This window comes from Paenibacillus tianmuensis (assembly GCF_900100345.1).
Classification (GTDB): domain Bacteria; phylum Bacillota; class Bacilli; order Paenibacillales; family NBRC-103111; genus Paenibacillus_G; species Paenibacillus_G tianmuensis.
On the sequence record NZ_FMTT01000001.1, the window covers coordinates 225,940 to 283,610 of the forward strand.

Below are 57,671 nucleotides of genomic sequence, written 5' to 3' on the forward strand. Positions count from 1 at the left end.
GTGCTGCCTCCTTATATGGAGCAAAGCGGCGGCGATTGGTACAAGGGAACGGCGAACGCAATCTACCGCAACATTTCGTTCATCGAGCAGTACGACCCGGAGTATGTGCTGGTCATCTCCGGCGACCATGTTTACAAGATGGATTACGACCGAATGCTCGATTTCCATAAAAGCAAAGCGGCGGACTGCACGATCGCCGTCATCGAAGTGAAGTGGGAGGAAGCGAGCCGCTTCGGCCTGATGAGCACGGATGACGAGAACCGAATTACCGAGTTCGCGGAAAAGCCGAAGGAGCCGAAGAGCAATCTGGCGTCGATGGGCATCTACATTTTCAATTGGCAGGCGCTCAAGGAATACTTGATTAAGGATGAGGCCGACCCCGAATCGAGCAAAGACTTCGGGAAAGACGTCATTCCGCTGATGCTGCGCGACGGGCGGCCGCTCTTTGCGTATCCGTTTGAAGGCTACTGGAAGGACGTCGGGACGATTCAGAGCTTGTGGGAAGCCAATATGGACCTGCTGGAGGATGAGCCCGAATTCAATCTGAACGACCGGGAATGGCGCATTTATTCGGTCAATCCGTGCCAGCCCGGGCAGTACGTAGCCCCGACGGCGCAGGTGCGGCGGTCGCTGATTAACGAAGGCTGCTGCGTGTTCGGCGAGGTCGATCATTCTGTGCTGTTCTACGGCGTGCAGGTCGGCGAGGGCAGCGTCATCCGGGATTCCGTCATTATGCCGAACGTGACGATCGGCAGCAACGTGAGCATCCAGAAGGCGATTATCGGCGAGGGAACGGTCGTGGAAGACGGGTGCGTCATCGGACATCAAGATGAGCATGGCGGGGGAGATATCGTTTTGATCGGCAGCAATGAGCGTATCGGCAGGACCACTAGTGTCTCTGGGAAAGGGTGAAGCCGCATGAAGCGAATGATGGGCGTAATCAACCTGGTGAACGAGCGGGACGATTTGGAGGAACTGACCTATTCCCGGTGCGTCGCGTCGGTGCCGTTCGGCGCCAGGTACCGGCTGATCGATTTTACGTTGTCCAATATGGTGAACTCGGGCATTGAGAATGTCGCCGTATTCACGCAGCATAAATATCGGTCCCTGATGGATCATCTCGGGTCCGGAAAAGAATGGGACTTGGACCGCAAGCGCGGCGGATTGTTTATCCTGCCCGCCGTCCTTCATGGGGACACTGGACTGGCGCGGGGCGATCTGTTCCAGTTCTACAGCCACCGCGATTACTTTTACCGCGGGCGGCAGGATTATGTGATCATCTCGCGCAGCCATATCGTCTGCAATATCGACTACAATGCCGTGCTGGATTACCATTTGGAGAAGGGCGCCGACATCACGGTCGTCTATAAAAAGTCGGACAACGACGAATGCGCCTCCTTTCGCAGGATGGCCGTCAAGGAAGACGGCAAAGTGACGGTGATCGAAGACCATTCGGGGCGGCTGCGCACCGACAACGTGTCGATGGAAATGTACGTGATGAGCAAGGAGCTGCTGCTCGATATGGTCGAATCGTGCCTCGCCCAAGGCTATGATCATCTCGTCCGCGACGGAATTATGAAGAATGTCGATAAACTGGGCGTTTACGGCTACATGCACGAAGGCCATACTGGCATAGTGAATACGATCCAAAGCTACTACAAGCATAGCATGCAATTGCTCAATCCGAAAATATGGCGCGAGCTGTTCTTCCAGAAGAACCTGATCTACACAAAGGTCAAAGACGAGCCGCCGGCCCGTTACGCCGAGAACGCGCATGCCCGCAACGCGTTGATTGCCAACGGCTGCATCATCGAAGGCAAGGTGGAGAACAGCATCTTGTTCCGTGGCGTCAAAATCCGCAAAGGTGCGTACGTCAAAAACAGCATCATTCTGCAAAACTGCGAGATCGAAGAAAATGTCATTATCGAGAACGCGATCTTGGACAAAGATGTGTTTATCAGTCGCGGTCGCGTGCTGACCGGCGATAAGCAAGCGCCGTTTATCGCTTCGAAGACGAAGGTGATTTAATAGATATCGGTGAAAAACAAGCGGAGCGGGCGGAGTTGTTCCGGAGAAACGTCAGGCCGGGGTGGAACAGCGAACGGAAGATCGATCCGCTCGTGAAGCGGCTTGTTGATTCAGCGGATTGTAAAAGGAGGGAGAGGAAGCTATGAAAGTGTTATTTGCCGCGTCAGAAGCCGTGCCTTTTGTCAAGACGGGAGGACTTGCCGATGTCATCGGCTCGCTGCCTAAGGAGCTGGCGAAGCAGGGGATCGACGTCCGGGTCATCCTGCCCAAGTACGAGGACATTCCGGCACGTTTCACGGAGCAGATGGAAAACGTCGCTTCCTTTACTCTCCAGATGGGCTGGAGAAGCTTATACTGCGGCATCCAGAAGCTGGAGCATGACGGGATCACGTTTTATTTTGTCGACAACGAATATTATTTCCGGCGGAAGGGCTGTTACGGCTACGGTGACGATTCGGAACGATTTGCCTTCTACTGCCGCGCGGTGCTTGATGCTCTGCCGCATATCGATTATATGCCGGACCTGCTTCACTGCCACGACTGGCAGGCCGGCATGATTCCGGTGCTGTACAAGGCGCATTTCAGCCATCAGCCGCTGTTCTCCCATCTCAAAACGATCGTTACGATTCACAATTTGAAATATCAGGGTGTCTTCGGCAAGGAACAGTTCCAGGACTTTTTTGCTTTGGGCGTGGAGCATCTGCACGGGTATGCGCTGGAAATGCACGGCGGGGCGAGCTTCCTGAAGGGCGGCTTGCTGTACTCGGATTATATTACGACCGTCAGCCCGACGTACGCGGAAGAAATCCAAACGCCCTATTACGGGGAGCATCTCGACGGGCTGCTGCGCAGCCAAAGCGGCCGGCTGCAAGGCATACTGAACGGGATTGATTACGAGGAATTCGATCCGATGACGGACTCGCATCTGGAGGTCAACTATCGGGATTCTTATGCGAAAAAGCAGGCGAACAAGCTGAAGCTGCAGGAGCGGCTGGGCCTGCCGGTTGACAAGGATATGCCGTTGATCGCGCTGGTAACGCGCCTGGTCGACCAGAAGGGGCTTGCGCTCATCGACCGGGTGATCGCCGACCTGATGGCGCTTGACGCGCAGTGGGTCGTGCTGGGTACCGGAGAGCCGCGGTTCGAGGACCTGTTCCGCTGGGCCGCAGGCGCGTTTCCGGACAAGCTGTCGGCGCAAATTTTGTTCAACGAAGCGCTGGCCCGCCAAATTTATGCCGGGTCAGATCTGTTTTTGATGCCCTCGCTGTTCGAGCCGTGCGGGATCGGCCAGTTGATCGCGATGCGGTACTGTTCCGTCCCGATCGTCCGCGAGACTGGCGGGTTGCGGGACACCGTGACGCCTTATGACGAAACGACCGGGGAAGGGGCCGGCTTCAGCTTTGCGAATTATAACGCCCATGACATGCTGTTCACGATCGAACGCGCCGTCCGGTTATATCGGGAGCCGGGCGTATGGACGAACCTGATGAACAATATCAAGAAAAAAGATTTCAGCTGGCACAAATCGGCTCAGCAATATGCCGACTTGTATCGTCAACTGGCAGTGGCATCTGAAGTTGAGTAGTGAGCGAACCAGCATCTTTCGTATAAATGGAGGAAGGCCGGGCAGCGCCTTGCATGTGCGCGTACCCGGCCTTCTTTTTTGGATTAGGCGCCGTCAGGCCCCTCTTCATAGTACATGGTTTCCTTGTTAAAGGAGCGGTTAATCGCCAGAAAGGCGTGCAGCAGTTCGAATAGCTCGGCTTGGTTCAGCATCAACGCCGGCTTGCCTTCCGACTCTGCAGTATCCGAAACCTGAAACAGGATCGACTTGTACGTCGGATTCATCTGAATCTCGAACTGGTCTTTTTTTAGCACGCTTTCCCACATCGTCTCATCCAACCCTTTCGCTTTCGATGGTCGCCCCGCCAATGGAACGCTGTTTCCTACGATATGCGCCGTCCTGTGAATATATTCCCGCTAGATTCTCCGTTCAGGTTTTATCCCCGCCGCGCCTCCAAAAAATAATTCTTGACGAAAACGAATAGACGAGTAAAATTTTTAGTATAGAATTATTTTAATCTGAATAGTATTTTCTAAGACTATTTTTTTACTCCAAAAGTTGCACTTGGACAACAAATTTAGCCCGGGACATGAATGTTAGATGGTGACATCATTTTTTGACTGGGGCATCTTGTTGCTGGAATATATACAGATTGAGGTGTGAACCATGAACGAAGAACTGGGAGTACAAACAAGAGTCGAACAAAGCCCGAGAGCAGAAAAAAAAGAGCGTTCGGAGAACAGCAGCGGCTGGAGATTGGAAAGAACGCAGCATTCGCTGCCTGAAGTATACCGTTCCTTGAAAATCCCGAAGAGTGGAAGCTGGATCAAAAAGTTTCTGGCCTTTGCCGGACCTGGTTACTTGGTTGCCGTAGGGTATATGGACCCGGGGAACTGGGCTACGGATATTGCCGGAGGCTCCTTGTTCGGTTATTCGCTGCTATCGGTCATTTTGATCTCGAATCTGATGGCGATCCTGCTGCAGGCGCTTGCCGGAAAGCTCGGAATCGTCACCGGGCGGGATCTTGCCCAAGCATGCCGCGACCATTACAGTAAGCCGGTCTCGATGATGCTGTGGGTGCTGTGCGAGCTGGCTATTGCGGCGTGCGATCTGGCCGAGGTGATCGGCTCCGCCATTGCGCTGCAGCTGCTGTTCGGCATCCCGTTGCTGTACGGGGTCATGATCACCGTGCTGGACGTGCTGCTTGTGCTGCTGCTGCAAAACAAAGGCTTCCGTTACATCGAAACGTTGGTGATCGTGCTGATCGTGACGATTGGCGCCTGCTTCGCGGTCGAAATCTTTTTGTCCAAGCCGGACATTGGCGGTATCGCCCGGGGGTTCGTTCCGACGACGCAGATCATCACCAATCCGGCGATGCTGTACATTGCCATCGGAATATTGGGCGCGACCGTCATGCCGCATAACCTGTACCTTCATTCGTCGATCGTTCAAACGCGGCAATTCGAGCAGACGACGGCCGGGAAGCGGCAGGCGATCAAATACGCCACTTGGGACTCGACCATCGCTTTGTTTTTCGCGTTATTCATTAATGCGGCGATTCTGATCTTGTCGGCTGCGACATTTCACCGGGCAGGCTTAACCAAAGTGGCAGAAATCAACGACGCTTATCAACTATTGACACCGCTGCTGGGAACCGCCCTCGGAAGTATTTTATTCGGCGTAGCGCTTCTGGCTTCCGGACAAAACTCGACGTTAACCGGGACGCTGGCCGGACAAATCGTCATGGAAGGCTTTCTTAACTTCCGGATGCCTTCCTGGCTGCGCCGTTTGATCACGCGGCTCATCGCGGTCATCCCTGCCGTCATCGTCACGGCAATTGCGGGAGAGAGCGGGACGGCGAAGCTGCTCATTCTCAGCCAAGTTATTTTATCGTTCCAACTGGCGTTCGCCGTCATCCCTCTCGTTAAGTTTACGAGCGACAAGAAAAAAATGGGCGAGTTCGTCAACGCTCCGTGGCTTACGGTCTTATCGTGGATTGTCGCGATCTTTATCGCCATCTTGAACATTTACTTGCTTTATAAAACGTTCGCGGGCTGACCGCTTGGGAATAGGAATGCTCTACATTACGCTATGATTGGTTCTTTTATACCAGAGTATTTTCCTGTATAGTGAAATGAAAAATGCAATTTCCGATGGCAGGAGCTGGAACAGAGGATGATCAAGATTGTTTCTCTCAATGTAGGCAAACCGCAATCCGTTCCGTTTGAGAAAAAAGAAGTGTCCACGGGCATTTACAAGCATCCGGTCGCGGGCGAGGTGTTCCTGTCTTCTCTGAATTTCGACGGGGACGGACAGGCGGATCTTGTGCATCATGGCGGTAAGGACAAAGCGGTGTGCGTCTATCCTTACGAGCATTATGCTTATTGGTCCGAGCGGCTCGGAAGAAAGCTGCAACATGGCGCATTCGGAGAGAATCTGACGACGCAAGGCTTACTGGAAGACGAAGTCTGTATCGGGGATACATTCCAGGTGGGCGAGGCCGTTCTGCAGGTCAGCCAGCCGCGGCAGCCTTGCTTCAAGCTGTCGGTCAAATACGGCGTGCCCGAGCTGCCGCTCTGGGTGCAGAACACCGGCTATACCGGCTATTACTTCCGGGTACTGCAGGAAGGGAACGTCGCCGCAGGAGACGAGCCAATCTTGCTGGAACGTCATCCACACGGCAGAACGGTTACGTTCGCCAACCGTATTATGCATCATGAGAAGCAAAACATAGAAGGAATGCGCGCTATGCTGGCCGTTGAGCGGTTGTCCGACAGCTGGCGTAACACGTTCGAGAAACGGCTGGGCGGTATCGAAACCGATACGAAGGAACGGTTGACAGGTCAAGTGTAAGGAGCCGGATCTGCGGCTTCGGCTTCATGAAAAAAGGACGTGTCCCCATGCTATAAAAGCATGGGGCGCGTCCTTTTTGCAATACAGATTAAAGCCATGTGGTTTTATCGGCGAACGGCGTTCGCTTCGTTGGCGCAGCATCGCCTTCGGGATAGCCTACGCAAAGCGTAGCTATGATTTTTTGCCCTTCCGTCGCACCTGCAAAACGGCGAAGCCGTTCGTCCCGGACCAAACCGACGCCCCGGGTTCTCCAAACCATCCCTAGGCCAAGCTCGCCAGCCGCGAGCCACATGGAATGGATGGCGCAGGCGACGGCGTATTCGTTGTCCTCGGACGCTTCCGCATCGCCCGGCACGATATCCGACGCAACAATAATAAGAAGCGGCGTGTTTCGGACCGCCGTCATGGAAGCTTCGACCAGCTCCGGCTTCGTAGGAAACCGCTCCTGAAGGAAGGCAAGCGCCAGCGCGGCGTAGCGCTCTTTGGCCTCGCCCCGCACCACATAGAAGTGCCACGGCTCCCTAAGCCGGTCGTTCGGCGCTGAAGTCGCGGCCTCCAGCAGCTGTTCGATTTTTTCCGTTTCAACTTCACGGGCTTGAAAATTGCGCACGGCTCTACGGCGGCGCAGCGCTTCCGCAATCGTATGATTCATGAGTTCCATTCCTCCAAACCGGTCCGATAAATGATGATATTAATGAATGATGATCAACCATTATTGTATGCTTTTTCCGGCATGTTTTCAATCCGCAGCTACAGCTCCTGCCCGGTTGCCTCGGACAAGGCCCAATGCTACAATGAGAGAACCATAAGGTCCGCTGGGCAGTGAAAAAGGTGGCTGGGAACTTGAGCATCTTCGGAAAATTATACTTCGTGCTTTCGTTTATCAATATCATGTTTGCATTTGCCGTCATCTTCCTGGAGCGACGAAATATCGGAGTTACGTGGGCGTGGCTGATGGTCCTGCTGTTTTTACCGGGGATCGGATTCGTCGCCTATTTGCTGTTCGGGCAAAACCTCAGCAAGCGCAAAATTTATAAAGCGCAGGAAGAGCAGCTGCATAACATGGCGCGATTGGTAGAGAAGCAGATTGAAACGGTCGCCCTGCGCCGGATCGAATTCCACGATCCGGTTATGGCCGATTACCATGATATGATTTATATGAATTTGCAGAACGGCTACGCCTTTTTTACACAGGATAACCGGATTAATATTTTTACGGAAGGCAACCGCAAATTCGACTCGCTTTTCAAGACGATCGCCGGGGCGAAGCATCACATTCATCTGATGTACTACATCGTTCGGGACGACGGATTGGGCCGGAGGCTGATCGCCGCGCTCAGTGAAAAGGCGAAGGAAGGCGTGCAGGTTCGTTTTTTATATGATGATATCGGGTGTGCGGGACTATCCAAGCATTTCTTCAAGCCGCTTCTGGCGGCCAGTGGGCAGGCATCCGCCTTTTTCCCGTCACGCATTCCGTATGTGAACATGCGACTGAACTTCCGGAATCACCGGAAGCTGGCGATTATCGACGGAACGTGTGGATACATCGGCGGCTTTAATGTTGGAGACGAATATCTGGGGTTGGATTCAAGATTCGGCCCGTGGCGGGATACGCATCTGCGAATCGAAGGCAGCTCCGTCCTGCAGATGCAGGCGCAGTTCATTATGGATTGGAATCTGGCTTCGCGAATCAAGCTGAACCGAATCGAGGAGTATTTCCCCTTGCCGCCTCACGAGGGGGATGCAGGGGTGCAAATTTTGTCGAGCGGGCCCAACAACGACCGGGAGCAGATCAAGAACGCCTATATTAAAGTGATCAACTCCGCCAAGGAGTCCGTTTATTTGCAGACGCCGTATTTTATTCCCGACGAAAGTCTGCTGAATGCGTTGAAGATGGCCGCGTTATCCGGGGTCGACATCAAAGTTATGCTTCCTGCCGTACCCGACCATAAAATCGTGTACTGGGCGTCATTCTCGTATTTGGGCGATTTGCTCGATGTCGGCGTCAAGTGCTACTTGTATCACCAGGGCTTCATACATGCCAAGACGATCGTGGCCGACGGCAAGGTTGGTTCCGTCGGAACGGCCAATATCGATATCCGCAGCTTCAAGCTTAATTTTGAAGTCAATGCCTTAATATACGGAGGAAAGACCGCATCCAAGTTGAAAAAAATATTTGAGCACGATTTGAAGCACTGCACGGAATTGACGCTGGAGCGGTATTACAGCCGTCCCCGCTTTCACCGCGCGCGGGAATCGGTCACCCGGCTGCTGTCGCCAATCCTGTAGATCGCAATCCTGCCGTCCGTGTCCCTGAGACGCCATCAATTCCCTCGTATAGACTCGCCTCCCCATTTTCAAAATAGGAGGGAGGAGGGATTGCATGGGCAAATCATGGCAAAGCATCGTATGGACGATATCCGTCTTGCTGTTCGTTGCAGGAGCGGCTGCTTCCTGCAGTCAACCGCAACCGAAAAGCCGGATCAACTCGAATGCGCCGGGTGAACAAGCGGCCTTGCCGCCTACGCCCGACAGCAGCGTACGCATGAAGGGAGCCAGCGGCGCCAAATCGTGGCGTACAACGGCCGATGCCATTATCGCGGAAGGCGTCAAGTATATGGGAACTCCTTACGTCTATGGGACGGAACGATTTGAGGACAAAGCGTTCGATTGCTCGTCCTATGTTCAATATTTGTACGGTCACCACGGGATCTCGTTAGGCTACAACGCCAGAGAGCAAGCGGTACAAGGACCAGAAATTGCATTCATGAACATGCGGCGGGGCGACTTGATGTTTTTCTCGGACGAAGATTTTCCGAATGAAACGGGTCTCAATAAAGTCAGACATGTAGGGATTTATATGGGGGAAGGAAAAATTCTTCATACGTACCAGCCCGGAATCGGCGTGGTGATCAGCAATATTCATAAGGACGAGAAAGAAGGAGAGTACTGGTATCAGCATTTCTTGTTCGCGCGGCGGGTTATTCCGGATTGAGAATGGGAGATTTTTTTATCAAAATTGAAGAAAATGAAGTTTTGCTCCATAATGATTGTGTACGGCCAAGCGATATAAACGATAAAGGACAGACCGGGCGGAAGTTCACTCGGCTGTCCTTTTGTTGTTGTGGGCGGCTTCTCCCGGCAGTATCCATTCGCTCGATTGACGGAACATCGGCTCGAACGGTACTAAAATTTTGATCGGCAGGGGGTACGGATCGCGGATGCATTGCAGCATCGTTTTGGCGGCAACGACGCCGATCTCGTACGTCGGAATATGGATCGTGGACAGCGGCGGAATCGTGTAGCGCGACGGCTCGTTGTCGTCGAAGCCAACGATGGCGAACTCGCTCGGCATGCGGTAGCCCTTCTCGGCAATCGCCCGCATCGCCGCCATGGCCATCATGTCGCTTGCGGCAAAAACCGCCGTCGGTAAATCTTCGACGTGCTCGTCCAAATACCGCAGCATGAGCTGATACGAGTCGTTCGGCTCCCATCCGGCGTCGATGACCCGCTGCGCCCGAAGCGGCAGCCCCGCCTGTTCTAAAGCCGTCTGGTACCCCCGGTAGCGCTTCTCCCTCTCGAATTTCCCGGAGCGTCCGGTGCCTCCGATAAACAAAATGTCTCGGTGGCCTTGTTCGATTAGATGGTGGACGGCCTGCCGCGCCGCTTCCACTCGGTCGTACGATATCGTTGGAATGTCGGGGTCCGAAACGTCGATGCCGACGAGATGACGCACATGCTTTTTCAGATGGTTGTATAATTTGGCCTCGATGCCCCCGATGACGATCAATCCCTCGACCTGGCTATCCTGAACGGCATGCTTCAACATTTCCGGCTTTTTCAGTTCTTCCTGCGTATATGTGAAGGCGACTTTATAGCCGTGCTTGGCCAGCTCTTTCTCAATGCCGTCGCAAATGACCGAGAAGTAAGGGTGATAGTGGCGGTTCTGAATCGTCGAAACGACACAGCCGATGCCTCGCGTAGCTCTGCCGTCGGTGCCGGACGATTTGATCTGATAGCCGAGCTCCCGGGCGGCGTCCCATATTTTTTGCTTGGTTGCGGTATTCACGGTCCGGTTGGCGTCGTTGGCCAAGACGCGGGACACCGTGGAGACGGATACGCCGACGCGGTCTGCGATATCTTTCAGTGTTGGCATAACATAACCCCGCTTCTGATCGGATAATGAGGGAATTTTGCCGCAAATTCTACGGTTCATGTTACGCAAAACGACGCGCCAGGTCAAACGATTTGATCACTACAAAACGAAACTATTTTTGCAATACTTGCCGCGAATAACTGAAAGTAATGGTTTACCGGACGGTTACGGCTCGATGCCGTACTGCTCGATCTTCCGGTACAGCGTCGTCCGGCCGATGTCGAGGAGGGCGGCGGATTTGCTCAGGTTCCAGCCGGTCGACTTCAGCGCCCGTCGGATCGCTCCGATTTCCGCATCTCTTAATGTCGGCACGGTCGGGCCGTCATGCCGGAACTCGACGACATCCGTTTGGTCGAGCTCGTCAAAGTGCAGATGCTCGGGGCGGATCGGCCCTTCTCCTGCGAGAAACGAAGCCTGTATCAAAATACCATGGAGCTCGCGGATATTGCCGGGCCAGCCGTAGCGCAGCAGCTTGTGCTTCGTTTCTTCCGGCAGCTGGCGGTGGGGGCAGCCGTTCTTATGCAGCCAATGCTCGACGAGCGTCAGCAGATCGGATCGTTCCCGTAAGGAAGGCAGCGTGATCTGGATGCCCTTCAGCCGGTAGTACAAGTCCGCGCGGAAGCGCCCTTCCTTGATTTCAAGCGGCAAATGCTTGTGCGTGGCCGCGACGATCCGCACATCGATGCGTCTCGATTTGGTACTGCCCACGGGCGTGACGGTACGCTCCTGCAGCACGCGCAGCAGCGCCGCCTGTGCGCGCAGCGACATATCCCCGATCTCGTCCAAAAAAATCGTCCCTGTATGCGCCGCCTCGAATTTTCCCGTACTGCCCTCCCGATTTGCTCCCGTGAATGCTCCTCGCTCGTAGCCGAACCATTCGCTTTCCACCAGACTATCCGGAATCGCGCCGCAGTTGACGGCAATGAAAGGTCGGTCCGCCCGCAGACTTGCCGAGTGGATCGATTGGGCGAACAGCTCTTTGCCCGTACCGCTTTCACCGAGAAGAAGGACGGGAATATCGGTGAGTGCTGCTTTGGAGGCCAGTTCTTTCTTTTCCTCGAAATTGAGGCATGTCCCGGCGATGTCGGAGAAGCTGTAGAGGCCGTGCCGGCTTCCTTGCGGCTTACGGACTGCTACGGAGCGCCAGACGGTACGGCTGCTGTCCTGAATGGTTTGGACGGAAAAGCCCTCGATGCCGGTGAACGGCTTGCCGAGCGCATCTTTGCCTACGGCCCGCAGCGCCGCCTGATTCGCCCGAATGATCCGATTATCCCTGTCGAGCGACAGCAGGGGGAGCGGGTTATGGCTGGCGGTAAATTCAAGCTCTTGAAGCGTAACGAGATGATCCTGCTTCGCTTCCTCCAGCAGCAGCCGGTTTTGCAGCGATTCCGCGACCATGACGGCAAGGGTGAGACTGTAGTGGTGGTAGCTCTCCCGCCTGCCGCTGAAATTGATCACGCCGATCAATTCGCCTGTCGGACTGAAGATCGGGGAAGAAGCGCAGGTGAGAAAAGCGTTGGCCCGGTAGAAATGCTCCGCCGCATGGACGCGGATGGGAATTTTGTCGGTGATGGCGATGCCGATCGCATTGGTGCCTTTGCGTTGCTCGTCCCATACAGCCCCGACCTGAAGCTGAACGGCTTCCGCCCGTTTCGAAAAGCCGGGGTCCCCGGCAGCATGCAGAATGCAGCCTTGGGCATCGATAAGCAAGGCCGTTTGGCCGGACTGCTGAATAAAAGGTTCGATGGTGTCGAAAATTTGCGAGGCATGACGAACAAGTGTTGTGTTTTCTTTCAATCGCTCATGAAAGAGCTTTCCGGTCAGCAGACGGTCATCAAACGGGTCGGTCGGCTTCAGTCCGTACTGCTGGCAGCGCTTCCATGAGCTGGCTACAACCTCCGAATAAGTCTGAATGTCCAAGGATGACAAGAAAGACACCTCCGGAAACATCAATATAGGTATAGAATATCACAACCTGCGAAGGTTCACCATTTGTTCACGGCAATTGTTCTATTTTGAACCAGAAAGAACGGAGGGAGTGTTCCGGAATGAAACAACTTTTAATAAAACGCTTTCAAACATTCCTTGTGTGACGCAGCTCACACATATTGGCACGCTTTTTGCTTTATTTATAGCGAAGTCAAAAAGTTTTCAAGGGGAGGAATTCATCAGATGAAAGCGGCCGTTGTGAATGAGTTTCACCAGCAATTGGAGATTAAAGACGTACCCGTGCCGGAGATCGGCTACGGCGAAGTGCTCGTCAAGATGAAAGCGTGCGGGGTTTGCCATACCGACCTGCATGCCGCTCACGGAGATTGGCCGGTCAAACCGAAGCTGCCGCTTATTCCCGGACATGAAGGCGTCGGCGAAATCGTGGCGCTGGGAGAAGGCGTGACTTCGCTTAAGCTGGGAGACCGCGTCGGAATTCCTTGGCTCTATTCCGCGTGCGGCGAATGCGATTATTGCTTGACAGGGTGGGAGACGCTCTGCAAAAACCAGCTCAACGCAGGGTATTCGGTCGACGGCGGGTATGCTGAGTACTGCAAAGCGCCGGCTGCTTATGTGGCGAAAATTCCGGATAGCATAAGCTACGTGGACGCGGCTCCAATCTTCTGCGCAGGCGTGACGACGTATAAAGCGCTTAAGGTGACGGGGGCGAAGCCCGGCGAGTGGGTTGCCATTTACGGCATCGGCGGACTCGGCCATGTTGCGCTCCAGTATGCCAAAGCGATGGGCTACCATGTGGTCGCCGTCGATATTCATGACGATAAGCTGGAGCTTGCTATGGCTTTGGGAGCCGACTTGACCGTCAACGGGCAGAAGGAAGACCCTACGGAAGCGATTGAGCGGGAAATCGGAGGTGCGCATGCCGCGATCAGCGTCGCCGTGACGCCGAAAGCGTTCGAGCAGGCTTACCGCTCAGTTCGGCGTGGCGGCACGCTGGTCGTCGTCGGACTGCCGAATGCGGATTTGCCGATCCCGATTTTTGACACTGTGTTGAACGGCGTAACAGTCAAGGGCTCGATTGTCGGCTCGCGAAAAGATTTGCAGGAAGCGCTGGATTTTGCGGCCCGGGGGAAGGTGAAGACGAATATCGAGACGCAGCCGCTGGACCGGATCAATGAAGTGTTAGACCGGCTGCAAAAAGGTCAGGTCAATGGACGTGTCGTCCTGACGCTCGATTAACGGTACAAGGCATACATTCGCATCCGTCGCATACATCTGTATCATCACAACTCATGTCATAATCTATCCAATCCAAACGTGGGAGGACGAAACGATGATCTATGCACAACCAGGACAAACCGGAGCCAAGGTGACATTCAAGAAGCGCTACGAAAATTTTATCGGCGGTCAATGGGTCGCGCCGGTGAAAGGGCAGTATTTTGACAACGTTACGCCTGTAACGGGTCAAGTCTTTTGCGAGATTCCCCGCTCTACGGCGGAAGACATCGAGCTGGCTCTGGATGCGGCCCATGCCGCCAAAGATGCTTGGGGCCGCACGTCGGTAGCCGCCCGGGCGCAAATCTTGAACAAAATCGCGGACCGTATGGAAGCGAATTTGGAGCTGCTTGCCGTAGCGGAGACGTGGGATAACGGCAAGCCGATCCGGGAAACGCTCGCGGCCGACCTGCCGCTGGCCATCGACCATTTCCGCTATTTCGCCGGGTGCATCCGTACAGAGGAGGGCACGCTAGGGGAAGTGGATAACGATACAGTCGCCTATCATTTCCATGAGCCGCTTGGCGTCGTCGGGCAAATCATTCCGTGGAACTTCCCGCTGCTGATGGCAACGTGGAAAATCGCGCCCGCGCTGGCGGCCGGCAATTGCGTCGTGCTCAAGCCCGCGGAGCAGACGCCGGCGTCGATCCTCGTGCTCGCGGAGCTGATTGCCGACCTGCTGCCGGCCGGCGCACTGAACATCGTAAACGGCTTCGGGCTCGAAGCCGGCAAGCCGCTCGCTTCGAGCAGCCGCATTGCCAAGATCGCGTTCACCGGCGAAACGACGACGGGACGCTTGATCATGCAGTATGCTTCGCAGAACATTATCCCGGTCACGCTGGAGCTCGGCGGAAAGTCGCCCAATCTGTTCTTTGAAGATGTATACGCCAAGGATGACGCCTTCCTGAACAAGGCGATCGAAGGCTTCGTGTTGTTCGCGCTGAACCAAGGCGAAGTGTGCACCTGCCCATCCCGCGCACTCATTCAGGAGTCGATCTACGACCAGTTTATGGAGCGGGCTTTGCAGCGGGTAGCGGCGATCAAGCAGGGCAACCCGCTCGACACGGAAACGATGATCGGCGCGCAGGCGTCCTCCGAGCAGGTCGAGAAAATTATGTCGTACCTGAGCATCGGGAAGCAAGAAGGGGCCGAATGTCTGATCGGAGGAGACCGGGCGGCGCTCGGAGGAGACCTGAGCGGCGGTTATTACGTTCAGCCGACGGTATTTAAAGGCCACAATAAAATGCGTATTTTCCAAGAGGAAATTTTCGGTCCGGTTGTTTCCGTCACGACTTTCAAGGATCAGGAGGAAGCGTTGGCCATCGCCAACGATACGCTGTACGGACTGGGTGCCGGACTGTGGACACGGGATATCAATACGGCATACCGGTTCGGAAGAAACATTCAGGCGGGCCGCGTCTGGACCAACTGCTACCATGCCTATCCGGCGCATGCGGCGTTCGGCGGGTACAAGGGCTCCGGGATCGGCCGCGAGACGCACAAGATGATGCTGTCGCATTACCAGCAAACGAAAAACCTGCTGGTCAGCTACAGTACGGACGCCATGGGCTTTTTCTGATCCGGGGGCGCGATGGATACGGTCCCAAAGGTGCTCGCAACGGACGAAGCGCTGGCCTTAATCCGCCAGCTCCAGGACAAATACGGCCCTGTCATGTTCCATCAATCGGGAGGCTGCTGCGACGGCAGCTCTCCCATGTGCTATCCGGAGGGGGAATTCCTGCTCGGGGAACAGGACGTCCGGCTCGGTGAGATGGGCGGCGCTCCGTTCTATATGAGCCAAGCGCAGTATGACTATTGGAAATACACGCAGCTAATCATTGACGTGGTGCCCGGGAGAGGCGGTATGTTTTCGCTCGAAGGGCCGGAGGGAAAGCGATTTTTGACCCGGTCGCGCGTGTTTACCGACGAGGAGCGGAAAGCGCTCGGACTGCCGTAATCCCGCTGGAAGGTTATTGCGGAGAACACTGGAAATTATCCCGCAGCAGGTCCGCCTGCAAATGGCGGTCAGGGAAGCGTGCCGTCGGCAAAATCCGCATATTTATGCACTGTAACTCTCGATGGGTCGGTCGCCGTCGCCGATTGCCGGATTGAAACCAAATCGCAAAGTCCTTGTTATATGCAAGGGCTTTTTTGCCTTTCCGATCTAACGTATAAAAGGTTCGTTAAAAAAACATTATATTACAGAACTATATCATACAAACCAAGGAGGATCTGCATGTCACAGTTATTGGATGCCCGCGCGAGAGAGCAAGGGACCAGATTTCTCATTTACCCGCAAAATAAAACGGTGCCGGGATTCGAACAACCCGAAGTGGTATACATCAATGTTCCGCCCGGATCCGTTCAAGCCGGGCCCGAGGATGAAAGAATGTACGTCGTCGATGCTTTGAATAAGATCCCGTTCGGGTTCAACGGTTCACCTGACTTTGCGTACCGATATCAAGGTCCTCATGCCCCTCCGGTTCAACCTAATGCTCAAGGTCATTTCGATCATCTCCGTCCTGGAGATCGCGCATTTTCGGCAGCCACGATGTACGCGACGGTTCGGAGGGTGATGGATATTTGGGAAGATTATTTCGGGAGGACGATTCCTTGGCCGTTTAATCCACCCAAGCTCCTGTTAATTCCTCGGGTGGAATGGGGGAATGCCCATTCCGGATTGGAGGGTTTTCTCGAGTTTGGTTTTCCCGTTAAGCCTGACAGACATGGCTTGGATTACGATAATCCCTACTGCGAAAATTTTGACGTTCTGGCGCACGAGATGGGACATACGATCAAATACTCCGTCATCGGCGTCCCGCAAAATCAAATTACGGATGAATATGGAGGACATCACGAAGCTTTTGGCGATCTTGTGGCTATTGTATCCACGTTACATTTTGATTCGGTTCTCGAAAGTCTACTGCATAACACCAACGGGAACTTGTTTTCGGTAAACGAATTGTCTCGGATGGGGGAATTGCGAAATGGACGGTCTATCCGGATAGCATTCAACAATAAGAAAATGTCAACGGTGGGCCGGGAGGCGCACGATTTGTCCGAACCGTTTACAGGCGGGGCATTCGATATTTTGGTGGAAATGTTCCAAATCAATTTGATCGAGCGCGGACTCATCTCGCAGCAGCTGGGGGATCGAGCTTATTCGGCTCATTTTGAACAGGTTCCGGAGGTACAGCAGCAATTCACAGCACTGTTTCAAGGCAAGGAAAAGGAATTCAAAGATGCGCTGTTAGATGCAAGGGATCGTTTCGGTAAGTTAATGGCAACCGCTTGGAGCAATACGTCCAAAGAAGATCTGCATTATGGGAAGGTATTGCAGGACATCTTGAACGCCGATCGGCAGTTATACAATGGAAAATACGAACGGACAATCCGCAGTTGCTTCGATTGGCGCGAAATTACGACGAACACAGCGATCGAGGCCCCGCGGCTTGAAACCCATCTTGTGGATGAACTTGTAATGGTATGAACGGGGTTACCGGGTCATCCATGGGACCGGAGACATCTCGTTCGAAGACGCGGCAATCACCGCCCACCGGGATGCGGTTTTCGATCCGGCCGCATTCCGGAAAATCGTTTTCTGCGCTCCTCCGCTATTATTGTAAAGCAAGATGAATTTTTGGAACGGTTACTTCAATGAGCAGGAAGTAAAGAGCAGGGGGTTACGCCTCTGCTTTTTTATTTGTTGAGAATTATTAATTCTCGTAATGTTGCAAACAGCCGCATTAATAATAGAGGAACGGGGATTTGTGGTTCCTCTATAGTTAGCTCATAGGGAGCAGTTGTCTTAGGGAAAGGTTTCCAATGTTTCGGGGCAGTGGGATGGAGCGTTTACCGTAACATTTACTACGGTTGCCGACGCTTATTTCCAGTTTGCGGGGGCGCGCCGTACGTGGAAAATAGAGGGGGCGGGCATTTGACGATGAACCTTAGGGATAGCGAACCTGAGCGAAAAGGAAAGCTCAGGTTTTTTTACGTTTTTGTAATGCGGCCTCCATTATTTTTATTCGATTGTAACGGCTCGGGAGGTAAGATAGGTCATGTACGAAACAACTTCATAAACCCCTGCTTGAAAATACGTTCTCTGAAAGCGAGATGACTTTGATGAAAACGAAAAAGATGATCACGACTGTCGCGCTGACGACTGCCGTTACGCTCGGTTCGCTTGCTCCAATTCATGTATTGCATGTACAGGCAGCGGCCTCATTCACCGATGTCAGTGCAGCGGCGCCTTACCAGACGGCGCTTGAAGCGCTCGAAAAAAGCCAAGTCGTTCAAGGCTACGGCCAGCATGACTTCCGTCCGAACCAAGCGATCACCAGAGCCGAGCTTGCGACGATGGCGACCAAAGCGTTCCAGCTTCAAGCTGCAGGACAGGCATCCGCATGGAGCGATGTGAAGGCGTCCGACTGGTTCTACGAATACGTGAACGCGGTTGTTGACCAAGGCGCCATGAACGGGGAGAACGGCAGTTTTAAACCGAACGATTCGTTATCGCAAGATCAATTGATCGCGATTATTGCCAAGGCATCCAAAGCCGATGCGGCCACGCTGAAAAATGCGCTAGGTACGGCTTATTCGGGAAGCAGCGCCATGACCCGCGGCGAAGCCGCTATCGTGGTCCATGCCGCGTTGCAGGTCGCTTCTTTTCAAGTGACGGAGTGGAAAGCCGTGAACCCGATCACGCTTCAAATTACGTTCTCCGCGCCGCTGCCGAAGGAAGAGATCGACGTGGAGAAAGCCAAAGCGAACTTTATGTTCGACAACGGCTTGACGCCGCTTAACATTCCGCAGCTGAAATCGGGCTCGAAATCGACCTATATTTTACCGGTTTCTCCGCAAAAAGCGGGCACGACTTATACGTTCTCCTACAAAGGCAAAAAAATTGGCACCTTCGAAGCGATGACGAACAAAATTTCGATGAGCTCCGTGCAGCAAGTTGCTTCCGATACGTTCGAAATTGAATCGAAGCTGGAAGACGGCGTTACCGACTACGGCAACGTAGTCGTGGCTTACCAAGGGAAGCGCGGCGGCCTTGAGTTTAGTCTGGACGACAACAACATGTACAACGGCAAAACGTATCAGCTGATTTCGTCCATGAGAGGCAAGCAAGTTACGATTACGCCGGAGAACGGAGAGCCGATTGTCGCTTCGTACGTACCGTTCACGCAAGCGACGGACGGGCGACAAGCTCCGAAATTCCGCCTGCCGGAAGGGCAGACACTGAAGCCGGGCGTCAAGTATACGGTCACTTCCGATTGGTCGACCATTGCCAATCCGACGTTTACGACGAAAGAAATCGCGCCGCTTCAAATTCAATCCGTCGAACAAGCCGATGCCGCTTCGTTGAACGTGACCTTGTCGGCGGACCCGAAAGACGAGCTGTTCGCTCTCCGCAGCATCGTGCTGACAGCCGCCGACGGCACTAAGCTGAACGCGACTTACAAGCTGACCTCGCGCAAAGGCGCCGTCGGGACGTTCGATCTGCAGAACGGTAGCAAGCTGACGCCGGGAACGACGTATACGGTTGCGCCGCTCGGAAACTGGGCTACGGCTGCGAACGTGACGCTCACCGCGAAATAAGAGCGGCAGGAGACGTAGTAACATAATCATCCCATATAAAAATCCATCGGTCCTTGGTAAAGGCCGATGGATTTTTGACGTTTAACCGCCGTTTTGGATCATATAGCCTACGCCGGGGTAGGTTACGATCCATTGACCTTCCGGAAGGACGGCTTTCAGCTTCTGCCGGATGCGCGCGATGGTCACTCGCAAATATTCCACATCGTCGCGGTATTCGCTGCCCCAGATTTCGGTCAGCAGCTGCTCGTGGGTCAGCACCTTGCCTTCGTGCTGAAGCAATTGGACAAGCAGCTTGTATTCCGTGTCCGTAAATTTGATTTCGCTGTCACCGTGCCACGCCCGGCGCTGGGCCAGATTGACGATAACGGGGCCGAGGCGCAGCTCCTTGGCGGCGGGTATTTGTCCGCTACCGCGGTCAAAGCGCCGCAGCACGGCGCTGACGCGGGCAAACAGCTCATCCAGCGAGAACGGCTTGGTCAAATAATCGTCGGCCCCCAGATTCAGTCCCTGCACCTTGTCGCTGGAATTGCTCCGCGCCGTCAGGATGATGACCGCCACGTCCGTATAAGTTCGGAGCCGGGTCAACACCTCGAAGCCATCCATTCCCGGCATCATGACGTCGAGCAGAATTAGATCGGGATCGAACAGGTCAAGCGCCTCCAGCGCTTCCGCGCCGCTTGCGCACGTGGCGGTTTCATAGCCGGCCGATTTCAAATTGGCAGCGATAAACCGTAAAATTTTCGGCTCGTCGTCTACGATCATAATTTTATGCTTCTTCATTGTCGTCCTCCGTTTGGCCGTAATAGATAGGCACCGAGACGATCATCGTCGTTCCTGCGCCTTCCGTGCTGTGTACTTCGATCGAGCCGCCGTGTGCGTCAATGATGCCTTTGCAGATCGCAAGTCCCAGTCCCGTTCCTCCGGTACGGCGGCTGGACGAAACGTCGACCCGGTAGAACCGGTCGAAAATGTGGGGCAGATGGGCTTCGGGAATGCCAATGCCGTTGTCCTTGACGAAAATTCGCACGTTCAGCCCGTTCGGCTCCGCTGTGACCCGAATATGAGGCTTCGATTCGTTGTAACGGATGGAGTTGGTGAACAGATTGATAAAAATTTGCTCCATCCTCCGTTTGTCCGCATAGAGAAACGGCAGTTCCTCGTACAAGTCGATATGAAGCTGCGCATCGGCCGAAAGGGAGTGGGGCAGTCTCTGCCAAGCTCCTTCAACGACGGAGCGGACCCGGACAGGCGCGGGATGAATGCTCAGCGCCCCGGCTTCGATCTTGGAAATGTCGAGCCATTCGTCGATCAGCTCCTGAATCCGGCCGATATCCTCGTGAATGCCTTCCAGCAGCTCCTGCTTGAACTCCTCGTCCCATCCGGCATGCTTGCGCAGCAGCGTCTCAACGCTTCCTTTGATGCTCGTAATCGGAGTCTTGAACTCATGAGAGGCGAGCGAGATCAAGTCGTTCTTCAGCGAGTCGATCTCATGCTCCTTCGTCATGTCCCGGAAGACGTAGCCACGTCCGAATTCCTTGCCGCCGTCCGACACTTGAAACGAGGCCAACTGGACGACCCGTTCGTCGCCGGGGGAGCGGACCAGCGTAAATTTGCCGGTTGGATTCGGCTTGCGGCCGATTCGGACGAAGTCCTCGTCCGGTTGTGGCATTTTGCGAGCGATCCGGCTCAGCAGTTCCTCCTCCGTCAAGCTTAGGAGTTCCTTGCCGTCGAATCTGAACAGCTCGGCCATCCGGCGGTTGGCAAGCACAACCTGCTGATTCACGTCGATAAGGACGATGCCGTCGGAGTAGCTCTCCAGGATGGCGGCGAGCGTCGCATGCTGCTGCTGCAGGCTGAGCGTCCGCTCCTCGACCCGCTGCTCCAACTCGCTGTTCAGCTCCAGCAAAGCCTGCCGGTTGTCATGAATCTGCTCGGCCATCTGCGCAAATTGGCTTGCCAAATAGTGCATCTCGTACGGCGCGCCCGGTGAAGACAGCGGCTCGCTCGGCACGGTATAGCGGTCGGCCGCGAGCGACTGCGTGTAGCGAACCAGCGCATGGATCGTACGGTTCAGCCGTTTGGCCAAATAGGAGCCCAGAAGCACGGTCAAGCCAAGCGTAAGCAAGAGCAGCAGAAAGGTCGATTTGAGCGAGGCGAAGAAAGCTTCCTGTACGGCAGCGTAAGAGCGGCCGACCCACACCGTCCAGCCCAGACTGTCGATCGTTTTGAAGGAAACGAGCTCTTTCTGTCCGTTGGCGCCGGAGACGAACTTGTCCATCCCTTCCTTGAGGGAGGCCGCCGCTTGGACCGCCGGTTCGCCGGACAAATCCGCGATGGACTGCACCAGCTCGCTCCGAGGGTGATAGATGACCCTGCCTTCCGGACCGAGCACGGCGGGATAGGCGCCCGGTCCGTAATCGTATTGGGTGACGAGTCTTGCGATTTGGCCCATGTCGAGTATTCCGATCACAACGCCTTCAAAAGCCCGGCTTTCGCTGTAAAGCGGGGCGGCGATCGCGACGAACGGCGCAGATCCGCCCTCGGCGCCATGCATCGGTACGGAGATCGTGGGCTGCAGCGTCAGCTTCACTTTTTTCCAATACTCCCGCGAGCTTAGATCGGTGCCGACCGGCAGCGCATGCTGCGCATTGCCGCTTTCCGCATCCGGCGAGAGAGCTTTTATCGCGCCGTTCTCATCCGTCACATAGAGCTGGGAGAAGCCAGGCAGGTTATTTTTCACCGACTGGATTTTGCGCGTCAAGCCGGCCCGGTCGCGAAACCCGGGACCGGATGCGCTGATCGTTGTAGCGAGCGTATCCACGGCGTTGCGGTAATAATAAACGTACGTCTCGACGGCGTCGGCGAGACGCTTCGTCGCATGTTCCTGCGTCTTGTTGTACTCCTGCGTCAGCTTGTTGATTTGCTGCACTTGAATGGTGCCAAGGATCAGCACCGGCACGATCGCCATAACCGCAAAGGCCAGCGTCAGATGAGTGCGTAACGAACGATGATTCACGGGTTCCTCCCGGTGTGTTAGAGTGGGTGGGAAAATAGAAAAGCAGAAGCCTTTCCATGCGGCGCTGCCGCTGGAAATTCCCCTGCTTGTACTTTCTAGTGTAGCTTGTATTCGGTCTCAGGTCAATATACGAGGCCCATTACCGGAGCATTCCTTTGTAGATCCCCGGCACGGAATCCGGAATTTCTATCGCGCCGACCGTCTTTTCGTAAAAAGCGACCGGCCCCGCGCCGCCGATCACGGCATAGCCGTATCCCTGGGCTCGCATGTCGTGCAAGCAGGCCAACAGCAGAGCGGCGCCGACGCCTTTGCCGCGGCACACTTCGTCTACGCCGGTCGGGCCGAAAAAGCCTTTGGAAGTCGCGTCGTAACACGCGAAGCCGACCACTTTGTCCTCCAAGGTAGCGATAAAGCACGAGGTCGGATGTCCGCTAATCGCGACGTCGCATTCGCTCTCCCAATGGGGATTGAATTTTTCCTTAACCCAGCTTCGAATCACATGCTTCTCCGGCACGAGCGCCCTGCGGATCGTAAAGCCCGCGTTCTCCAGTTTGGCTCGGAGCGGGGCGTCATCCGGAAGCTCGTACAGCTTCACTAACATATCCGGCATCGTTCTGTGTTCCCTCCTGATGTGCGGTTGAGATTCGTTATGCAGCTTCGAAAAAAATGAGGCGGTTCCCGAACGGGTCCGTCACGGTAAGCTCCTGGGTTTCCCAAGGAGTAGTTTCCAGGCCGGGCTTGGCGTACTTATAGTCTTTAGCTTCAAGCTTCGCATGGAACGCTTCGAGGTTCTCGACTTCGATGCGGACCGCGGCCCCCGGGGAGCAATCCCCATGATGCTCGCTTAAATGGAGCGTACACGCTCCAAGCGAGATTTGCATGTATAAGGGGAAGTTTTCCTCAAACCGGTGCTCCCAATCGACCTGAAAGCCGAGATAGTCCAAATAAAACGCTCTCGCTTTGGTTTCGTCGAATATTCGAAGAATCGGGGTAACCGATTTCAAGGCGAATGACCCATTGCTCATAAACGCACCTCCGTCACAGCTTATTGTATACCAAAACCGGGCTGCGAATCTAGTAAATCCGGATTTTTTCCGCCAGCTTGGACGCATCGCGGCCTACCCAGCCGAGCAGCGCCGACCCTCGGGACGACTGCCACGGCAGGCCGAGATAATACAGCCCGGACACCGGGCTGACGCCGCCGTGGTGAATAGGGTTTCCCTGTGAATCGGTGGCGCCGTCGATCTGTATCCACCGGTAGTCGCTGCGGTAGCCGGTCGACCACACAATATTGCTGACTTCCGCTTCGGTTCCGTTTTCGAATACAATGCGGTTTCTGCGGATTTCGACGGCTCTTGGCTTGAGCAGCACTTTTTGATCCGCTAGAAGCGATTTCAGTTCGAGTCCGTAAATTTTCTCGGGCTGCTTCTTCAGCCACGAGCCGGCCAAGGAGTCGGTACCTGCATAGATAATCCCGAACAGGTCCAAATACCAAAAAATGCTTTTGCCCAGCGCATACAGCGGATTAAAGTGCAACTCGCTTCCCGCGGACAAATAGACTAGCCGCTCCCGGGATAACTCTACGGCGATCTGCGCGCCCGAATTGCCGGCACCGACGACAAGCACAGGTCCGTCCCGCAGCTCGCCGGGATTCCGGTATGCGCTGCTGTGCGTTTGATAGATTTCGTCCGGAATCCCGGAGGCAAAGCCGGGAATGTAAGGCGTGTGGAACGGACCGGTTGACACGATGACTTTGCCCGCTCGATAGCTTCCCCGATTCGTTTCGAGGAGGAAGCCCTGGCTCGTCTTGGTCATCGACACGACCTGCGTCTTCAATTTTACCGGCAGGGAAAAACGTTTCGCGTAAGCTTCGAGGTAGTCAGCAACTTCGTCCTTGTTCGGCATACCATTTGGATTACCAGACATGGGCATGCCCGGCAGCGAAAATCTTCGAGGCGTGAACAGCACCAAGGAGTCATACCGGTTCCTCCAGCTGTCCCCGATGCGGTCGTTTGCTTCCAGCAAGGTAAACGACACCCCTTGTTGTTTCAAATAATATCCCATCGCGAGACCGGCTTGGCCGGCTCCGATCACTAGTACGTCAACTTGTTTCATCTCCATCAAACTCCTTCGCTTAAAACCTTTATATATAATTACAATATATGATCATTTATTCATATAATATAAATGAATAGCTTCTTCATGTCAAGCTACTTGAAGCAGGCTTGCCATACTATCAACTATTTTTCAGGTCGTAATTTTCGGAAGAAGCCGACAGCTGGAAATTCAATTGACAATGAAATGAATAGGCGGCAGCCGGCTCGATTTTGATGTATAATACGATTTTAAAGCGACCTTTCCCGAATGATTCGTCCCGAGAGGCGCTAATTCCCAACGGAGGTGCTTCACCATGCAAAAAAGCTTGGCCTATTCACTCAACCTAAGGATTACAGGAACGTTAAAACAACTAACGGCATGACCCGTCCATCGGTGTGCAAGAGGCGGAAGCGCAAGAAACCGTACTGCCCTGTGTGATGTGCGGTCTGCCGGAAAGGCGGATCTGTCTGCATGAAATTTCGCGCGTCACAAGTATATAAGATTAAAGTTTTTATGACGTCGCTCGCCAATGCGACGGCCTTTACAACCTATGCGGTATACTACATAAGTCAACTCGGGTTAAGTCCGTTCGAGCTGCTGCTCGTTGGTACGGTTCTGGAAGCAACGGTATTGATTTTCGAAGGAATTACGGGGGTGGTCGCTGATACGTATGGCCGGCGGCTGTCGGTTATTGCCGGGATGCTGGTGATCGGGGGCGCATTTGTGCTGGAAGGCAGCGCGCCGTGGCTTGGGGGCGTTAGTCCTTTGCTTTCGCTGTTCGTGTGGATTCTGATTGCGGAATGTATCCGCGGCGTCGGCGAGACGCTGATCAGCGGAGCCGACACGGCTTGGATCGTTGACGAAGTCGGGGAGCAGCATGTGGGGCGCCTCTTCCTGGAAGGCAAGCGCTTGTCGCTGGTCGCTACACTGATCGGTATTGCGCTCAGCGTTGGGTTGTCCACGCTTGCGCCCAATCTGCCGTTTATCATAAGCGGTCTGATGTTTCTCAGCCTTGGGGCATTTTTGCTTCTTTTCATGAAGGAGACCCGATTCGTCCGTCCGGAGCGGGTGGACAAGTTCTCCTATTGGCAGGAGATGAAGGCGACGTGGCTGTCCGGAGCACGGGTAATACGCCGCCAGCCGGTGCTGCTGATGATTCTCGTCGTCACGCTGTTCAGCGGCGCAGCGTCGGAAGGCTACGACCGGCTCTGGGAAGCGCATCTGATCAAGGAGATCGGCTTTCCTGCAGGACTGCCGTTCTCGATGGCAATGTGGTTCGGGCTGATCTCCGTCCTTGCGACGTTCCTCAGTCTGATTGCCGTACGGCTGGCCGAGAAGCGGCTGGATATGGGCAGTGAACGGGTGGTCGTCGTGGCGATGTTTGTTTTGACCGGCTTGCGGGTTATCGCTATCTTGTCATTTGCCTTCGCTCCCGGCTTTACTTGGGCGCTAGGCTCCGTACTTGCGCTTGGTATCATCGGAGCGCTCAGCGGGCCGATCTACGATACGTGGCTTAATCTGAACATCGAAGGTAAAGTCCGGGCGACCGTGCTTTCGATGATCAATCAGTCGGACGCGCTCGGCCAGACGGGGGGCGGCCCGTTCGTAGGATGGATCGGCAGCCGTCTTTCGCTTCGGGCGTCCCTTGTGACAGCCGCGGTGCTCCTGCTGCCGATTCTGGCCGTGTTCGGCCGGACGCTGCGCAAACGATAAAGAACGGCAAAAAGGCACGCCTTCAAAAGCGTGCCTTTTTCGTTTCCGTGATAGCTTGTACGAGCTGTTAATTCGAGAAAAAGCGGTGCATCAGCGACGCATGAAAATGCGAGAAGTCGATCTGCGCCCCGACAAAATAGCCGATGGAGATAAAAAAAACGCACCAGCTGAACGCTCCGATAGCCGAGAACAGCAAATATTTGCGCTTGCCCATTCCGATAACGCCGGACAAGTAGCAGGTTAAGTGACGGATACCGGGAATGAAATAGCCGAAGCTGATCGTCCAAGGCCCGTAGCGCTGGAACCAAGCTTCCACTTTTTCCAGCCGTTCCGGGGTCAGCTTAATCCATTTGCCGTGCTTCCACAGCAGCGGCTTGCCGAACTTGCGGCCAAGCGCGTAGCTGCAGAGCATGCCGGTCATCGCTCCTGCCAGACTGACGGCGACCGAGAGCGAATAATTCAGCATACCGACCGACGCCAGATAGCCGATAAAGGTCATAAGCAGCTCGTCGGGGATAGGCAAGCCCACAATGCCAAGCGCCAAGCTGAAGAATAAAGCGATATATCCGTACTGTAAGATCATCTCCTGTATAAATTGCACGCGGACACAGCTCCTCTCCAGCCGTAGGTGCTAGACGTTCTTGGTATCGTATACGGCTTTGCTTGGACGAAATGCCGGAATCTTGATCTTGCTGATCATCAGGAAAGAAAGACCGACAATGACCAGCACTGTCACTGCTATAAGATGCGCGGGCGGGTTCCACAAGGCAAATGCGGATAACAGACAGCCTGCTCCGGTAATGGGCAGACCGATATGACAGCGATTGTGACAGGTTATTACGTTGAAACGGGCCAGCCGCAGCGCGCCGCATACCATGAACAACGCGGTCAGCAGCGTACCGTATACCGGCAGCTCGCGCAGGGCGACGACATAAATAATGATGGCCGGCGCGGCGCCGAAGGAAATCAGCTCCGATAAGGAACGAAGCTCCTTGGCGAATCCGCCCGACAGCTTCAGCTTTTCCGCAAAATAGCCGCCGAACAAGTCCAGCAAGGCCGCAATCGCGACAAACAGCACCGCTGCGGCCACCTCCCGGTGGAACGCCAGCAGGAGCGAAATCATGCCGATACCCAGCCCCGCTGCTACGAACACAAACGGGATCGATTTTTTCAACATTGTGATTATTCCTCCTTAGGAGATAGGGGAAGCGCGAGGCGAATCGGCTGCCCCACCGTTTGAACCTCTAACAAATCAAGTAAAAATACAAATGTCGGAATTCCGACGATCAGGCCCCAGATGCCGAAGAAATGTTCGGAGAACAGGAGCACGATAAAGGTGTAAAAGATCGGCAGGTGCGTCTTGGAAGCCATCAGCCGCGGGTTGAGCACATAGGCTTCCAATGCGTGAATCAAGGTAATTATCACGACCAAATAGATGACATAGATGAAGCCGCCAAGGCTGAATGCAATAGCGCACAACGGAATCAGCGAGATGAATACGCCGGCGACCGGAATCAAGCCAAGAACGAAGACCAAGAGCGTCAGGCCGAACAGGTTGGGAAAGCCCATCACCCATAAGGCGATCGTTGTGAGCGCACAGTTGATCAGCGCAATCATCAGCTGGGTTTCGATCACTTTGCCAAAGGTGAGGACGAATTTTTGGCCGAAGTATTCGATTTCTTGCACCAGCCATCCGATTTTGCTCGCCTGAAGCTTGTGCGTAAACTGTACAACGCTCGACTTGCTGAGCAGTAAAATCAAGCTCATAATGACGGACAGAAAACCTTCGAAGCCCCAATGGCCGACTTTCGTGATCATATCCAAACCCGGCTTGATGATGCTGCGAAGATCGAGCTGATGAACGACGGATACGAGGTAGCTCACGATTTCGTTCTGCGGATGCGCGTAGACCTCCTTTACCATCACAGCCAACTGGCCTGCTTCGTGAGCTATAGTTGGAAAAACTTTGAAGCCCCAGGCCACCAGCAGAGCGACAAGCAAAGCGTACAGAATGGAGAGCAGCAGCTTGGAATCGATAGGAATGATCGGTTTAATCCAGCGATGGACCAAGTGATGAAGACGATCCATAAGGAACGTCATCAAGAATGTCAATAAGATGAGGTTCAGCATGCCTCTCAGCCAGAACAATAGCAGGCAGAAGAGCGCCAGAATGCCGAAGCGCTGCACATCTTTTCTTTGAAGAAAGGCCATCATATTCATACGAACATCCTTTCGATGGGAACGAGCCAAGTTTGTCTGCCAACATTATAACGCGCCGTTGTGTACTTCATGTGTCCTATCTTCGAAGAAGGCTCTTGTTTTAATTACTCCTTGGGACACACGAAAAACACAAGACTCATGTATAATAGAACAGGTAGGCACGTTACCGGATAAACAGGAGTTGTCATTGCTATGGAACGAAAAGTTCTTCTCATCGAAGATGAGAGCCTCATTCGTGAGATTGTGGCGGATTATTTCGAAAGGGAGCAGTGGACCGTCTACGAGGCGGAGAACGGCAGGCAAGCGCTGGACATGCTGGATGGTCTGAATGCGGACCTCGTCATTCTGGATATTTTGATGCCGGAGCTGGACGGATGGGCCGTATGCAAGCGAATCCGCGCCAAATCGGCGATTCCGATCATCTTTCTCACCGCGAAGTCGGAGGACGACGACAAAATGCTCGGCTTCGAGCTGGGCGCCGACGATTACGTCACCAAGCCGTTCAGCCCGAAGGTGCTCGTTGCCCGCGCCAAAACGCTGATGAAACGCGTCGAGGGGACAGTCGGAAAAGAAGATCATATGCTCAGCTTTGGCCGGGTCACCGTCAACAAACGATCGCACCGCGTCGAAATCGAAGGGCTGGAAGTCGAGCTCACGCCCAAAGAATATGAACTGCTGCTTTATTTGGTCAAAAACGAAGGGATCGTGCTGTCCCGCGAAGCGATCCTGAATCAGGTATGGGGGTTCGATTATTTCGGCGATCCGAGAGTCGTCGACACCCATATTAAGAAATTGCGCGGAAAACTAGGTGACGAGGCGCGGCATATCCGCACTGTCATCCGCGCCGGCTATAAATTTGAGGAGGACCGATGAAAAGAGGCGGCGTTACCTTCAAGCTGTTCGCGATCACAGCGTCTTTTTTCATGTTATTTTACGCGATCGTTCTGCTCGGGCAGTTGCTGTTTTTTGAGAGATTTTACCAGAATCAGCGGTTGGATGGATTGGAAAAAAAGCTGCGGTCCTTCAGCGAGCAGTATGCGTCGAACCGTTGGGACGAGCCGCGCATTACCCGCGAGATGGGACAATTTATCAGCCAAAATAAAGCCCAGCTCGCGATCCTGAATCCGGAAGGAAAACTGAAATACGACAATTTTTTTCGCATTGTCATCCGTGACGACAAAGGCGCTTCGGTCAAGGTTTCCTTGATTCTGTTGTCCGATTCCGATCAGAAGGATTTGCTGGCGGCCCATTTGCAGCGCGGCGACCGGATTCAGGTGGAGGGCGCATACGACGAGGATGATCCGGCTAAAGAATTGATCTACGCGCTCGTCATAAAAAAAGCCGGAATGAAGGACATCGACAGCGCGGCAACGAGCGACGTTGAAGGTCCGTTGGAGCAGGTTTCCGGCGTCATCACCGACGCGCTGTTGCCCAGCCCGAATCTATGGAACTTGCGCCAGGGCTTATTGTACTTTGCCATTGGTGAATCGTTCCCGCTTACCAACGAGCAGAAAGCCGATTTGCAGAGCGGCAAGATGATCGAACGAGAATGGACGGAGTCGATTACCGGCGTGCGCAGCTTCATTGCGATTCAGCCCGTAATGCGGGAAGGCAAAGTCAGCGAGCTGCTCTTCGCGACCACGTCGCTGCAGCAGATTAGTGAGGCTTACGGCGCGCTGCGGCTGTTCTACCTTTATATCGGGGTCGGAGGCATTGTGCTGATCCTGCTGCTCTCGCTGATTTTTTCCAAATTCGTTACCAAACCGCTCCTTACACTTAACAAATTCGCGCTGCGCATGGCCAAATTGGACTTCTCCGCCAAATCGCCCATCCGGAGCAACGACGAGTTCGGCAGCTTGTCCCACAGCTTGAACAGCTTGTCCGAATCGCTGGATCATACGCTCAAGGAGCTGCATGAGGCCAACGAGCAGCTTCGGGCGGATATGGAGGAGAAGCAGCGGATGGAGCAGCGGCAGAAGGAATTCGTCTCCAACGCCTCTCATGAATTGAAAACGCCGCTCAGCATTGTCAAGGGCTTCGCCGAAGGGCTGCGGGACGGTATCAGCGAAAGCAAGCGCGAGAGATATCTGGAAGTGATACTGGACGAAACAGAAAAAATGGAAGAACTTGTTAAAGATATGTTGGAGCTGACGAAGCTGGAATCGAAGACCATCAAGCTGAAGAAGAGCCGGTTTATGGTGAGCGAGCTGATCGAGGACATTGTCGACAAGCTGTCGCATCATTTGAACGAAAAGGGATTGAAGGTCGTTCATATGGCTGCGGGCGAGCATCCCGTCTATGCCGATCAAACCAAAATCGAACAGGTGTTGTTCAACATATTGGTAAATGCGATCCGTCATGCTGTGCCCGGCAGCGAAATTACCATACGCATCGAAAGTAATGGGGAGCGGCTCCGAGTCGCCATCGATAACGAGGGGGAGAACATTCCCGAGGACCAATTGGATGACATTTGGGAAAGGTTTTACCGTGCGGAACGCTCCCGCAACCGGAAAACCGGAGGCACGGGGCTGGGATTGGCGATCGTCAAGCATATTTTGGAGCTGCACGAAAGCCGTTACGGGGTAACGAATACCGAAAAGGGCGTCAGTTTTTATTTTATGTTGTGAGCCGGAAAGCAAGTCACGCGGGAAAAAACATCGGTTGTACCGAAACACAAATCAAGCCCTTGGCTGCTCCCGTCGGGAGAACCAAGGGCTTGAATGTTTTAATCCAACTGACCATGCTCTGCAAGCAGGGTAACGGCTAAAATAAACATCGCGTGCGACCAAGTCAACGGAACGACCCAAGCGGTTTCTCCCGTTTGCTTGTCCACCTGTTCGGGCAGCAGCCCTGCCGCCGTCCGGTGATCTATCGCCCACTGCAGGAGCGACTTGGCTTCGGCGTATTGTCCGCGATGAATGCGGTAATGGCACAGCCACAGCGTTGTTAAAATCCACGGATTGCCGCCAATGTAGTGGTCATTCTCGTACCGCCTGATACCGCCGACGACGGGAGACGTCAAGTACTGCTCGATCGTATCGGCCGTGCGGACGATGCGCGGATCATCGGCAGGGAAGACGCCGAACGGAACCGAAATGCCGATCAGGCTGATGTCAACGATCGGGTCGTTCTCCAGGAAGTAGGTCGTATATCCTTTCGCATTGACGCTTACGGAGGTGCCGAGTCCTTGCTGCCGGGCCTCGTGATATACTGCCTCCGGCACCGCAAGCTTTAAAGCGCGGTAGAAGGCGCCTTTTTCCTCGTTCCAGCACAGCTCGCCGATCGACTGGCGGATGCGCTCCGCCGCGAGGCTCCATTCGCTTGCCAGCTCCGGCTTGCCGAGCCGTTCGGCAAAAGAGGTTGCCGCCGTCAAGCCGCCAAAAACGGCACCCGCCGAATACGTGTGCTCGGCGAATCGCTCTTCCCATAGATCCATGCTGCAAGCGGGCAATCCGGTTTCCGCATCGATATAGCCGGTAAGGAAGCGGGCGCCCCGTTCGACGGCCGGCCATACGTTATGCAGGAAAGCTTCATCTTGAACTTGCAGATAATGCTGCCACATGCCCCAAATAATCGAGGCGCCCTCGTCGATCTGCAAGCCCCAGGATGGAGCCAGCCGGCCGTCGTGGTAATGCCGCTGCTGCCAGGAGCCGTCCGGGTCCTGAGCCGTGAGGGTCCATTCGTAAAACTTCGCGGACAAATCCGTCAAGCCGACGCGGTCCAGCGCCGTCGTAATAAACGCGGCGTCGCGGCCCCAGCAATAAGAATAGCCCCCGCAGCGGGAAAATTGCTCGTCGAATTCGGGAGCGGCCACGACACAACCGGACTTCTCATCGCTCATCAGCTTCATCGCCAGCAGCGAACGTTCGTACAGCTCGCGGATTTCGCTTCGCGATCCGGGGGCTGGCTCGGCATCGTTCAGGAATCGGTGCCAGTAGCTCTCCGTGAAGTCGTACCAGTAGGTATGCGGACGGCTCTTGGCTTTTGCCAGCGATTGCTGGGAGGACGCGCGCGTCTGGCCCGCGGCAATGTATACGGGCACTTCGACAGCCGCGCCTGGCGCCAGCTTTTCAATATGCCAGCACAGCGCGCCGTCCGGCTTCATGTCGATCCCGTTCCCGTTTAAATGGCCGGTCTGCGCGTTTTCCCATACGGCGGCTCCGGCTTGGTATCCTGTGCAAACGTTTGAACTGGAGATGGAAAAAATATACTCGTGCCGCAGGTGCATGAGCGAATCGTGTGTTTCGTCGAATTGGGTCGTGTGGTAAAAAGGCGTTTCCATCGAGCGGAACGACGAGTAATACATAAAGCGGAACGATACTGGCGCCTCGCCGCGGTTCGTGAACGTATATTGGCGGACGAGGAAATTTTCGCCCGGTACGGCGTAATCTACCGTCTCCGCGGACAGCGGGCAGCGCTCGGAAACGGCCGTCGTTTTAAACATATTCGTCCGGGGTACGTAGGAGGCTTCGTGCCGCCAGCCGTCCTCCTCTCCGTCAAACCAGGTCGTCCCCGCCGAGGTCCCTTCGATGTGCAGGCCGCTGCGGATTTCGTCCACATGCTGCGGGTAGTCGATATGCGGCCACCACAGGCGGTACATCCGGCCGGTGCGGCCCAGAGAGGCGAGAAAACGGGAATTTCCGACGATTGCGTCGATCAAGTAAGGCTTTTTCGTTGTGTACATGTGCTGCACTCTCCTAGTTTTTAACTTGAATGAGGGACGATTCCCGCACGATCAGGCGGTGGGGAATGATCACGCGCTTTTGGGGCATGGCTTCGCCCTTGACGGCCCGGATGAGCGTTTGCGAAGCGGTGTAGCCGATCTGGTAAATCCCGATATCCATGGAACTGATCGGCGGCGTCGACAGCTCGGACAACGAGATGTTGTTGAAGCCGACCAGACTGAGATCGTCCGGAACCTTGTAACCGAGCTCCGTCAGACCGCGCAGCACGCCGAAAGCGACGACGTCGTCAATCGTCACAAGCGCCGTCGGCCGTTCGGGGAGACACATGAAAAACGACATCGCCCGGTAGCCGCTTTCCTGCAAAAAATCTCCTTCGACGATCCATTCGGGGCGAGCTTCGATCCCGGCGTCCTTAAGCGCTTGCAAATATCCCTTCATCCGGTCGCCCGAAACGATCAGATTCGGCGGGCCGCTCACTAAACCGATGCGCTTATGCCCTTGGGCGATCAAATGACGGGTGGCGTCGTAAGCCGCCTGCACGTTGTCGTTGTCCACCGACAAAATATCGGGAAACTCATCGCTTCGCCCGATCAGGACAAAAGGAAAGCCGTGCTCAAGCATGAACGAAATGAGCGGGTCGCTTTGACGCGAATACAGCAAAATCACGCCGTCGACCCGCCGGCCCTTGACAAGCCGGGTAATGGCTTCAAGCTCTTCGCGTTCCGTTGTCCCCGTCGTCATCATGAGATCGTACCCCGTACGTGCCGCTTGGGTTACGATACCGCGGATCACCTCGGAGAAGAACAGGTTCTGGAACAGCTCCTCGGCCGGTCTGGGCAAGATTAAACCGATGGTATTCGTCGTTTTGGAGACGAGGCTCTTCGCCATGATATTGGGGTGATAGCCGAGTTCCTTCAGCACTTCCCTCACCTTGGCTGCGGTCGCCGGACTGATCCGGGGATGATTGGAAAGAACGCGCGATACAGTGGAAGGGGAAACGCCGGCTTTTTTGGCGACATCGACGATTGTGATTGCCATGGATGCATAACCTCCGGATGTTCTGTTGATATGAGAGCCGCTTTCTTGCGGGACGTAGTACAGTAGCTGTCTTGTAGGAATGAAGATGTGTGATTCTCCCATGTTAACATAACAGAGGCGACAAATGTAAAACACGATATGTGCAAACGTTTGGACAAGAAATCGTGCACAAATGCATGCTACTTTGTTTTAATGTTAGCGCAAAAGCCGGGATAATGTAAATATGCGTTTTCAAAATGATCACAAAACGGCTAATTTTTCCCGAAATATGGCTTGGGAATTAGGAAAGTTGAGAAAATGGAAGAATAATGGGGACTGAATTATGATTTTCCGCTAAAATCGGCTTAAATGGCAAGTGCAAACGTTTTTACAATTTTCCATAAATGAGATATGATATGTCGTGTATGAAGCGTTTCCAAGCGGGGAATTCACTGGATGTAAGTTGTTTCTGACAAATATTGCGGTTTTTGTGCAAAGGTTTGCACAAATTCATGTTCGCAAACGAGAAGGCAGGACAACTATATTTTAGAAACTGAAAGGGGTACTTACTAACATGGAATTCAAGAAGAAGCTCTTGGCGCTGGTTGCCGTATCCTCCTTATCCGTTTCGATGGCAGCTTGCTCCGCCACGAACAAACCGGAAGCAGAGACTCCGGCCGCGAACAACAATGCGCAGTCGTCAGCAGCAGGGGATGCGGGCGCTTTGGCACCGGAGGCGGGCGCAAAGCTGTTGATTTGGGAGAGCAAAGAAGAACGCGTGTTCACAGATGAAATTGCGAAGCTGTTTACGGAAAAATACAATATTCCGGTTCAGGTTGACGAAATCGCTTCGACGGACCAGGTCACCCGACTGACCAACGACGGCCCGGCCGGCGTAGGCGCCGACGTGGTGGTGTTTCCGCATGACCACTTGGGCCGGGCCGCAACGGCGCAATTGATTTTGCCGAACGACTCGTATGCCGAGGAAACGAAGAAGAACAATGCGGACAACGCGATTCAAGCCGTTACCTTCAACGATACGCTGTACGGTTTTCCGCGGGCCGCCGAAACCTACGCGCTGTATTACAATAAAGAGCTGGTAAAGGAAGCTCCGAAATCGTTCGAGGACGTCATTGCGTTCAGCAAAACGTTCACGAACAAAGACAAAAATAAATTCGGCATCATGTGGGAACCCGCCAATACCTACTTCAACTATCCGTTCATCGCTTCGACGGGCGGGTACCTGTTCGGCAAAAACGGCACGGACAAGACCGATATCGGCTTGAACAACGAAGGCGCATTAGCAGGAATGAAAGTGTATACAAGCTTAAAAGAAATTTTGCCCGTGAAATCCGGCGATATTAACCCGGACATCAAGAGGGGACTGTTCACGACGGGCGATGTGGCGATGGACATAACCGGTCCGTGGGAGCTGGCCGGCTACAAGAAGGCGCTGGGCGACAAGCTCGCCGTCGTTCCGATCCCGACGATCGCAGGCAAGCCGGCGGTATCGTTCTCCGGGGTAAAAGCATGGTATGTCAACTCCTTCTCGAAATATCCGAACGCGGCCAAGCTGTTCGCCAAATTCGCTTCCAGCAAAGAAGCTCAGCTTCTGCTGCACAAGAAAGTCGGAGCCATCCCGACGAACAAAGAGGCGCAAGAGGACCCGCAAATCAAGAACGATCCGATCATCTCCGGCTTTGTCACGCAGTTCAAAAACTCGCAGCCGATGCCGTCGATCCCGGAAATGGACAGCGTCTGGAATCCGCTTGACTCTGCGCTGACGGAAGTATGGAACAACGGCAAAGATCCGAAAGAGGCGCTCAATACGGCGGCTGCCCGTCTGAAAGAGCTCATCAACAGCGGTAAGAAGTAATAACGGACCGGGAGGCCGGGCCAGGGTTCACCCGTCGCGGAATACGGCGGGTGATTCCACATTTTTTTGGGAGAGGAGCATCGTCATACTATGTCTCAACATCGGATTACCGCAGCGGTGCTGTCATTCATCGGACTTGGCTTAGGACAATGGTATAACCGGCAATGGCTCAAAGGGCTGGTGCTGCTGCTCATCGAAGTGGCGGCGGTGAAGTATTTCGTCCAAAATTTAGGCCAGGCGCTGTGGGGCATTGTAACGCTTGGCGAACAGGCGATGCATTTGGAGAAAGTCAATGGCATCGCCAAAATGGTCCCCGGCGACCATTCCATCTTTTTGTTGATTAAGGGTGTCATTACCCTGCTTGTGCTTGCCTTGTTCATCCTGCTGTACGTGCTTGTCGTCAAGGATGCGTATCTCGTCGGAAAGCTGCGGGAGGCGGGGGGAAGACCAAATAATTTCATTCAGTCGCTTGCCTATATCCGGGACAGAAAATTTGCGGAAGCGTTTCTGATGCTGCCGGCGGCGGGCATTTTGTTTTTTACGGTCATGCCGATTATTTTTATGATTCTGCTGTCCTTCACGAACTATTCTTCTCCCAATCATATGCCTCCGGCCAAATTGGTCGACTGGGTAGGGTTTCAGACGTTTAAGGACCTTATCGGGCTGAAGACATGGAGCCATACGTTTTTCGGCGTCTTGCGCTGGACGATCATTTGGGCGGTATTGTCGACCGTAACGACCTATTTCGGAGGGTTTCTGGTGGCGCTGATCATTCAGCAAAAGGATATCCGTTTCAAGGGGGTTTGGCGGACGATCATGATCATCCCTTACGCCATTCCGGCGCTGATCTCTTTGCTGGTGATGCGAAATCTGTTCAACGGACAGTTCGGACCGATCAACCAATATTTATCGTTTTTCGGGCTGGAGAAATTGCCGTGGCTGACAGACCCGATGTGGGCCAAAGCGACGGTTATCATCGTGAACATGTGGGTCGGCATTCCCGTTTCCATGCTGTTGATCATGGGTGTGCTGACGACGATCCCGCGCGATATGTACGAGGCGGCGGAAGTGGATGGGGCGACCGCGTTTCAAAAGTTCAGAATCATTACACTGCCGATGGTTATGTTCACGACGGCCCCGATTCTCATTACGCAATTTGCGGGGAATATCAACAACTTCAATGCGATTTTCCTGATGACGGACGGAAATCCGGTCGAAGGGGAGTATCAGTATGCAGGCGCAACCGATCTTCTTGTCACCTGGTTATATAAGCTGACGCTGAATCAAAGCCAGTTTAACATGGCCTCGGCCGTTGGCATTATCATTTTCCTGATCATCGCTTCGTTCTCGATCTATAATTACCGCAGGACCCGTTCGTTCCGGGAGGAGGATATGATCCAATGATAGGGAGAAAATTAAGCAATGCGATTCGGCTGACGTTCAGCTATCTGTTTCTGATCGTGGCAGCCATATTATGCTTATATCCGGCACTGTGGGTCATTTTGGCTTCCTTCAGACCGGGTCGTTCCTTGTACAGCAAAACCTTGCTTCCGGAGAAATTCGTTTTTGAGCATTATGCGGAGCTGTTCACGTCCAAAAGCTTCCTGTTCGGTACTTGGTACTGGAATACGCTCAAAATCGCCACCTTATCGATGATTTTCGGCACCTTGATGGTGCTGCTGTGCGGCTACGCGCTGTCCCGGTTCCGGTTCAAAGGGCGCAAAACCGCGTTGTCCACCGTGTTGATTCTCGGGATGTTCCCCGGCTTCATGAGCTTGATCGCCATTTATATTCTGCTGAAGGAATTGAACTTGCTGGATACGCATCTGGCGATGGTCATCGTCTATTCCTTCGGCGCTCCGCTGCTCGGAAGCTTTATTACCAAGGGCTTTTTCGATACGGTCCCGCGCAGTCTGGATGAGGCGGCAAGAATCGATGGCGCGAACAACATTACGATCTTCGTCAAAATCATGCTTCCGCTCTCCAAGCCGATGCTCGCATATACCGCGCTGACGCAGTTCGTCGGCCCTTGGGTCGATTTTATTTTCGCGCGGATGGTGCTGCGGTCAAGAGACAATTGGACGCTTGCCGTCGGTCTGTACGACCAGATCAGCAGCAACCAGAACAGCAACTTTACGCTGTTTGCTGCGGCCGCCGTGCTGATTGCGGTTCCGATTTCGATCCTGTTCATTTATTTGCAGCGTTTCCTGGTGGAGGGGCTGACGGCAGGAGCAAGCAAAGGTTAAGTCGCACGTTTGAAGACAAATGGAAATAACAAAAGGGAAAAGGGACAAGTCCCGCAGGTGATGCGGAGCTTGTCCTTTTTTTGTACGGACATTGGCTTTGGGCGGACGCCCTTTATTGCGCGAGCAGAAGACGGAAGCCGTTCGCGGGCAAGTGCAGACGCAAATCTCCGCTGTCCGCGCTCAGCTCTTCTTCGGTCAAGAGATCCTTCCAACGATCGCGATCGACCGGCAAAACCAGCGTATCGGCCTCGGAACCTGCATTCACGGCGACGATCAAACAGTCGCTGCCCAGCGAACGTTCGTAGGCAAGGCGCAAATCGTTTTCCTGTGCAAATCGGAAGGTCAAATCGCCCGTGCGCAGCGCTTCGTATTGTTTGCGCAGCGCGATGACTTGCCGGAAGAACGCGAACAGCTCGCGGTCCTGCTTCGCCTCGTCCCATTCCATGCATTTGCGGCAGCCAGGATCGTGGTCTCCGGTCAGGCCGATTTCGTCGCCGTAATAAACGCAAGGCGTACCGGCTAGCGTGAATTGAAGCAGCGTGGCCAGCTTCATCCGCTGCTTGTCTTCGTCGCAAAGGGTCAGCAGACGCACCGTATCGTGGCTTCCGAGCAGGTTGAAGGCGACTTCATTCGCTTGCTGCGGATAGCTTGCCAGAAGGGTGCCCAAGGCGTTGGCAAAGCTTGCGCCGTCCTGTTCCTTCTTGGCGGCGAATTCGATAATGATATTCGTCAGCGGATAATTCATCACCGCATCGAACTGATCTCCCATGAGCCAGGGCATGGAGTCGTGAAATATTTCGCCGAGGATGTAGGCGTCGGGCTTAGCCTTCTTCACGACGTCGCGGAATTCGCGCCAGAAGCGGTGATCGACCTCATTGGCAACGTCGAGACGCCAGCCGTCGATGTCCACTTCTTCGATCCAGTACTTGGCTACATTCAGCAGATATTCCTTGACTTCGGGATGCTCGGTATTCAGCTTCGGCATGATCGGCTCGTAGGCGAACGTGTCGAAGGTCGGCATGCCATCCTTGACGTCGAGAGGCCATTCCCGTACATGGAACCAGCCGGCGTACCGGGAATCCGCTCCCTTTTCCATGACGTCGAGGAAGGGAGGGAATGTGTGCCCGCAATGGTTGAAGACGGCGTCCAGCAGCACGCGGATGCCGCGCTCGTGACAAGCCTTAACCAGCTTCTTCAGCGTCTCGTTCGTGCCGAAGTGAGGGTCCACCGTCATATAATCGGCGGTATCATATTTATGATTGGTGGTCGCTTTGAAGAGCGGATTGAAATAAATGGCGTTGACGCCAAGCGCGCTCAGGTGATCCAAGTGGTCGATAACGCCTTGCAGATCGCCCCCGAAATAGTTTTTGGGCGTCGGCTCGCCGCCCCACGGTTCCACGCCTTTCGGATTGATATCCGGGTCTCCGTTGGCGAAGCGTTCCGGGAAGATTTGGTAGAAAATAGCATCTTTGACCCAAGCCGGGGGCGTGAACACGTCCGCCGGATTCAGGAAAGGGAAATCGAACATTTTGATGCTGTCTTTCGGCGCTTCGTTCACAATGCCGGTCTCGACAAACCAGACGGTGTCTTCGTCCGTTTCCAGCCGGAAGGCGTACCTCATACGGCGCATGAGCGGCTGGACCGCTACATGCCAATAATCGAACAGCGTGTCGCTGACCCACTTGGTCATGGGGAGCTCTTCGACGGTCCGGTCCCACGCGTATTTGTCGCCGACGATCAAGGTGACCCGCTCCACGTCATCCCGCTTGGTGCGCAGGCGCAGATGGATCGTGCGCTCATCGTAGGCATAGGCCCAGTTGGATTTCGGACGATGGTAAATGGCTTCCAGTAACATGATGTTATCCTCCTTGGCAATAAAAAAAGGTACAGCCCCGATGCGAATACGAGGTTGTACCTTTGGTTGGTAGCATTGCCTTTGAATTTAGCTATACTATAGCACCACTTCGGCAAAAACTCAAGACAGATTCGACCTTCTCGACCTGTTTTTTTGCCGGTGCAATGTGGCAGCATTACGGCTGCCAGTTCACCGTTACGGTTGCCGTACCGCTGGAAGGCGTGGTGAACGTATGGTTGGAGCTGCCTTCCCAGGTGACGGAGTTGCCGTTTTTCTTAAGAAATTTGAATTCGATGGCCGTCCCCGCAGGAACGCTGACATCGTAATACCAAGTCGGATAAGCATACATCACTTTATTAAACAGCGGACCGATCGCTTTGGCCGGTTCCCAATGGCCGAGCTCGCTCACGCTGCCCGTCAGATAAACGTTTTCCCCCAGCGTCGTCGAGGCATTGTTCACCACGAAGCGAACGTTGACCTGCTCATTGGTCAGGAGGTTGAAGTTGCCGTACACGCTGCTGTCCGCAGCGCCGGCCGTTCTGACTTTGATGCCGTATTTGCCCGCTGCGGCCGCCGGTACGACGACTTTGATCTCGGTATCCTCCCAAGAGACGATATTGGCGCCGGTTACGGCCGTCGAGCCGAAATAGACCGTGCCTTTCGTTGAGCCGAAGCCTCTGCCGTCAATGGCGACGGTATTGCCGGCTTTGGCCATCATCGGGCCGACATGTCCGATCACCGGAGCCGTTTGCGCAGTCGTGTACTGCCAGACCGATACGCCGCCGGTGGCCAGCGTAAACGAGGATGCGGCGCCGCCGCTGCCTACCGTCAGGCCGCCACCGTTAAGCAATCCTTCCAGCGCATCGGCGTAATTGCCCGCCGGCAGCGAAGTAACGAGTCCGCTGATCGAGGCGGGGGAGGTCAGGCTGCGGTTGATGGCGACGACCGCTGTGCTGTCGCCGAATTTGCGCTCGTAGATTTTCGGTCAATGGATCCCCGACCCGGAAAAATTCGGGCTGGACTACGCGTTGCCTGCCATGTTCATCGGGCTGTTCATGCTTCAACTGATGGAGCGGTCGAAGGCCGCCGTAGATCTTCTTGTTGCATGTAGCGCCGTCGTGATGGCCATTGCCGGAAGTGTCTTTATAACCGAAAGCGCAGGCGTGCTGATCGCAATCTTGTTCGCTGCAAGTATAGGAGTGTGGATTGAAAAATGGAAATAAGGCCGAGCTTTCTATGGATGCTTCTGGGAGCGTCGCTTGTGACGCTGCTCCCGAGAATTTTGCCGCTTATCGTGCTGAGCCGCATCCGATTGCCGGATTGGGGGCTTCGCTGGCTCGGTCATATCCCGATTGCCGTGATGTCCGCTTTGCTGGCGCAAGAGCTGCTCGTTTCGAAAGGCGCTTTCTCGCCGCAGCCCGTCGCACTGCTGTCCGCCATTCCCGCCTTTGCCGTAGCTTATTTCACGCGGAGCTTGTTGGGCACGGTTGTGATGGGCATTGCGGCGACGATGCTGTTCCGTTATCTTTCATCGCTGCTTGCCTTGTCATGAAGTCGTGAAATTCTCCTTGCGGCAAACATATACAAATGCCGGAGGAACATTGAACGGAACGAAATGAATCTCTTCCATGGCAAATTGTCTGCTGAACTGCTTGCGCATTTGCTGCGAATATTGAAATGCGACAAACTGTCCACCCGGTCTGAGGGAGGCCGTAATTTCGCTGAGAAGCCGATCGCGCAAGCTTTGCGGGAAATTAAAATACGGAAGTCCGCTGATCACGCAGTCGAGCGAATCGATTCCTTCTGCCCGTACAACGGATTGCAAGCATCGAGCATCGTCGTAACAGGCGAAGTCGGCAAATCTTTCTTGCAACCGACCGCGCAGCTCCGCGTCTTTCTCGAACAAAAGAACGCGGGTATTGTCCTTTTTGGCCTTCCGAATATATTCCGTAATCGCGCCTGTACCGGCGCCAAGCTCTGCGACAGCGTTCACGTTCTCCCAGGCTACCGATTCGACCATCTTTTTTGCCAAAAACGCGGAGCTTGGCGTCACGCTGCCGATTTGTTGAGGCGCGCGCGAGAACTTATACAAGAACAGCAGCTTTTCCTGAAGCGTGCTCATGCCAATACTCTCCCTTCTCCATTTTTTTTCTTTATCCTATCGAATAAATCTTCAGAACGAGCACAGAAATTTCCAAAGGAATTCTGAAGAATTGTTAAAGCGGGATAAACCAAATTATTCGGCGTGTAGGTTTGCGGCAACATTTTTGTTAAAATGATACATGTTCCGCACGTACCGAACTTCTGCACAAAGAAAGGGGATCGAGGATGGCATCACGGACTGTTTTGCCGGAACCGGACGATTTAAAGCGGCGCTTGTTAACTCTCGCGGCCTTGGACATGATCTTATGCCCGGAAGAATGGCTCCGGTATCATACGTTTGTTCCGAATTGGACGCCAAACGTCTCGCTTGCGAAAATCGACAACGGCGCCGGAGACTGTTTGTTCGTTTTGTTTGCACTGGAGGGCGTTATTTTGAAAGGATTCGACCACGAATCTGAGCTCAGCCCGCACGCTCAAGACGAGTATGCGGTATGGCCGGGAATTTACGACGGGGCGCCGGAAGCTTTGCTGGCTTTCCTTGAGGATGAAGCGTTGGAGAAAGAAGACGTAACCTTCTGTATATGGCGCGAAACCGGCGACTCGCAATGGAGAACGGGGGAAGTGCGGATGCCGAAAGGCGCAGACGACGGATCGGATTTTTTGCTTGGAACGATCTGCGAAACGCCGGAGAACTATGTGGACTGGGCGGAAGGCTACTTCGACATGCCGATACTGGTCGAGCCCGTCAAAGCTTTGTATGCGGCCCCCGCGATTAGCGTCGAGGCGATCCGTTCCCTGAATCCGGAACGAAACGTAGAGGAAGTTCTTCCGGAGCTTGAAGCTTTAGGGATTACGGTGACGGACCGAGGCAGGTTATCATGATTATGAGGATCGAATCGCTTGGCGCGGAGCCTGTAGAATACTTCGCCTACCGGAACGCGACCGTCTCGGGCGGTATCGCGGAAGCGCAGCTGCCTGTGTACGTGGGACGGATGACCGCTTTGCCGTCATCGATTGACGCGCTGATCGTGACCTCCGATTTGCAGGGGATGATGCGGACCACGGACGGGAAGGACGTCATGCTCGGCGAAGGACTTCCCGATTATTTGTCGCTGCTGATCGGCATCGAGCGGCCCGGTATTGCTCCCGATCGAGTCGGCGTTCTGCTATGCGGCGATCTGTATGGCGACCTCCGGCGAGGGGGCAGCGGCGATCCGTCCGGCGTATGGCTTACATTCGGCGAAACGTTTCGCTGGGTCGTCGGAGTGGCTGGCAATCACGATCTGATGGACGATGCGAAGAAGCGGCAGCTTTCCGGTCGAAGCAACATCTGTCAGATCGATCGGCCGGGAATCGTCGAATTCGGTGGCGCGGCCTGGGGCGGTCTCGGAGGCGTGATCGGCAGACCGGACAAGCCGAACCGGATGGCGGAAGCGGACTACCTGCAAGCGTTGCGCAAGCTGCTTAACAAGCAGCCCCATGCGCTGCTGCTTCACCAAAGCCCGGATGTGCCGGAGCGGGGATGCGCAGGCAGTCCCGAAATTCGTGCTTTATTAGAGAGCGGGCCGGAAGCGCTCGTATTTTGCGGCCATTCCCATTGGAATGACCCGCTGGCTTGCCTGCCCGGCGGAACGCAAGTCTTGAACGTCGATGCCAAGGTGTGCATTTTTACAAGATAGGGCGGAGGCCGGTGGAGTAAAAATTGCCTCTGCCGTCGGGTGCCTGTTTTTTTGCGATGGAACTTTCAATCCATTAGATTTTACCGGGGATCGGCCGATAAAAGGTAGAGTTCGAGTTCGGACAAATTTAACTTTAGGAGGAGAGGGCATGGGAACTTCTGAGCGATTCAAATTCAACAGCAGGCTGCCGTTCGACCCCGGGCTTTTAAAACAGGAGTATGCCATCGATATCGACGATCAGACGCTTATAGGCTTAAGTCAATATCAGGAATGCTGGAATATGGACGAATATGTATATCGTATTTTGACTACGGAAGAAATCGGGGAAATGCTGGACTTTTTGCGGGACTTGGCGTGTCACCGGGGCATCTGTCCGCTGCTTACGGACGACCAGTCCAATAACATAGGCTTGTATACCGAAGGCCCGCTGCGAGATAAAATATGCTACTTGGATCACGAAGAGACCGATTTGTCGCCAGGATTCCGGCATATGGAACGATTCATCGCGAAGTGCTTGCAACATCCCGGAGCGGAGTGGGATCAGTTGGAGCGGGATTACCCTGTCGTGTCCGACCGGGACGAGCAGCATGAGCACAGTGTGCTTGATCTGAAGGTCATTCAAGAGATTGATCGACTCCTCTTGCAGGAAGATCTTGACGAGGATTACACGCGGCAGCTTGTTTTTTCCAAACTGACGATCATGCCTTATGCGGAATCGGAACAGATTTGCCGCTATGTGACTTCGGATGATATGTTTATCCAGGAAAAAGCTGTTATCCTCCTAAGAAAAAGAAACTACACGGCGGCGGCCCATGCTTTGTTCGAGGTTGCCCAGCACGGGATGCATAACGGAAGGATGGCGGCGATCTTCGCGCTGAAGCAATTCCGTACGGAGGAAAGCAAACGGCTGCTGAAGGAATTGGAAACGCTGCTGCCGAAACAATATTTTTAAGTAGGGGTGAGAGCATTGGAACACGCACATACCGAAGGAGAACACCGTTTTCCTTCACCTGAGCAGGATTTCGACATTTATAAAGCGGCCCGAAGCGACGGGGATTTCCAGCACGCTTTATACCATCTGGCCAGCGCCTTGTCGACCGATCCGGCTAACGCCGAATGGCTCCGATCCTTGAACGATTGGATTGATTCGGGCGAGGACCTGCTGCCTTTTGTGCCGGTCGAGGAAAACAATTATTTCGCTGTTATGGCGGTACGAGCTTACATTTACGCCCGGGTGAACAGCTTTAACGAAGCTTTCGGACTCTTGGGGCAGGTGATCAGAGTAAAGCCCGAGGTCCCTTATTTGGTGTGGGTATACGAATGGGAGCCGCGAATCGCGGGCGCAGATCATATCGAAGTGGATACGATCATTGGATTCATCCGCGGAGTGATGCGATCCCTCGATCTGATGCAAGGAAACGAACGGCATAAGGTGCTTGCCGCTTTAGTGTCCGTGCTCCGAAAGATGTGCCAGGCGTATCCTAAAGTTTATATGATGTTCTGGCTGCTTTCCTCAATGCATCGGAGACAGGAGGATGTTCTGGCCGCTTTTGCGGCAGCCAAAACGGCCTACAAGCTGAATAAATGCTGGGATACGGCTATTGGGATGGCGCTTTGCTTCAAACTCCAGGGCAACATTCGCAAGGCGGCTGACTTTTACAAGAAAGCAGGCAGGCTCGATCCCGGCAATGAAGCGGGCTATCTGGATCTGGGCGATCTGTATCTGGAACACGGCTTATACAAAAAAGCGCTGAAAGCTTACAGCCAGGCCGCAAATATCCAGCCCGATCACGAATGGGCGATTCCGTCTATCCTTTATTGCGAGTATATGATCAAACAAGACGCCGAGCGCTTGGGGAAAATCGAAGCCTATTATAAATCGAACGCTTCGAACGGCAGAGCGAGGGAACTGCTGAAACCGTTATTGCCGGGCTCCGAACTTCCTTTTGTCGACTATATCCCGGGGCCGCAGGAAGCCTCCATCAACGTGCTGCGCCAAGTCGCGGAAGAAAACATGGACCTGGAAAGCGGCGGGACGATCAGCCTGACCATTAATTATCTGGAGGCGCCGAGCGCGATCCGTGCGCTGGAGCTTTACTTGAACAACTTCGGCAGAAGCGCTCATCCGCCCAAGCTGGATTTGACCATCGACAACGTCCAAGAGCCGGACCCGAGGCAGCCGATCGCCGAGAACGGCGCCATATTATGGAGTTATGAGGGGGCCATCGCACAGCCGGCCATGCCCAAACCGTCGGGTCAAGCGACCAATGCCGTACGCCGATTGGCGATGACTCCGTACCAAATCGAGGATTGGTACCGCACAGCCGGCGAACTGGCCGGAAGTCTCACCCCTGCGCACCTGCCGGACTTATTCGCCGTCCTGACTCATCCGCCGGAGCCGCCCGAATCGGTATCGAGCTGGCGCTGGCTCCAGCACATTCAATATGCGGCGGTATTCCTTATGGCGCGGCTTAGCCCGTCCAAGCCTTCCGAAGCCTTGTTGTCTCTATGCTACGGTCAATCCGATTGGCCGGTCAATGCGGCGGTGAATGTATTGGCTTATGAAGCGCAAGGCAGTCCCGAGCTGGAAAAAGCGGTATCAGAACTGTTTTTCCAGCTCTCGGAGCGGATTCCGAAAGAAGGCCACTGCTTCTTTACTTATGCGCTGGTTTGCAGCTGGCTGCGGCTTACTTCCATTGACGTTCAGCTTAGGGAACAGCTGGAGCAATGGAAGAACGATCTGGAACAGCAGGAATAGACTGTTTGCCCATGCACGACCGATTCGAGAGGATCGGTCTTTTTTTCATTAAACTACATAGCGAACCGAAAGCTTAAATTCAGTGCAAAAAATGACCGGTCCGGTCAAGCATTCTTTACGGCTGCTCCTAAATCATCGGGGCAGTCGTTGCCATACTCATGCTGAAGCAGCCCCATATGAATAATGTCGTGCCAAGCGCCTTCCCTGAACAAGCTTTGCCGGGAGATTCCCTCCCGCCGGAAGCCTAATTTTTCATAAAGCTTGATCGCTCTATCGTTGAAGGAAAATACTCTCAACGAGACCCGGTGCAGGTTCAGCTCCAGGAACGCATAGTCCAGCAGCAGCTTTATGGCCTCGGTTCCGTAGCCTTTCCCCCAATAAGTTTTGTTGCCGATATCGATGATGCATTCGGCATTCCGGTTTTTGGGATCGATATGGATTAATGATGTAATCCCGAACGGCGTTGCCGAGGTTTTGTCGACCAGAATGTAGCTTTTGGAGGAGGCGGAGCCCAGGATGACTTGATGCACGAATTGTCGCGTCTCTTCGAGATCGTAAATATCGAGCGAAGGACTGGTAGAACGCATAACCTCCAGATCGTTTCTCCACGCATGATACAGCTCCGCATCGTCCGCCGTAGCTTTTCTAAAGATGATTCTGTCGGATTCGAACAACATGGCAAGCACTCCTTTAAGGTAGGATGGATAGTGAAATCTAAATCCTGTCAATCGGGCAAAGCATTTCTTTCAGCGAGAAGAGGAAGACGGTTAACTGATCCTCGACAAGGGTTGTTTCCGCTCCGAGTTGGAACGTATCCAGCATCAAGCCGTCCATAAACGAAACAAAATATAAGGCGACCGCTTCCGGAGAAAGTCGGGGCCGGAATTCTCCCCGCTCCGTACCTTTGACGACGACCGACTCGATAGCCTCCTTAATTCGCAAGTAACGCTGCGCGATGTACGGGAAGCTTTCTTTATTCCGCCTGTATCCGGGGGACAGAAAAAACTCCGCCTTGGCCAGCAGCAGCGTTTGCCCGACTGTCTTTAGGCTGTGCCGCTGACGGTTGACCCAGTCGGTTAGCTGGGGCCAGAGCGGCGAGGAATCGGCCAACTCGAAGAAGAGGATGTCCTGCCGATCGTCAAATTGCAGCACTTCGATAAACGCGTGCTCGATATTGTCGAAGTAGGAATACAGCGCGCCTCTGGATACTCCGGCTTCGTTCAAAATCGATTGCATCGTCGCCTGCGTGTAGCCTTCCCGGATAAACACGCGTCTTGCCGCTTGCAGCAGCTCATGCTTTTTATCCTTTTTGTACTGTTCGCTCACTTTGGGAGACAAGGGGCTCAGCTCCTCCTGATAATAAAAAAGACATGAGTGTCGTTTTTGTCTGCAAGGCTATTATAAACGACATGGATGTCGTTTTCAAGTTGTTAGTGGGCAAAAGTTGTCTGGCGCACTGAACGAATCGGCGCTGTGGATTGCGCAGATGCCGGATCAGCGGCAAGCGCTGGAGGAGACAATGACGGTCATTGCCTTATTGGTGAAAGGGCTCAAAAAATAAGCAAATAGACCATTCCGGCAAAGGAAACGGTCTATTTTTGTGACGAACAGGCTGTCTCAGTTCTTTTTCGCCTTGTTCTCTGCGGTTCTTGCAAGCAGCATGTTCACAAAGAGGTCGATCTGTTCCGTAATGGCAATCGGATCGTACCGGTAAAACGTATCAAAGTCATTCATAAACAACGTATTGTTCTTAGCCGCATTCAGACCTTGCCACACCGACGAAGCTTGCAGCTGCTTCAAAGCCTCGCCTTTTTTCTCCGGATCGTAGGTCGTCAGAAACATGTAGTCGGCCGCATATTTCGGCAGCGTCTCCATCGACAGCTGCACGGAGCCGGTGTTGCCTTTCACCTCGGAACGGACCAAATCCGGCATCTTCAACCCCAGCGCATTATACACCGTCTGGCCGCCACGTCCGGCATTGTCCCCGAATACCCACAGGGTGCCTTTATCAGTCAACTCATAGAGACCGACGGTGGCGTTCGGATCGATGACCCCTTTCAATTTCTCGCGGCCTTGCGCCGCCTTTTGATCGAATGCCGCGATAAATTGCTCTGCTTTTTGCGGTTCGCCGACAATATCGCCGAACTGTTTCACCGTTTCGTAAATGTTGGAAGTCGTGCCGTAAGGGATATGTAGCGTAGGAGCGATTTTGGACAGCTCCTCATAATTTTTGTCGTACATAACGACAATTAGGTCGGGAGTAAGCTCCAGCGTTTTCTCCGCATTCACCGGCGTGCCTACGTCGACGGTTCCTGTGAGCAGCTTTTTCAGAAACGGATTGTCGAAGGTGGTGGGTTCGACGCCGACGACGTTCGCGCCTACGGACAGCAGTTCGCCGCCGTAATAATCTGTGACGATCCGTTTAGGTTTTACCGGGATGTTGATATTGCCTTTGACTGTGGAGAAGCTGCGGGTTGCGGCCAACGATGCTTCCGTGGACGGCTCCTTGGCAGCCTGCTTGGCCGGGGTGGAATCGCCGGCGGTCGTTGCCTTACTGCCGCAAGCGGAGAGCAGCGTAACGAGAAGCAAATAAATGAGGCCTGCGGCCCAAAACGGTTTGTTCTTAAACATCGTTTCCCTCCGTCAATTCAAAAATGAAAATGAGAATCATTATCACAAAAGATAATATCAAAAATGATTCTCAATCGTCAATAAAAATCGGAGAGTAAGCAGCTTAACAAGATTACCGGCCACAGCTGCAAAGACCTTGCAGGCTGGCACGTATGTTTGGATGTCATCGACGCGATTTTGTCCGGCAAAGCAACCGGGTTCCGGGAAGAGGAATGGAAAACATGGCACGAACAATACGTCCGAGCCTTGACGCCAATCTTAAGCGCGGACGGATAACAATAAGCTCCTGTCTCCGCCCGATCGATGCTCTCCAAGCTGCGGCCCGAGGCCTTGAACTCAAGGTATAGCGGCCTGCAGCTTTTCCGGCACCTAATCTTCATTCAGCTCCTCATCTATCGACGTGGTTCCCTTGCACAGCTCCGGGAACGAGAGGGCTACTTGCTTGCATGTAGTAAAGCCTTCCTCATCCTCATAGCCCAGATTGCCGGAATGCGCCGCCAAGATCGGATACTCGTCCTCGATCATGTCATCTCTCATATCCAAAATATAATGATTCCCGCAGCCGTCCATCCCGATAGAGACGGAGCCGGCCATGTATTCGGGGAATTCGTATGCCAAGTTGTATTCTCTCAATTCCTTCGTGCCGAAAAATTGAAAATAGCGGTCGCCGGTTGTAAACTCCCCGCCGTTCGAATAGCGCAAAAAGTCCAAGTAGCTGTCCGGCAGCTTCTTCTGCGGCAGGTCCCACAACGACGGATCAAAGGGCTTGTACTCCTCATGAAGCGGATCATTCACAGGAAAAGGATTTTTCTGACGCTCCGCAATCCCGGCGATTTCTTGCGGCGAAAGCTTCTCGTTCCATGTCTTTACCAAGCGGTCAAGCTCGTCTTGGGTCGCTCCTTCCAGCTTATGATATTGCCTCTCAAACACGTTGCTCCACATTGCCGATTTCCCCCAATCGTACGCTGTTTGATTTGATGTCAGCTTATTATATAGTACAACGAAGCCGGGCATCAACTCGTTGAACGCTATTGAGGGACCAAAGGCATGCTCCGGGGCGTTATTTTGCCGCCGCCCGAGGAGGCGTCAGCAGCTTGCCGATTTGCTGCAAAAATCTGTCGTACATCGCGACTTCCGTATTGTTAAGGAACAGCAGCTCGCGGACTTGTCGCTTTTTCAAAAAAGGAACGAGCGGCTGGTCGAACTGGCGCGGATCGATGACGTAAATTTCCTTATAGTGCGGCAGCAAAAAAGGAATCAGCGCATTGCCGTACGAATCTTTGACGACAGCGACCCGGCGGTCGCTCTCGGCTTCGGTCTTAACGAGGCCCCAAGGCTGGTCGCCGCTCAGAAAGATCCGATATTTGTTCTTTTTGGCCGCATGGCTCTTGTCCAACAGCTCCATCCGTAGCGGAGCGGCGTAATGCACTGCATATTCGTGCTTGACGAACGGCTTGTACAGCACAAGGGTATCTGGAACCTTCTGAAGCTGGGAGCTCAATGTCGCGGAATATAAGGAGCCGAGAAAGCCCGTTACGCACGCAGACGCTTATTCTTTGTCGACGGGCTGATGTATCCGGTCATCGTACCGGTCGAAATACAACTGTCCGTTCGAGCTTTTTACGGCGTAACAGATGTCCCCGATGGTAAGGCTCCTCGATTTGGCTTGCGAAATAAGCCATTCTTCACTGATATGGTTTTTGATGCAGGTGTCGGAAATGATCTGTCCGTCCATAATGAGCTCAACCGGAAACGATTGTTTGTTCATCTGCAGATTCATATCTTTACGTGTCACAGGCAGGTACTCCGGTTTGCGCAGCACGGTGATCTTCCCGTTTAGTTCGAGCACGGCATATTGGACTTCTTCGATATTAAAAATATTTTTTTCCCTGAGCTCCTGGTTTAAGGTATCCATCGTCATTTTCAGCTTGCGCATATTGCTTTCCAGAATTTTGCCGTCTTCCATTATGACGGTTGGTTGACCGGAGACCCATTTGCGAATCGCCCGGCTCTTAAGTGCCAGAGCCATCAGTAAATAGGCTATGCCGCTGAACGTGACGATGGCGACCAGCACCTGCCATACGTTCATGGATGTATTAATAGATAAATTCGCGGTCATAGCGCCCAAGGTAATTGTTGCGACAAAATCATGATACGTCATCCGGGAAATCGTCGATTTTCCAAGAATGCGGGTAACGAACATCATGACGATGAAAGCCCCGGTAGACCTCATTAACGTATCGATAATATGTGCCATGCCCTATCTCCTTATCTGCAAAGCTAATCCTCAACTGCCCCATAGTATCGCCATTGTTGGGAGGGTTAATTCCATAATAGGTAAGAAGTGTAAGGGTGATGCCAGGTTCATCGGAAGGATCGGGGGCGGATTCGATACTGGGGTATACCGCCGGGGTATACCATCAAAACGCACATCATTCGAAGCTGGGCGTATCCGGACGGATCGAGGCGGTGGAGAAAGCGCGGAAGATGGGGCTTCATTAGCGGAAAATGTCAAAGACTCATACCCGCGCATGCCGGATATGAGTCTTTTGTTTGTAGGCCGTTGTGCGGCCAAACGGGCGAACCGCTTCTATTCTTCGTGGTTGAACTGCCACTGGATACCGAATTTATCGGTTAATTGGCCGTAGCATTTGCTCCAGAACGTCTCTTGCAGTTCCATGCCAACCTTGCCGCCTTCTTTGAGCTTATTGAAATACGTTTTAATTTCATCGATGTTTTTGCTGATTACGGAAAGGCTGATGTTGTTTCCGGCGGTAAATGGCATACCAGGGAAAACGTCGGAAAACATCACGTCGCTCCCGTTAACGGTAATGCGGGCATGCATGACCAAATGCTTGGCTTCCTCCGGCAGCGTGTACTCCGGGTTAGGCGGCGCATCGCCGAAGGTCATGATTTGCGGTTTCTCCGTTCCGAAAGCCTCCGCGTAAAATTCGACCGCTTCACGACTATTTCCGTTGAAGTTCAGATACACATTGATAGCCATTAATTTCGCTCCTTCGTTCGAATAGGATGGTCTGCATTATTTAGCCTTGCCCCTACCAGTATACCTCGAACCGGAGCCATTTTAAACAGCGTCATCCGTAAGATTTGGAGTTGATCAAATCTTATACCAGCCAAACGCCCATACCAACAGGCCTCCCCTAACATATTGTAGTAGGTGAATACCTATGTCGGGGAGGAAACATGCATGTTTTATTCAAGTCAGGTTCCATCGAATTCATGGTATCAGCCTTCGTATGATGCAATAAATGCTGTCTATCCGGTAGCGTACCCATATAACTCGTACAGAGGACAGATGAACTATTTTCCTTATGCGAAAACGTCTATACCGTACTTAAGAAACGAACCCGTTCCGCTGCAACATTCCGGGTGTATTAGTAAAGCAGAAGTGGAATTAAACCGGACGTTCCGGACGCTCTGGGAACAACACGTCGCTTGGACGAGGATGCTGATTATAAGCATCGCTGCGGATTTGCCGGATGAGGCGCTGGTTACGGAACGTCTCCTTCGGAATGCTCCCGATATGGGTGCCGTGTTTAGACGTTACTATGGTGATAAGATAGCCTCGCAGTTCAGCAGCTTATTTAGAGATCATCTTGTGATTGCAGCGCAGCTTGTCAAAGCGGCGAAGGCTGGAAATAACCAGGCAGCTGCGGAAGCGGAGAAAAGATGGTATGCGAATGCGGATGACATTGCAGCTTTCTTAAGCAGTTTCAATCCGAACTGGCCGAAGCCGGTTTTGACGAAGATGCTGTATGAACATTTGCACATGACCAAAGAGGAAGCCGTTTTCAGGTTGTCCCACAAATTCAAATCCGATATTGAGACCTTCGATCAGATTGAGAAACAGGCGCTGGAAATGGCCGATGCGTTTACCGACGGAATCGTAAAGCAGTTCCCCAATCTTTTTAATAAGTAACGGAAGGTTATCCCGATTTTTTACCGGATAGCCTTTTTTCTTTTAAGATGGGCTGCGGCGTTGCGAGTACGACTTTTCCTTGTGTACTATGGTTTTCAGAAATTATAATAGAACAATCAAAATTTTTCAGGCTGAATTTAAAAGAACAGGGGTAGTAGCTTTCATGGAAGCCAATGTTGTTCGTTATTATCGTTTCGGTGAACCTGGCGAGGTGCTGCGAGTCGAAAAGAAGCCGCCGCTTTTGCCGGGACCGGGTGAAATCTCTGTCAAAATGCGGGCACGGCCCATTAATCCGTCGGATGTGATCCCGATTCGGGGAGCGTATCCTCACCGGATTACGTTGCCCGCGGTCCCGGGTTATGAGGGGGTAGGGGTTGTGGAAGCCATAGGGCCGGGGGTTCCGAAGCAAATGTTGGGGATGCGTGTACTGCCTTTGCAAGGCGACGGCACGTGGCAGGACTATGTGACAGCCCCCGCCAAATTTGCCGTTCCCGTACCGGAACACATCGACGACGACACGGCTTGCCAGCTATACATTAACCCGGTTACCGCCTGGCTGATCTGCCGCACGGCGCTCCGGTTAACGCACGGGGATGTGTTGGTTGTCAATGCGGCGGGTTCTGCTATCGGGAGAATGTTTGCCCAATTGTCGCCTGTTTTCGGATACAGGATGATTGCTCTGACGCGCAGCGACCGTCATACCTCCGAGCTGCAGCGTCTTGGGGCGGCCTATGTGTTTAATACGGCGGAAGACTCCGTCCGGGATCGAATTTTAGAAGCCACAGCAGGCCAAGGCGCCACGGCGGCCATCGACAGTATCGGAGGACCCGAAGGCGAAAAGCTGGTGCGCTGCTTAAAGAAGGACGGAACGGTTATAAGCATCGGGTTGCTTTCAGGTATTCCAGCGGTGTGGCATGAAGCGGTTCGGGGAACGCAGGTCCGCGTCCTGCCGTTTTATCTCCGGCAATGGGTACGGAATTCGTCGCAGGCGGAATGGGAGGAGGTTTTTGAGCACGTGCTGCGTCTCGTGCAGGAGAAAAAGCTGACCATGATGCAGATCGGGGCTAAATTTGAATTGACGGACGCCATAAGCGCGATCCATGCCGCGGAGTCAGGCATCCACGGGAAAATTCTATTGTTGAGCTAATAAAGCAGTTGCACCGGATGCGGCAGGAGATGAACATGGAATGGAGAAAAAGTAAGAAATGAAGTTGATTCGCAAGGAGGCAAGGCAATGAACTCGAAAGAGGATAAAGCGAGAGAAATCGTGCGGGGCGTCTGCTCATTGGACTGTCCCGATCAGTGCGGCTTGCTGCTGCACAAAGAAGCGGGACGAATCGTGAAGGTTGAGGGAGATCCCGAGCATCCGATGACGCAGGGCGCCATCTGCAACAAAGTGCGCCATATGGCCGAGCGCCTGTATGACCCGTCCCGTCTTCGTTATCCGATGAAACGAACGGGGATGAAGGGAGACGGCACGTTCAAGCGTATCTCGTGGGAGGAAGCGATCGAGACGATCGTGTCCAAGTGGAAGACGCTTATAGCGACGGAAGGGGCGGAAAGCATCCTGCCGTACAGCTTTTACGGGAATATGGGGAGAATCGGAGCGGAAGGCATGGACCGGCGTTTCTTCCACCGCTTGGGCGCCAGCCGACTTGAACATACGATATGCGAAGCCGCCGGGACGGAAGGGTACCGCTATACGATGGGCGGGAGCTACGGAACGTCCCCGGAGGATACGGTCCATGCCAAGCTAATTGTGATGTGGGGCATTAATGCGGTAAGCACCAACCTGCATCAGATCGTGCTTGCGGAGAAGGCGCGCAAGAACGGCGCACGTATTGTGGCGATCGACGTTCACCGCAACCGGACGGCCAAATGGGCGGACTGGTTTATTCCGATTCGCCCGGGAACGGATGCCGCTCTTGCGCTTGGCCTAATGCATATTTTGTTCGAAGAGGACATGACGGACGAAACGTTCTTACAAACGTATACGGTAGGACACGAAAAGCTCCGTCAGCATGTGAAGTCGTATGACCCGGAATTCGTATCCTCCGTTACGGGCGTGCCCGTGGAAGACATTTATGAGCTTGCCCGGCTCTACGGCCGTACGACTCCATCCTTCATTCGGATCGGCAACGGAATTCAGCACCATGACAACGGAGGGATGTGCGTTCGAACGATCGCCTGTCTTCCGGCGCTGACAGGCCAATGGCTGCACCGCGGCGGCGGGGCGATCAAAGGCAACGGCAGCTATTTGGAATTCAATAAAGCGGCCCTGCAGCGTCCGCAATTGCGCAAGCAGCCGGCTCGCTACATCAATATGAATCTGCTGGGAAATGCGCTGCTGGAGCTTGATCCGCCTATCCGTTCGCTATACGTGTACAATTCGAATCCGGCGGTCGTCGCCCCGCATGCCGGCAAAGTACGGCAAGGGCTGATGCGCGAAGATTTGTTCACGGTGGTACATGACTTGTTTCTTACGGAGACCGCGCGGTACGCCGATCTGGTGCTCCCGGCGACGTCTTCCTTCGAAAACCATGATATTTACCGTTCCTACTGGCATCATTACGTCCAGATTCAACAGCCAGCCATTGCACCTTACGGCGAAAGCAAGTCCAATCCGGACATCTTCCGGCTGTTGGCCCAAGGCATGGGTTTCGAAGAAGAAGCTTTTCGCGATTCCGACGAGGACATGATCCGGCAAGCGCTGAACAATCCGGCCAATCCGAATCTGGAAGGCATTACGTATGAGCGGCTTCTGGAGGAGCAGTACGTCAGAGCGAACGTCCGGCCGTTGTTTCCGGGCAAGCTGCCTACGCCAAGTGGAAAGATCGAGCTCTACTCCAGAGCGATGGAGCTTAAAGGCCTTCCGCCGCTGCCTACGTACACGCCGTTGCAAACGGACGAGGATCTGCCGTTTCAATTTATTCCGGCGCCCAATCACAATTTCTTAAACTCGACGTTCTCGCACAATGCCAAGCATATCCGGCTGGAAGGCGAGCCGAAGCTCTACATGCATGCGGAGGACGCTGCGAGCTTGGATATCCGGAACGGCGAACGTGTCCGGATCTGGAACACGCGCGGCTCGTGCGAGCTAACCGCGTCGGTGGGCGATGACGTCGTTCCCGGCACTGTCGTCAGTCAGGGCTTATGGGCGGACGCGGAAGGAAGCAGCCGCTTGGTGAATGCTCTGACCCCGGACCGGCTGGCGGATATGGGCGGCGGGGCCGTCTTTTTCTCGGGACGGGTACAGGTGGAGAAGCTGGAGAGCGCCACAACTTTTTTAGACAAAATATGAGTCTTTAGTTTCATTACCTCTATGAAAAAAACAGGACAATAGGCAGAAAGTAAATCGACTTATAAGTCTATCGGTTCAAAAAAGATGGCATTCCTTGCCAACGGAATCGTTTGAATGGAATAATGAAAGGGCCATATCGGGCGCGGAAGCTTCGTCTCAGGGGGAAGGTGTGACTTAAGACATATGCGTCCGAACGTACAACAATATGGAAAGTTTATGCGCGGAGGGGAATCGTGGCGAAGCGAAACAAACATCCTTATGAAAAGTTGAACATCGGCATCGTGGAGCAATATTCCAAAATCGTTCCCCGTTCAGAGCTGCAGCAATGGCTGGATAAGGGATGGCTCGAAGCGCCGGGGTATGCCGGTTTTCTGTACGAAGCCGAAGACCATGAGACGATGCTGCTGGGCATTCCCCAGCGGTTGACGGACGGCGGTCCGGAGCGGCTGATTGGCGCGGAGATCGTCGATTTCGGCGCGAATTACGGAACGTACGGGATGGGCGGCCCCGGATTTTTCGGGCTGACCTTAGTAACGCCTGAGGGGGAAGAACGGACGCTGGTGTATGCGGTTTGGGAATCGGCGGAATATATTTTGCTGGACGATCGGGTTCTCTCCTGCCATCCCAGCCATTACGGCCGCTTTCATCCGTGGCTGTCGGACTATGCCAACGGGGACATCCCGAATTGGGACGAGCTCACCGGAGAGCTGATCGGCGCCAAGATCGAGTCGGCCGTCGTTGCGGAGGATACGCTGTCCATCCGCATCCGGTCCCGGAATCAGCCGCGGACGCTGGAATATACGAAGAAAGACGGCAGGCTGCCGCCTATGGGCAACGGAAACAGGAGGAAAGCGGCATTCCGCCAAGGCGTCATCGGCGATTACCTTCTTCTGGTGGAGGACGGAACGGTTTTGCATGTATGACCAGTTGGCATGGATAACAAACAAGAGGAGCGAATGAAATGACAGAGCGGGATGACCGATTCGAAGAGGACGAATACGAGCAAGAGGAGCAGGACGATTCCGGTTTTGCCCGGGTTTATATGGTGGAGTTGCTTTACAAGACGAAGCCGGAGCTGTCCCGCGAGGCGCTGTATGCGAAGATGGA

Annotated in this window: 52 protein-coding genes and 3 pseudogenes (2 of these 55 only partly in view); 31 read left to right on the top strand and 24 right to left on the bottom strand. The window is 53.9% G+C overall.

Features of this window, described 5'->3' with window-relative positions; all coding sequences use genetic code 11:
* The 3 genes from BLO51_RS01205 to glgA form a co-directional block, all read left to right on the top strand.
* Window positions 1-912: the 3' portion of a glucose-1-phosphate adenylyltransferase gene (locus BLO51_RS01205; RefSeq protein WP_090665951.1), read on the top strand. 258 nt of this gene lie to the left of the window's left edge; the window shows 912 of its 1,170 coding nt (coding positions 259-1,170); its start codon lies off the left edge, out of view; it ends in the stop codon at window positions 910-912.
* A gap of 6 nt (window positions 913-918) precedes the next feature.
* A complete protein-coding gene (gene glgD / locus BLO51_RS01210; RefSeq protein WP_174551171.1) occupies window positions 919-2,028 on the top strand; it encodes a glucose-1-phosphate adenylyltransferase subunit GlgD in 1,110 nt (369 codons plus the stop codon).
* A 142-nt stretch (window positions 2,029-2,170) separates the two neighbouring features.
* Window positions 2,171-3,613, top strand: coding sequence for a glycogen synthase GlgA (glgA, locus tag BLO51_RS01215; protein ID WP_090665953.1), 1,443 nt, complete (start codon window positions 2,171-2,173; stop codon window positions 3,611-3,613).
* An 83-nt stretch (window positions 3,614-3,696) separates the two neighbouring features.
* On the opposite strand, the gene BLO51_RS01220 is transcribed toward glgA, so the two are convergent.
* A complete protein-coding gene (locus BLO51_RS01220; protein WP_245719480.1) occupies window positions 3,697-3,960 on the bottom strand; it encodes a hypothetical protein in 264 nt (87 codons plus the stop codon).
* A gap of 388 nt (window positions 3,961-4,348) precedes the next feature.
* On the opposite strand from BLO51_RS01220, the gene BLO51_RS01225 reads away from it, so the two are divergent.
* A complete protein-coding gene (locus BLO51_RS01225; RefSeq protein WP_090666184.1) occupies window positions 4,349-5,650 on the top strand; it encodes an Nramp family divalent metal transporter in 1,302 nt (433 codons plus the stop codon).
* A gap of 117 nt (window positions 5,651-5,767) precedes the next feature.
* Complete coding sequence (locus tag BLO51_RS01230) at window positions 5,768-6,445, top strand: MOSC domain-containing protein (RefSeq protein ID WP_090665957.1); 678 nt, start codon at window positions 5,768-5,770, stop codon at window positions 6,443-6,445.
* A gap of 88 nt (window positions 6,446-6,533) precedes the next feature.
* Here the strand turns inward: BLO51_RS01230 and BLO51_RS01235 are convergent, their stop codons facing one another.
* Complete coding sequence (locus BLO51_RS01235; RefSeq protein WP_090665960.1) at window positions 6,534-7,097, bottom strand: nitroreductase family protein; 564 nt, start codon at window positions 7,095-7,097, stop codon at window positions 6,534-6,536.
* Between the two features lie 191 nt (window positions 7,098-7,288).
* On the opposite strand from BLO51_RS01235, the gene cls reads away from it, so the two are divergent.
* Window positions 7,289-8,734: a cardiolipin synthase gene (gene cls, locus BLO51_RS01240; protein WP_090665963.1), complete on the top strand. Its 1,446-nt coding sequence runs from the start codon at window positions 7,289-7,291 to the stop codon at window positions 8,732-8,734.
* A gap of 94 nt (window positions 8,735-8,828) precedes the next feature.
* On the top strand, window positions 8,829-9,440 hold the full coding sequence (locus BLO51_RS01245; protein ID WP_245719481.1) for a C40 family peptidase: 612 nt from the start codon (window positions 8,829-8,831) through the stop codon (window positions 9,438-9,440).
* A 105-nt stretch (window positions 9,441-9,545) separates the two neighbouring features.
* Here BLO51_RS01245 and BLO51_RS01250 read toward each other — a convergent pair whose 3' ends face one another.
* The gene (locus BLO51_RS01250; protein WP_090665965.1) at window positions 9,546-10,601 is read right to left on the bottom strand and encodes a LacI family DNA-binding transcriptional regulator; all 1,056 of its coding nucleotides are present in this window, start codon (window positions 10,599-10,601) and stop codon (window positions 9,546-9,548) included.
* 165 nt (window positions 10,602-10,766) lie between these two features.
* Window positions 10,767-12,530: a sigma-54-dependent Fis family transcriptional regulator gene (locus tag BLO51_RS01255; protein ID WP_245719482.1), complete on the bottom strand. Its 1,764-nt coding sequence runs from the start codon at window positions 12,528-12,530 to the stop codon at window positions 10,767-10,769.
* A gap of 243 nt (window positions 12,531-12,773) precedes the next feature.
* On the opposite strand from BLO51_RS01255, the gene adhP reads away from it, so the two are divergent.
* The 5 genes from adhP to BLO51_RS01280 all read left to right on the top strand — a co-directional run bounded on the left by adhP (window position 12,774) and on the right by BLO51_RS01280 (window position 19,427).
* Entirely contained in the window at window positions 12,774-13,787 is a 1,014-nt protein-coding gene (adhP, locus tag BLO51_RS01260; protein WP_090665967.1) for an alcohol dehydrogenase AdhP, read from the top strand.
* Between the two features lie 94 nt (window positions 13,788-13,881).
* On the top strand, window positions 13,882-15,402 hold the full coding sequence (adh, locus tag BLO51_RS01265) for an aldehyde dehydrogenase (protein ID WP_090665970.1): 1,521 nt from the start codon (window positions 13,882-13,884) through the stop codon (window positions 15,400-15,402).
* Between the two features lie 12 nt (window positions 15,403-15,414).
* Complete coding sequence (locus BLO51_RS01270; protein WP_090665972.1) at window positions 15,415-15,780, top strand: DUF779 domain-containing protein; 366 nt, start codon at window positions 15,415-15,417, stop codon at window positions 15,778-15,780.
* 279 nt (window positions 15,781-16,059) lie between these two features.
* The gene (locus BLO51_RS01275; RefSeq protein WP_090665974.1) at window positions 16,060-17,313 is read left to right on the top strand and encodes a gluzincin family metallopeptidase; all 1,254 of its coding nucleotides are present in this window, start codon (window positions 16,060-16,062) and stop codon (window positions 17,311-17,313) included.
* Window positions 17,314-17,948: 635 nt separating this feature from the next.
* Window positions 17,949-19,427 (top strand): S-layer homology domain-containing protein, encoded by a 1,479-nt coding sequence (locus tag BLO51_RS01280; protein WP_090665976.1) that lies wholly within the window; start codon window positions 17,949-17,951, stop codon window positions 19,425-19,427.
* A gap of 81 nt (window positions 19,428-19,508) precedes the next feature.
* On the opposite strand, the gene BLO51_RS01285 is transcribed toward BLO51_RS01280, so the two are convergent.
* The 5 genes from BLO51_RS01285 to BLO51_RS01305 all read right to left on the bottom strand — a co-directional run bounded on the left by BLO51_RS01285 (window position 19,509) and on the right by BLO51_RS01305 (window position 24,558).
* Complete coding sequence (locus BLO51_RS01285; protein ID WP_090665978.1) at window positions 19,509-20,207, bottom strand: response regulator transcription factor; 699 nt, start codon at window positions 20,205-20,207, stop codon at window positions 19,509-19,511.
* Window positions 20,194-22,443: a sensor histidine kinase gene (locus BLO51_RS01290; protein ID WP_090665980.1), complete on the bottom strand. Its 2,250-nt coding sequence runs from the start codon at window positions 22,441-22,443 to the stop codon at window positions 20,194-20,196. The genes BLO51_RS01285 and BLO51_RS01290 overlap by 14 nt, the downstream gene beginning before the upstream one ends.
* A gap of 139 nt (window positions 22,444-22,582) precedes the next feature.
* The gene (locus BLO51_RS01295) at window positions 22,583-23,053 is read right to left on the bottom strand and encodes a GNAT family N-acetyltransferase (protein WP_090665982.1); all 471 of its coding nucleotides are present in this window, start codon (window positions 23,051-23,053) and stop codon (window positions 22,583-22,585) included.
* A 37-nt stretch (window positions 23,054-23,090) separates the two neighbouring features.
* Window positions 23,091-23,468: a glyoxalase superfamily protein gene (locus BLO51_RS01300; protein ID WP_090665984.1), complete on the bottom strand. Its 378-nt coding sequence runs from the start codon at window positions 23,466-23,468 to the stop codon at window positions 23,091-23,093.
* 49 nt (window positions 23,469-23,517) lie between these two features.
* Entirely contained in the window at window positions 23,518-24,558 is a 1,041-nt protein-coding gene (locus BLO51_RS01305) for a flavin-containing monooxygenase (protein ID WP_090665986.1), read from the bottom strand.
* 453 nt (window positions 24,559-25,011) lie between these two features.
* On the opposite strand from BLO51_RS01305, the gene BLO51_RS01310 reads away from it, so the two are divergent.
* Entirely contained in the window at window positions 25,012-26,253 is a 1,242-nt protein-coding gene (locus tag BLO51_RS01310) for an MFS transporter (protein WP_090665988.1), read from the top strand.
* A gap of 67 nt (window positions 26,254-26,320) precedes the next feature.
* Here the strand turns inward: BLO51_RS01310 and BLO51_RS01315 are convergent, their stop codons facing one another.
* From BLO51_RS01315 to BLO51_RS01325, 3 genes are read right to left on the bottom strand one after another with little or no spacing between them, the layout of a single operon-like run.
* Window positions 26,321-26,854 carry a DedA family protein gene (locus BLO51_RS01315; RefSeq protein WP_090665990.1) on the bottom strand — a complete coding sequence of 178 codons (534 nt, stop codon included), beginning with the start codon at window positions 26,852-26,854 and terminating at the stop codon, window positions 26,321-26,323.
* Between the two features lie 30 nt (window positions 26,855-26,884).
* Window positions 26,885-27,430 carry a CDP-diacylglycerol--serine O-phosphatidyltransferase gene (pssA, locus tag BLO51_RS01320; RefSeq protein WP_090665992.1) on the bottom strand — a complete coding sequence of 182 codons (546 nt, stop codon included), beginning with the start codon at window positions 27,428-27,430 and terminating at the stop codon, window positions 26,885-26,887.
* 5 nt (window positions 27,431-27,435) lie between these two features.
* A complete protein-coding gene (locus BLO51_RS01325; RefSeq protein ID WP_425415791.1) occupies window positions 27,436-28,464 on the bottom strand; it encodes an AI-2E family transporter in 1,029 nt (342 codons plus the stop codon).
* 201 nt (window positions 28,465-28,665) lie between these two features.
* Here BLO51_RS01325 and BLO51_RS01330 point away from each other — a divergent pair, with 201 nt between their 5' ends.
* Window positions 28,666-29,346, top strand: coding sequence for a response regulator transcription factor (locus BLO51_RS01330; RefSeq protein ID WP_090665996.1), 681 nt, complete (start codon window positions 28,666-28,668; stop codon window positions 29,344-29,346).
* Complete coding sequence (locus BLO51_RS01335; RefSeq protein ID WP_090665998.1) at window positions 29,343-31,100, top strand: sensor histidine kinase; 1,758 nt, start codon at window positions 29,343-29,345, stop codon at window positions 31,098-31,100. The genes BLO51_RS01330 and BLO51_RS01335 overlap by 4 nt, the downstream gene beginning before the upstream one ends.
* Window positions 31,101-31,198: 98 nt before the next feature.
* Here the strand turns inward: BLO51_RS01335 and BLO51_RS01340 are convergent, their stop codons facing one another.
* Entirely contained in the window at window positions 31,199-33,157 is a 1,959-nt protein-coding gene (locus BLO51_RS01340) for a glycoside hydrolase family 15 protein (protein ID WP_090666000.1), read from the bottom strand.
* A 13-nt stretch (window positions 33,158-33,170) separates the two neighbouring features.
* The gene (locus tag BLO51_RS01345; protein ID WP_090666002.1) at window positions 33,171-34,196 is read right to left on the bottom strand and encodes a LacI family DNA-binding transcriptional regulator; all 1,026 of its coding nucleotides are present in this window, start codon (window positions 34,194-34,196) and stop codon (window positions 33,171-33,173) included.
* Between the two features lie 553 nt (window positions 34,197-34,749).
* Here BLO51_RS01345 and BLO51_RS01350 point away from each other — a divergent pair.
* The 3 genes from BLO51_RS01350 to BLO51_RS01360 all read left to right on the top strand — a co-directional run bounded on the left by BLO51_RS01350 (window position 34,750) and on the right by BLO51_RS01360 (window position 38,297).
* Complete coding sequence (locus BLO51_RS01350) at window positions 34,750-36,051, top strand: sugar ABC transporter substrate-binding protein (protein ID WP_090666004.1); 1,302 nt, start codon at window positions 34,750-34,752, stop codon at window positions 36,049-36,051.
* A 90-nt stretch (window positions 36,052-36,141) separates the two neighbouring features.
* Entirely contained in the window at window positions 36,142-37,455 is a 1,314-nt protein-coding gene (locus tag BLO51_RS01355) for a carbohydrate ABC transporter permease (protein WP_090666006.1), read from the top strand.
* Entirely contained in the window at window positions 37,452-38,297 is an 846-nt protein-coding gene (locus tag BLO51_RS01360; protein ID WP_174551172.1) for a sugar ABC transporter permease, read from the top strand. The genes BLO51_RS01355 and BLO51_RS01360 overlap by 4 nt, the downstream gene beginning before the upstream one ends.
* A gap of 112 nt (window positions 38,298-38,409) precedes the next feature.
* Here BLO51_RS01360 and BLO51_RS01365 read toward each other — a convergent pair whose 3' ends face one another.
* Together BLO51_RS01365 and BLO51_RS01370 are read right to left on the bottom strand one after the other, a co-directional pair.
* Window positions 38,410-40,152 (bottom strand): alpha-glycosidase, encoded by a 1,743-nt coding sequence (locus tag BLO51_RS01365; protein ID WP_090666007.1) that lies wholly within the window; start codon window positions 40,150-40,152, stop codon window positions 38,410-38,412.
* 175 nt (window positions 40,153-40,327) lie between these two features.
* Window positions 40,328-41,131, bottom strand: a pseudogene (locus tag BLO51_RS01370) (carbohydrate-binding module family 20 domain-containing protein); the annotation flags it as partial.
* Between BLO51_RS01370 and BLO51_RS01375 the strand changes: the two are divergent.
* Window positions 41,130-41,375 (top strand): annotated as a pseudogene (locus BLO51_RS01375) (branched-chain amino acid ABC transporter permease); the annotation flags it as partial. The pseudogenes BLO51_RS01370 and BLO51_RS01375 overlap by 2 nt on opposite strands.
* The gene (locus BLO51_RS01380) at window positions 41,366-41,704 is read left to right on the top strand and encodes an AzlD domain-containing protein (RefSeq protein ID WP_090666011.1); all 339 of its coding nucleotides are present in this window, start codon (window positions 41,366-41,368) and stop codon (window positions 41,702-41,704) included. The pseudogene BLO51_RS01375 and the gene BLO51_RS01380, both read left to right, overlap by 10 nt.
* Here the strand turns inward: BLO51_RS01380 and BLO51_RS01385 are convergent.
* Window positions 41,699-42,274: a class I SAM-dependent methyltransferase gene (locus tag BLO51_RS01385; protein ID WP_090666013.1), complete on the bottom strand. Its 576-nt coding sequence runs from the start codon at window positions 42,272-42,274 to the stop codon at window positions 41,699-41,701. The two genes, BLO51_RS01380 and BLO51_RS01385, sit on opposite strands and share 6 nt — an antisense overlap.
* Window positions 42,275-42,480: 206 nt before the next feature.
* Between BLO51_RS01385 and BLO51_RS01390 the strand changes: the two genes are divergently transcribed.
* The 4 genes from BLO51_RS01390 (at window position 42,481) to BLO51_RS01405 (ending at window position 46,692) form a co-directional block, all read left to right on the top strand.
* Window positions 42,481-43,137, top strand: a complete 657-nt coding sequence (locus tag BLO51_RS01390) for a hypothetical protein (protein WP_090666015.1) — start codon at window positions 42,481-42,483, stop codon at window positions 43,135-43,137.
* Window positions 43,134-43,934, top strand: a complete 801-nt coding sequence (locus BLO51_RS01395) for a metallophosphoesterase family protein (RefSeq protein ID WP_090666017.1) — start codon at window positions 43,134-43,136, stop codon at window positions 43,932-43,934. The genes BLO51_RS01390 and BLO51_RS01395 overlap by 4 nt, the downstream gene beginning before the upstream one ends.
* A gap of 148 nt (window positions 43,935-44,082) precedes the next feature.
* A complete protein-coding gene (locus BLO51_RS01400) occupies window positions 44,083-44,886 on the top strand; it encodes a hypothetical protein (protein ID WP_090666019.1) in 804 nt (267 codons plus the stop codon).
* 6 nt (window positions 44,887-44,892) lie between these two features.
* A complete protein-coding gene (locus tag BLO51_RS01405) occupies window positions 44,893-46,692 on the top strand; it encodes a tetratricopeptide repeat protein (protein WP_217266670.1) in 1,800 nt (599 codons plus the stop codon).
* A 104-nt stretch (window positions 46,693-46,796) separates the two neighbouring features.
* On the opposite strand, the gene BLO51_RS01410 is transcribed toward BLO51_RS01405, so the two are convergent.
* Together BLO51_RS01410 and BLO51_RS01415 are read right to left on the bottom strand one after the other, a co-directional pair.
* Window positions 46,797-47,369: a GNAT family N-acetyltransferase gene (locus BLO51_RS01410; RefSeq protein ID WP_090666023.1), complete on the bottom strand. Its 573-nt coding sequence runs from the start codon at window positions 47,367-47,369 to the stop codon at window positions 46,797-46,799.
* A gap of 37 nt (window positions 47,370-47,406) precedes the next feature.
* Window positions 47,407-48,030, bottom strand: coding sequence for a TetR/AcrR family transcriptional regulator (locus BLO51_RS01415; protein WP_090666025.1), 624 nt, complete (start codon window positions 48,028-48,030; stop codon window positions 47,407-47,409).
* A gap of 106 nt (window positions 48,031-48,136) precedes the next feature.
* Here BLO51_RS01415 and BLO51_RS30945 point away from each other — a divergent pair, with 106 nt between their 5' ends.
* Window positions 48,137-48,253, top strand: coding sequence for a hypothetical protein (locus BLO51_RS30945; protein ID WP_342672320.1), 117 nt, complete (start codon window positions 48,137-48,139; stop codon window positions 48,251-48,253).
* 56 nt (window positions 48,254-48,309) lie between these two features.
* Here BLO51_RS30945 and BLO51_RS01420 read toward each other — a convergent pair whose 3' ends face one another.
* The 4 genes and pseudogenes from BLO51_RS01420 to BLO51_RS01440 form a co-directional block, all read right to left on the bottom strand.
* Complete coding sequence (locus BLO51_RS01420; protein WP_090666027.1) at window positions 48,310-49,323, bottom strand: iron-hydroxamate ABC transporter substrate-binding protein; 1,014 nt, start codon at window positions 49,321-49,323, stop codon at window positions 48,310-48,312.
* 369 nt (window positions 49,324-49,692) lie between these two features.
* Complete coding sequence (locus tag BLO51_RS01430; protein WP_090666030.1) at window positions 49,693-50,265, bottom strand: SMI1/KNR4 family protein; 573 nt, start codon at window positions 50,263-50,265, stop codon at window positions 49,693-49,695.
* A gap of 118 nt (window positions 50,266-50,383) precedes the next feature.
* A pseudogene (locus tag BLO51_RS01435) lies at window positions 50,384-50,845 on the bottom strand (DHHW family protein); the annotation flags it as partial.
* Window positions 50,846-50,872: 27 nt separating this feature from the next.
* Window positions 50,873-51,580 (bottom strand): DUF421 domain-containing protein, encoded by a 708-nt coding sequence (locus BLO51_RS01440; RefSeq protein WP_090666035.1) that lies wholly within the window; start codon window positions 51,578-51,580, stop codon window positions 50,873-50,875.
* Between the two features lie 98 nt (window positions 51,581-51,678).
* On the opposite strand from BLO51_RS01440, the gene BLO51_RS29005 reads away from it, so the two are divergent.
* Window positions 51,679-51,825 (top strand): hypothetical protein, encoded by a 147-nt coding sequence (locus BLO51_RS29005; RefSeq protein WP_167670069.1) that lies wholly within the window; start codon window positions 51,679-51,681, stop codon window positions 51,823-51,825.
* Between the two features lie 88 nt (window positions 51,826-51,913).
* Here BLO51_RS29005 and BLO51_RS01445 read toward each other — a convergent pair whose 3' ends face one another.
* Window positions 51,914-52,327, bottom strand: a complete 414-nt coding sequence (locus BLO51_RS01445) for a VOC family protein (protein ID WP_090666038.1) — start codon at window positions 52,325-52,327, stop codon at window positions 51,914-51,916.
* A gap of 462 nt (window positions 52,328-52,789) precedes the next feature.
* On the opposite strand from BLO51_RS01445, the gene BLO51_RS01450 reads away from it, so the two are divergent.
* The 5 genes from BLO51_RS01450 to BLO51_RS01470 form a co-directional block, all read left to right on the top strand.
* On the top strand, window positions 52,790-53,263 hold the full coding sequence (locus tag BLO51_RS01450) for a hypothetical protein (protein WP_090666193.1): 474 nt from the start codon (window positions 52,790-52,792) through the stop codon (window positions 53,261-53,263).
* A gap of 163 nt (window positions 53,264-53,426) precedes the next feature.
* Entirely contained in the window at window positions 53,427-54,410 is a 984-nt protein-coding gene (locus tag BLO51_RS01455) for a zinc-dependent alcohol dehydrogenase family protein (protein ID WP_167670070.1), read from the top strand.
* Window positions 54,411-54,497: 87 nt separating this feature from the next.
* Window positions 54,498-56,564, top strand: a complete 2,067-nt coding sequence (locus BLO51_RS01460; RefSeq protein WP_090666041.1) for a molybdopterin-containing oxidoreductase family protein — start codon at window positions 54,498-54,500, stop codon at window positions 56,562-56,564.
* Window positions 56,565-56,797: 233 nt separating this feature from the next.
* Window positions 56,798-57,487: a hypothetical protein gene (locus BLO51_RS01465; protein WP_090666043.1), complete on the top strand. Its 690-nt coding sequence runs from the start codon at window positions 56,798-56,800 to the stop codon at window positions 57,485-57,487.
* Between the two features lie 38 nt (window positions 57,488-57,525).
* Window positions 57,526-57,671, top strand: the 5' end (the start) of a protein-coding gene (locus BLO51_RS01470) for a DUF4261 domain-containing protein (RefSeq protein ID WP_090666045.1). It continues 832 nt past the right edge of the window; only the first 146 of its 978 coding nucleotides appear in the window; its start codon is at window positions 57,526-57,528; its stop codon lies off the right edge, out of view.

What these genes read in the sequence shown, in the direction of transcription:
- BLO51_RS01270 (WP_090665972.1), top strand. Translation starts at nt 15,415, where the DNA reads ATGGATACGGTCCCAAAGGTGCTCGCAACGGACGAAGCGCTGGCCTTA.
- BLO51_RS01340 (WP_090666000.1), bottom strand. Translation starts at nt 33,157, where the DNA reads ATGTACACAACGAAAAAGCCTTACTTGATCGACGCAATCGTCGGAAAT.
- BLO51_RS01325 (WP_425415791.1), bottom strand. Translation starts at nt 28,464, where the DNA reads ATGGCCTTTCTTCAAAGAAAAGATGTGCAGCGCTTCGGCATTCTGGCG.
- BLO51_RS01250 (WP_090665965.1), bottom strand. Translation starts at nt 10,601, where the DNA reads ATGCCAACACTGAAAGATATCGCAGACCGCGTCGGCGTATCCGTCTCC.
- BLO51_RS01440 (WP_090666035.1), bottom strand. Translation starts at nt 51,580, where the DNA reads ATGGCACATATTATCGATACGTTAATGAGGTCTACCGGGGCTTTCATC.
- BLO51_RS01300 (WP_090665984.1), bottom strand. Translation starts at nt 23,468, where the DNA reads ATGAGCAATGGGTCATTCGCCTTGAAATCGGTTACCCCGATTCTTCGA.
- BLO51_RS01420 (WP_090666027.1), bottom strand. Translation starts at nt 49,323, where the DNA reads ATGTTTAAGAACAAACCGTTTTGGGCCGCAGGCCTCATTTATTTGCTT.
- BLO51_RS01390 (WP_090666015.1), top strand. Translation starts at nt 42,481, where the DNA reads ATGGCATCACGGACTGTTTTGCCGGAACCGGACGATTTAAAGCGGCGC.
- BLO51_RS01380 (WP_090666011.1), top strand. Translation starts at nt 41,366, where the DNA reads ATGGAAATAAGGCCGAGCTTTCTATGGATGCTTCTGGGAGCGTCGCTT.
- glgA (WP_090665953.1), top strand. Translation starts at nt 2,171, where the DNA reads ATGAAAGTGTTATTTGCCGCGTCAGAAGCCGTGCCTTTTGTCAAGACG.
- BLO51_RS01235 (WP_090665960.1), bottom strand. Translation starts at nt 7,097, where the DNA reads ATGAATCATACGATTGCGGAAGCGCTGCGCCGCCGTAGAGCCGTGCGC.
- BLO51_RS01360 (WP_174551172.1), top strand. Translation starts at nt 37,452, where the DNA reads ATGATAGGGAGAAAATTAAGCAATGCGATTCGGCTGACGTTCAGCTAT.
- BLO51_RS01345 (WP_090666002.1), bottom strand. Translation starts at nt 34,196, where the DNA reads ATGGCAATCACAATCGTCGATGTCGCCAAAAAAGCCGGCGTTTCCCCT.
- BLO51_RS01245 (WP_245719481.1), top strand. Translation starts at nt 8,829, where the DNA reads ATGGGCAAATCATGGCAAAGCATCGTATGGACGATATCCGTCTTGCTG.
- BLO51_RS01455 (WP_167670070.1), top strand. Translation starts at nt 53,427, where the DNA reads ATGGAAGCCAATGTTGTTCGTTATTATCGTTTCGGTGAACCTGGCGAG.
- BLO51_RS01460 (WP_090666041.1), top strand. Translation starts at nt 54,498, where the DNA reads ATGAACTCGAAAGAGGATAAAGCGAGAGAAATCGTGCGGGGCGTCTGC.
- BLO51_RS01280 (WP_090665976.1), top strand. Translation starts at nt 17,949, where the DNA reads ATGAAAACGAAAAAGATGATCACGACTGTCGCGCTGACGACTGCCGTT.
- BLO51_RS01400 (WP_090666019.1), top strand. Translation starts at nt 44,083, where the DNA reads ATGGGAACTTCTGAGCGATTCAAATTCAACAGCAGGCTGCCGTTCGAC.
- BLO51_RS01335 (WP_090665998.1), top strand. Translation starts at nt 29,343, where the DNA reads ATGAAAAGAGGCGGCGTTACCTTCAAGCTGTTCGCGATCACAGCGTCT.
- BLO51_RS01305 (WP_090665986.1), bottom strand. Translation starts at nt 24,558, where the DNA reads ATGAAACAAGTTGACGTACTAGTGATCGGAGCCGGCCAAGCCGGTCTC.
- BLO51_RS01350 (WP_090666004.1), top strand. Translation starts at nt 34,750, where the DNA reads ATGGAATTCAAGAAGAAGCTCTTGGCGCTGGTTGCCGTATCCTCCTTA.
- BLO51_RS01285 (WP_090665978.1), bottom strand. Translation starts at nt 20,207, where the DNA reads ATGAAGAAGCATAAAATTATGATCGTAGACGACGAGCCGAAAATTTTA.
- BLO51_RS01410 (WP_090666023.1), bottom strand. Translation starts at nt 47,369, where the DNA reads ATGTTGTTCGAATCCGACAGAATCATCTTTAGAAAAGCTACGGCGGAC.
- pssA (WP_090665992.1), bottom strand. Translation starts at nt 27,430, where the DNA reads ATGTTGAAAAAATCGATCCCGTTTGTGTTCGTAGCAGCGGGGCTGGGT.
- BLO51_RS01355 (WP_090666006.1), top strand. Translation starts at nt 36,142, where the DNA reads ATGTCTCAACATCGGATTACCGCAGCGGTGCTGTCATTCATCGGACTT.
- BLO51_RS01295 (WP_090665982.1), bottom strand. Translation starts at nt 23,053, where the DNA reads ATGCCGGATATGTTAGTGAAGCTGTACGAGCTTCCGGATGACGCCCCG.
- BLO51_RS01445 (WP_090666038.1), bottom strand. Translation starts at nt 52,327, where the DNA reads ATGGCTATCAATGTGTATCTGAACTTCAACGGAAATAGTCGTGAAGCG.
- adhP (WP_090665967.1), top strand. Translation starts at nt 12,774, where the DNA reads ATGAAAGCGGCCGTTGTGAATGAGTTTCACCAGCAATTGGAGATTAAA.
- BLO51_RS01330 (WP_090665996.1), top strand. Translation starts at nt 28,666, where the DNA reads ATGGAACGAAAAGTTCTTCTCATCGAAGATGAGAGCCTCATTCGTGAG.
- BLO51_RS01430 (WP_090666030.1), bottom strand. Translation starts at nt 50,265, where the DNA reads ATGTGGAGCAACGTGTTTGAGAGGCAATATCATAAGCTGGAAGGAGCG.
- BLO51_RS01310 (WP_090665988.1), top strand. Translation starts at nt 25,012, where the DNA reads ATGAAATTTCGCGCGTCACAAGTATATAAGATTAAAGTTTTTATGACG.
- adh (WP_090665970.1), top strand. Translation starts at nt 13,882, where the DNA reads ATGATCTATGCACAACCAGGACAAACCGGAGCCAAGGTGACATTCAAG.
- glgD (WP_174551171.1), top strand. Translation starts at nt 919, where the DNA reads ATGAAGCGAATGATGGGCGTAATCAACCTGGTGAACGAGCGGGACGAT.
- BLO51_RS01450 (WP_090666193.1), top strand. Translation starts at nt 52,790, where the DNA reads ATGCTGATTATAAGCATCGCTGCGGATTTGCCGGATGAGGCGCTGGTT.
- BLO51_RS01365 (WP_090666007.1), bottom strand. Translation starts at nt 40,152, where the DNA reads ATGTTACTGGAAGCCATTTACCATCGTCCGAAATCCAACTGGGCCTAT.
- BLO51_RS29005 (WP_167670069.1), top strand. Translation starts at nt 51,679, where the DNA reads ATGCCAGGTTCATCGGAAGGATCGGGGGCGGATTCGATACTGGGGTAT.
- BLO51_RS01385 (WP_090666013.1), bottom strand. Translation starts at nt 42,274, where the DNA reads ATGAGCACGCTTCAGGAAAAGCTGCTGTTCTTGTATAAGTTCTCGCGC.
- BLO51_RS01230 (WP_090665957.1), top strand. Translation starts at nt 5,768, where the DNA reads ATGATCAAGATTGTTTCTCTCAATGTAGGCAAACCGCAATCCGTTCCG.
- BLO51_RS01395 (WP_090666017.1), top strand. Translation starts at nt 43,134, where the DNA reads ATGATTATGAGGATCGAATCGCTTGGCGCGGAGCCTGTAGAATACTTC.
- BLO51_RS01275 (WP_090665974.1), top strand. Translation starts at nt 16,060, where the DNA reads ATGTCACAGTTATTGGATGCCCGCGCGAGAGAGCAAGGGACCAGATTT.